This is a genomic window from Parabacteroides sp. Marseille-P3160, assembly GCF_900162725.1.
In the GTDB taxonomy this organism is placed as follows: Bacteria; Bacteroidota; Bacteroidia; order Bacteroidales; family Tannerellaceae; genus Marseille-P3160.
In genome coordinates this window covers 4,202,620-4,260,290 of sequence record NZ_LT799418.1, presented here as the reverse complement: position 1 = coordinate 4,260,290, position 57,671 = coordinate 4,202,620, and the positions used below count along the sequence as shown (strand labels likewise).

General features: G+C 43.7%; 45 protein-coding genes (2 of these 45 only partly in view). 28 read left to right on the top strand and 17 right to left on the bottom strand.

Going from position 1 to position 57,671, the window contains the following annotated elements:
* On the bottom strand, positions 1–458 hold the 5' end (the start) of the coding sequence (locus tag BQ8014_RS17170; RefSeq protein ID WP_080905423.1) for an aldo/keto reductase. The gene continues 529 nt to the left of window position 1, outside the view; 458 of the gene's 987 nt are visible here — the first part of the coding sequence; its start codon is at positions 456–458; the stop codon falls past the left edge of the window.
* A gap of 82 nt (positions 459–540) precedes the next feature.
* Positions 541–1,449, bottom strand: a complete 909-nt coding sequence (locus BQ8014_RS17165) for a helix-turn-helix domain-containing protein (protein ID WP_200814428.1) — start codon at positions 1,447–1,449, stop codon at positions 541–543.
* Between the two features lie 133 nt (positions 1,450–1,582).
* Here BQ8014_RS17165 and BQ8014_RS17160 point away from each other — a divergent pair, with 133 nt between their 5' ends.
* From BQ8014_RS17160 to BQ8014_RS17130, 7 genes are all read left to right on the top strand, one after another.
* On the top strand, positions 1,583–2,287 hold the full coding sequence (locus tag BQ8014_RS17160; protein ID WP_080905422.1) for an SAM-dependent methyltransferase: 705 nt from the start codon (positions 1,583–1,585) through the stop codon (positions 2,285–2,287).
* 12 nt (positions 2,288–2,299) lie between these two features.
* The gene (locus BQ8014_RS17155) at positions 2,300–2,878 is read left to right on the top strand and encodes an acyltransferase (protein ID WP_080905421.1); all 579 of its coding nucleotides are present in this window, start codon (positions 2,300–2,302) and stop codon (positions 2,876–2,878) included.
* A gap of 66 nt (positions 2,879–2,944) precedes the next feature.
* Positions 2,945–4,372, top strand: a complete 1,428-nt coding sequence (locus tag BQ8014_RS17150) for a sulfatase family protein (protein ID WP_080905420.1) — start codon at positions 2,945–2,947, stop codon at positions 4,370–4,372.
* An 895-nt stretch (positions 4,373–5,267) separates the two neighbouring features.
* Entirely contained in the window at positions 5,268–6,650 is a 1,383-nt protein-coding gene (locus BQ8014_RS17145) for an IPT/TIG domain-containing protein (RefSeq protein ID WP_160150115.1), read from the top strand.
* Positions 6,651–6,670: 20 nt separating this feature from the next.
* Positions 6,671–9,787 (top strand): SusC/RagA family TonB-linked outer membrane protein, encoded by a 3,117-nt coding sequence (locus BQ8014_RS17140; protein WP_080906037.1) that lies wholly within the window; start codon positions 6,671–6,673, stop codon positions 9,785–9,787.
* Positions 9,788–9,798: 11 nt separating this feature from the next.
* Positions 9,799–11,835, top strand: coding sequence for a RagB/SusD family nutrient uptake outer membrane protein (locus BQ8014_RS17135; protein WP_080905418.1), 2,037 nt, complete (start codon positions 9,799–9,801; stop codon positions 11,833–11,835).
* A gap of 19 nt (positions 11,836–11,854) precedes the next feature.
* Positions 11,855–12,838 (top strand): DUF4973 domain-containing protein, encoded by a 984-nt coding sequence (locus tag BQ8014_RS17130; RefSeq protein WP_080906036.1) that lies wholly within the window; start codon positions 11,855–11,857, stop codon positions 12,836–12,838.
* Positions 12,839–13,115: 277 nt separating this feature from the next.
* Here the strand turns inward: BQ8014_RS17130 and nadC are convergent, their stop codons facing one another.
* Positions 13,116–13,967 (bottom strand): carboxylating nicotinate-nucleotide diphosphorylase, encoded by an 852-nt coding sequence (gene nadC, locus BQ8014_RS17125; protein ID WP_080905417.1) that lies wholly within the window; start codon positions 13,965–13,967, stop codon positions 13,116–13,118.
* Between the two features lie 3 nt (positions 13,968–13,970).
* Complete coding sequence (locus tag BQ8014_RS17120) at positions 13,971–14,345, bottom strand: DUF4783 domain-containing protein (RefSeq protein WP_080905416.1); 375 nt, start codon at positions 14,343–14,345, stop codon at positions 13,971–13,973.
* 90 nt (positions 14,346–14,435) lie between these two features.
* Between BQ8014_RS17120 and rlmH the strand changes: the two genes are divergently transcribed.
* On the top strand, positions 14,436–14,909 hold the full coding sequence (gene rlmH / locus BQ8014_RS17115) for a 23S rRNA (pseudouridine(1915)-N(3))-methyltransferase RlmH (RefSeq protein ID WP_080905415.1): 474 nt from the start codon (positions 14,436–14,438) through the stop codon (positions 14,907–14,909).
* A gap of 15 nt (positions 14,910–14,924) precedes the next feature.
* Here the strand turns inward: rlmH and aroC are convergent, their stop codons facing one another.
* The 3 genes from aroC to BQ8014_RS17100 form a co-directional block, all read right to left on the bottom strand.
* Entirely contained in the window at positions 14,925–15,995 is a 1,071-nt protein-coding gene (gene aroC, locus BQ8014_RS17110) for a chorismate synthase (RefSeq protein WP_080905414.1), read from the bottom strand.
* 9 nt (positions 15,996–16,004) lie between these two features.
* Positions 16,005–16,595 carry an FKBP-type peptidyl-prolyl cis-trans isomerase gene (locus BQ8014_RS17105; RefSeq protein WP_080905413.1) on the bottom strand — a complete coding sequence of 197 codons (591 nt, stop codon included), beginning with the start codon at positions 16,593–16,595 and terminating at the stop codon, positions 16,005–16,007.
* 141 nt (positions 16,596–16,736) lie between these two features.
* Positions 16,737–17,912: a MalY/PatB family protein gene (locus BQ8014_RS17100; RefSeq protein ID WP_080905412.1), complete on the bottom strand. Its 1,176-nt coding sequence runs from the start codon at positions 17,910–17,912 to the stop codon at positions 16,737–16,739.
* Positions 17,913–18,185: 273 nt separating this feature from the next.
* Here BQ8014_RS17100 and BQ8014_RS17095 point away from each other — a divergent pair, with 273 nt between their 5' ends.
* Entirely contained in the window at positions 18,186–19,556 is a 1,371-nt protein-coding gene (locus BQ8014_RS17095) for a hypothetical protein (RefSeq protein ID WP_080905411.1), read from the top strand.
* Between the two features lie 307 nt (positions 19,557–19,863).
* Here the strand turns inward: BQ8014_RS17095 and BQ8014_RS17090 are convergent, their stop codons facing one another.
* Positions 19,864–20,118, bottom strand: a complete 255-nt coding sequence (locus BQ8014_RS17090) for a type B 50S ribosomal protein L31 (RefSeq protein ID WP_080906035.1) — start codon at positions 20,116–20,118, stop codon at positions 19,864–19,866.
* Positions 20,119–20,331: 213 nt separating this feature from the next.
* Here BQ8014_RS17090 and BQ8014_RS17085 point away from each other — a divergent pair, with 213 nt between their 5' ends.
* The 5 genes from BQ8014_RS17085 (at position 20,332) to thiL (ending at position 26,435) form a co-directional block, all read left to right on the top strand.
* Entirely contained in the window at positions 20,332–21,327 is a 996-nt protein-coding gene (locus BQ8014_RS17085) for a class II fructose-bisphosphate aldolase (RefSeq protein ID WP_080905410.1), read from the top strand.
* 69 nt (positions 21,328–21,396) lie between these two features.
* Positions 21,397–22,380 (top strand): DUF4922 domain-containing protein, encoded by a 984-nt coding sequence (locus BQ8014_RS17080; protein ID WP_080905409.1) that lies wholly within the window; start codon positions 21,397–21,399, stop codon positions 22,378–22,380.
* Positions 22,381–22,496: 116 nt separating this feature from the next.
* Positions 22,497–24,269: a signal peptide peptidase SppA gene (gene sppA, locus BQ8014_RS17075; RefSeq protein ID WP_080905408.1), complete on the top strand. Its 1,773-nt coding sequence runs from the start codon at positions 22,497–22,499 to the stop codon at positions 24,267–24,269.
* 15 nt (positions 24,270–24,284) lie between these two features.
* Positions 24,285–25,385 (top strand): tetraacyldisaccharide 4'-kinase, encoded by a 1,101-nt coding sequence (gene lpxK, locus BQ8014_RS17070; RefSeq protein ID WP_080905407.1) that lies wholly within the window; start codon positions 24,285–24,287, stop codon positions 25,383–25,385.
* A 21-nt stretch (positions 25,386–25,406) separates the two neighbouring features.
* Positions 25,407–26,435 carry a thiamine-phosphate kinase gene (thiL, locus tag BQ8014_RS17065; protein WP_080905406.1) on the top strand — a complete coding sequence of 343 codons (1,029 nt, stop codon included), beginning with the start codon at positions 25,407–25,409 and terminating at the stop codon, positions 26,433–26,435.
* On the opposite strand, the gene BQ8014_RS17060 is transcribed toward thiL, so the two are convergent.
* A complete protein-coding gene (locus tag BQ8014_RS17060) occupies positions 26,432–28,507 on the bottom strand; it encodes a prolyl oligopeptidase family serine peptidase (protein WP_080906034.1) in 2,076 nt (691 codons plus the stop codon). The genes thiL and BQ8014_RS17060 overlap by 4 nt on opposite strands.
* 248 nt (positions 28,508–28,755) lie before the next feature.
* On the opposite strand from BQ8014_RS17060, the gene BQ8014_RS17055 reads away from it, so the two are divergent.
* From BQ8014_RS17055 to gltA, 3 genes are all read left to right on the top strand, one after another.
* On the top strand, positions 28,756–29,139 hold the full coding sequence (locus BQ8014_RS17055; RefSeq protein WP_080906033.1) for a co-chaperone GroES: 384 nt from the start codon (positions 28,756–28,758) through the stop codon (positions 29,137–29,139).
* Positions 29,140–29,227: 88 nt separating this feature from the next.
* Entirely contained in the window at positions 29,228–30,022 is a 795-nt protein-coding gene (locus tag BQ8014_RS17050) for a sulfide/dihydroorotate dehydrogenase-like FAD/NAD-binding protein (protein WP_080905405.1), read from the top strand.
* A 17-nt stretch (positions 30,023–30,039) separates the two neighbouring features.
* Positions 30,040–31,509 carry an NADPH-dependent glutamate synthase gene (gltA, locus tag BQ8014_RS17045; protein WP_080905404.1) on the top strand — a complete coding sequence of 490 codons (1,470 nt, stop codon included), beginning with the start codon at positions 30,040–30,042 and terminating at the stop codon, positions 31,507–31,509.
* A 68-nt stretch (positions 31,510–31,577) separates the two neighbouring features.
* Here the strand turns inward: gltA and BQ8014_RS17040 are convergent, their stop codons facing one another.
* The 5 genes from BQ8014_RS17040 to BQ8014_RS17020 form a co-directional block, all read right to left on the bottom strand.
* A complete protein-coding gene (locus BQ8014_RS17040; protein WP_080905403.1) occupies positions 31,578–32,300 on the bottom strand; it encodes an HAD family hydrolase in 723 nt (240 codons plus the stop codon).
* Positions 32,288–33,226: a CDP-alcohol phosphatidyltransferase family protein gene (locus BQ8014_RS17035; protein WP_080905402.1), complete on the bottom strand. Its 939-nt coding sequence runs from the start codon at positions 33,224–33,226 to the stop codon at positions 32,288–32,290. Before BQ8014_RS17035 ends, BQ8014_RS17040 begins: the two co-directional genes overlap by 13 nt.
* Complete coding sequence (locus BQ8014_RS17030) at positions 33,226–34,083, bottom strand: ATP-grasp domain-containing protein (RefSeq protein ID WP_080905401.1); 858 nt, start codon at positions 34,081–34,083, stop codon at positions 33,226–33,228. Before BQ8014_RS17030 ends, BQ8014_RS17035 begins: the two co-directional genes overlap by 1 nt.
* The gene (locus tag BQ8014_RS17025; RefSeq protein WP_080905400.1) at positions 34,080–34,781 is read right to left on the bottom strand and encodes a sugar phosphate nucleotidyltransferase; all 702 of its coding nucleotides are present in this window, start codon (positions 34,779–34,781) and stop codon (positions 34,080–34,082) included. The genes BQ8014_RS17030 and BQ8014_RS17025 overlap by 4 nt, the downstream gene beginning before the upstream one ends.
* Positions 34,782–34,935: 154 nt before the next feature.
* Complete coding sequence (locus BQ8014_RS17020) at positions 34,936–36,237, bottom strand: inositol-3-phosphate synthase (RefSeq protein WP_080905399.1); 1,302 nt, start codon at positions 36,235–36,237, stop codon at positions 34,936–34,938.
* 227 nt (positions 36,238–36,464) lie between these two features.
* Here BQ8014_RS17020 and BQ8014_RS17015 point away from each other — a divergent pair, with 227 nt between their 5' ends.
* From BQ8014_RS17015 to BQ8014_RS16980, 8 genes are all read left to right on the top strand, one after another.
* A complete protein-coding gene (locus BQ8014_RS17015; protein ID WP_080906032.1) occupies positions 36,465–39,029 on the top strand; it encodes a DUF5686 and carboxypeptidase-like regulatory domain-containing protein in 2,565 nt (854 codons plus the stop codon).
* Positions 39,030–39,430: 401 nt separating this feature from the next.
* A complete protein-coding gene (locus BQ8014_RS17010; protein WP_080905398.1) occupies positions 39,431–39,994 on the top strand; it encodes an RNA polymerase sigma-70 factor in 564 nt (187 codons plus the stop codon).
* A 62-nt stretch (positions 39,995–40,056) separates the two neighbouring features.
* The gene (locus tag BQ8014_RS17005; protein WP_080905397.1) at positions 40,057–41,037 is read left to right on the top strand and encodes a FecR family protein; all 981 of its coding nucleotides are present in this window, start codon (positions 40,057–40,059) and stop codon (positions 41,035–41,037) included.
* 254 nt (positions 41,038–41,291) lie between these two features.
* Positions 41,292–44,594 (top strand): SusC/RagA family TonB-linked outer membrane protein, encoded by a 3,303-nt coding sequence (locus BQ8014_RS17000; protein WP_234998076.1) that lies wholly within the window; start codon positions 41,292–41,294, stop codon positions 44,592–44,594.
* Between the two features lie 12 nt (positions 44,595–44,606).
* Entirely contained in the window at positions 44,607–46,106 is a 1,500-nt protein-coding gene (locus BQ8014_RS16995) for a RagB/SusD family nutrient uptake outer membrane protein (protein ID WP_080905395.1), read from the top strand.
* 46 nt (positions 46,107–46,152) lie between these two features.
* Complete coding sequence (locus tag BQ8014_RS16990; RefSeq protein ID WP_369808817.1) at positions 46,153–47,523, top strand: FAD-dependent oxidoreductase; 1,371 nt, start codon at positions 46,153–46,155, stop codon at positions 47,521–47,523.
* Between the two features lie 51 nt (positions 47,524–47,574).
* Complete coding sequence (locus BQ8014_RS16985; protein ID WP_080905393.1) at positions 47,575–48,762, top strand: glycoside hydrolase family 130 protein; 1,188 nt, start codon at positions 47,575–47,577, stop codon at positions 48,760–48,762.
* 66 nt (positions 48,763–48,828) lie between these two features.
* The gene (locus tag BQ8014_RS16980; RefSeq protein ID WP_080905392.1) at positions 48,829–51,549 is read left to right on the top strand and encodes a glycoside hydrolase family 2 protein; all 2,721 of its coding nucleotides are present in this window, start codon (positions 48,829–48,831) and stop codon (positions 51,547–51,549) included.
* A gap of 237 nt (positions 51,550–51,786) precedes the next feature.
* Here the strand turns inward: BQ8014_RS16980 and BQ8014_RS16975 are convergent, their stop codons facing one another.
* The 3 genes from BQ8014_RS16975 to BQ8014_RS16965 are packed head-to-tail and all read right to left on the bottom strand — an operon-like array spanning position 51,787 to position 52,817.
* Positions 51,787–52,134, bottom strand: a complete 348-nt coding sequence (locus BQ8014_RS16975; protein ID WP_080905391.1) for a HepT-like ribonuclease domain-containing protein — start codon at positions 52,132–52,134, stop codon at positions 51,787–51,789.
* Positions 52,124–52,435: a nucleotidyltransferase family protein gene (locus BQ8014_RS16970; RefSeq protein ID WP_080905390.1), complete on the bottom strand. Its 312-nt coding sequence runs from the start codon at positions 52,433–52,435 to the stop codon at positions 52,124–52,126. Before BQ8014_RS16970 ends, BQ8014_RS16975 begins: the two co-directional genes overlap by 11 nt.
* 58 nt (positions 52,436–52,493) lie before the next feature.
* Complete coding sequence (locus tag BQ8014_RS16965; protein WP_080905389.1) at positions 52,494–52,817, bottom strand: hypothetical protein; 324 nt, start codon at positions 52,815–52,817, stop codon at positions 52,494–52,496.
* 229 nt (positions 52,818–53,046) lie between these two features.
* Here BQ8014_RS16965 and BQ8014_RS16960 point away from each other — a divergent pair, with 229 nt between their 5' ends.
* The 3 genes from BQ8014_RS16960 to BQ8014_RS16950 all read left to right on the top strand — a co-directional run.
* On the top strand, positions 53,047–53,613 hold the full coding sequence (locus BQ8014_RS16960) for an RNA polymerase sigma-70 factor (protein ID WP_080905388.1): 567 nt from the start codon (positions 53,047–53,049) through the stop codon (positions 53,611–53,613).
* Positions 53,614–53,689: 76 nt separating this feature from the next.
* The gene (locus BQ8014_RS16955) at positions 53,690–54,688 is read left to right on the top strand and encodes a FecR family protein (RefSeq protein ID WP_080905387.1); all 999 of its coding nucleotides are present in this window, start codon (positions 53,690–53,692) and stop codon (positions 54,686–54,688) included.
* A 132-nt stretch (positions 54,689–54,820) separates the two neighbouring features.
* A protein-coding gene (locus BQ8014_RS16950; RefSeq protein WP_080905386.1) for a SusC/RagA family TonB-linked outer membrane protein crosses the window boundary here: on the top strand, positions 54,821–57,671 show its 5' portion. It continues 635 nt past the right edge of the window; 2,851 of the gene's 3,486 nt are visible here — the first part of the coding sequence; it begins with the start codon at positions 54,821–54,823; the stop codon falls past the right edge of the window.

The following is a 57,671-nucleotide window of genomic DNA, read 5'->3' as shown; positions in this document are numbered from 1 at the left end:
CCTAAATAACGGACTTTGCCTTCTTTTACCAGTTCGGCCATTGCCCCCACCGTCTCTTCTACCGGGACGTTCGGGTCGACACGATGAGCATAATAAAGGTCTATATATTCGACATTAAGTCTTTTCAAACTTAATTCTATCGCTTGCTTCATCCATTTGGGTGAACCGTCGAATGTGCTTGCCAGGTGATTTCCTCCTGTGTATTTGAATCCGAATTTTGTTGCTATAAAAACCTTATCTCTGTTCGGCTTCAAAACAGTGGATATCAATTTCTCATTTTCACCATTGCCATAAAAGTCGGCTGTATCCCAAAAATTGATTCCCAGATCCAGCGCTTTATGTAAAGTGGCAATACTTTCTTCGTCATTTCGTTCACCATACACATGAGACATTCCCATGCATCCTAATCCGATTGCAGACAGTTGTTCATCTGTTGTTCCTAATTTACGATATTTCATAACTTAACTGTTTTAGACAGGACAAAGTTAGGTTATATAAGGGTGGATGGATTAAGATATTTCAAAGGGATTTTTATAAAAATCAAAGAAGATGGTTCCTGTATTCCTTGGGAGGCAGACCTGTATTCTTTTTGAAAAAGCTCGTGAAGTGGGATGGATATTCGAACCGGAGACTATATGCTATTTCGCTTATCGTCCAGTCCGTATTCTTCAACAATGCTTTTGCCTCTTCAGCAATACGGTATGCGATATGTTGTGATGGATTCTTTGCGGTGACTTCTTTTACGACATTATTCAGATGGTTTTCATGTACCGACAAGTTCTCTGCAAAATCCTGCACAGTCCGTAGTTTCAGAGGCATATCCGTATTTTCTATCGGAAATTGGTTCTCAAGTAACTCGAGAAAACGGTATGTTATGCGATGTGCCGCATCTACCTGTTTGTTTCTTAACCCTATCTCAGGGTGATGCTTCAGAGCTTCATGGACAAGCAGTTGTAAATAGTTGCGTAATTTGCTGTATTTATAGATATAATCGGAGTTGATTTCCTGTATCATCTTATGGAAAATATATGATATATCTTCAACAGCTTCTTCTTCGAGAAAAATCAGGGGATTTTCTCCTATGCGGAACATGGGATAGTCTTTTACCGAAAAAGAATGATCCCAAGACTGTATAAACTCTTCTGTAAACAGGCAAAACCATCCTTCCTGATTGCTGGAAGTTGGCTCCCATGAATGGGCTACTTGCGGATTGGAGAAGAATAGCCCCGGACGATCTATGATAAAGTCCTTATTGGCAAAATGTATAACACCGGTTCCTCCGGCTATTAATGATATCTTATAAAAATCGCGCCGATGGAAGGATGCTGTAGGAGAGCAATATCGACGGGGAAAGACATTGAAATGCCCTATACCGTCACTGTCTGTCCGGATGTCTACTTTTTCAGACAAAGTTTTATAAAATTCCTGAATGGTTTCAATCTGTTGCATGATACAAAGTTATAAATATCAAATGATATTTGAGTATGAAATAGGGAGATGTATGCTGGTTGCATAAAATAACGTTCATCGGGATGAAAATAGTTCATTATTGCTATCTTTGCTCACAATAGGACTTATTTATATGCAACCTGCTCTTTTTTTGATACCTGTCACACTTGGGGATACGGAACATTGGAAAGTGCTTCCCGGGTATAATCGCGAAGTAATTCTTCAGATCCGCCATTTCATTGTGGAAAATGTGCGGACGGCACGCCGTTTCTTGAAAAAAACGGATCCGGCGATCGATATTGATTCATTAACATTTTACGAACTAAATAAGCATACTTTGGCGGAACAGATCGCCTCCTACTTGGAGCCGCTCGCAAATGGGGAATCGGTCGGCGTCATTTCTGAAGCGGGATGCCCGGCCATTGCCGATCCCGGTGCCGATGTCGTGGCGATTGCCCAACGGAAGAATTATCCGGTGGTTCCCTTAGTCGGCCCTTCTTCGATCCTGTTGTCGGTGATGGCTTCCGGATTCAACGGACAAAGTTTCGCTTTCCATGGCTATTTACCGATTGAAGCCGGGCAACGGACTGAGATGATAAAGAAATTGGAGGGGCGTATCTATTCCGAAAATCAGACTCAGTTATTTATTGAAACGCCTTACCGCAACCAAAAGTTGCTGGAAGATTTGATTCGCATTTGCCGTCCGTCGACTAAACTCTGCGTGGCCGCCAATATTTCCTGTGAAGGGGAATATATCCATACCCGCCCGGTGAAGGAATGGACGAAGAATGCACCCGATTTGAATAAGATTCCGGCTATCTTTTTAATCTACAAATAAAAATACCACGTTATGGCAACTTATCAAGCACACGAAACCGCCGTCATCGATCCCGGCTGTACCATCGGGGAAGGCACCCGTATTTGGCATTTCTCTCATCTAATGACTGGATGTGTGGTCGGAAAGGATTGTAATATCGGGCAGAATGTAGTCATTTCCCCGGAGGTAGTGCTGGGCAATGGCGTGAAAGTACAGAACAATGTCTCCATCTATACCGGAGTCATTTGTGAAGACGATGTTTTCCTGGGACCGAGTTGTGTGTTTACCAATATACTGAATCCGCGTAGCGCCGTACCACGTAAAGATCAATATTACCGTACTTTGGTGCAGCGAGGGGCAACGATCGGAGCGAACGCAACGATTCTCTGTGGCATAAAGATTGGTGCCTATGCGATGATCGGCGCCGGGGCCGTCGTTACAAAAGAGGTGCCTCCCTATGCTTTATGGGTTGGCAATCCCGCCCGCCCGGCCGGATGGGTTAGCGCCTACGGGCATCGGCTTCAATTTGATGAATCGGGCAGGGCTACTTGTCCCGAGAGTGGAGAGATCTATCTTTTGGAGGTTGGCAACGTCACCCGCATTACCCAATAACCTCGTCATTCATTGTTCAGTATGATAAAAGAATCCTTTTAAAACAAAATCCAGGAATATTAACAGATGAAACGTATAAAACAAATAGCAATAGGCTCTATGCTTATGCCTATTTCTGTAGGCGCTGCAGAACCTGCAACAAATCAAGAAAAGCCGAATATCGTTATTTTTGTAGCCGATGATCTTGGAGCTAATGACATAACCCCCTATGGGAATGTAATCATACGAACGCCAAACCTGAATAGATTGGCTCAAGACGGTTTACTGTTTTCAAATGCATTTGCTGCTTCTCCGACGAGTGCTCCCTCCAGAGCTGCACTTCATACAGGGCTTTATTCTTTTCGAAATGGAGCACACGCCAACCATACAGGAATTAGAGAACGGGTCAAGACTTTGCCGTCTTATCTTCAATCCCAAGGATATAAAACGGCTCTTGCAGGAAAACTACATCTCGGCCCTATGTCCCAATACCCTTTTGAATTAATCCATAAAACAAATATTCCGGAAAATGGACACGACGGGAAGGACGTTCTCTGGACAGATTTAAAAATGCAACCAGTTGATGAATGGCTTCATAAGGCCTCACAAAAGAAACAGCCCTTTCTTTTAATGGTCAACGACCATAGCCCTCATGTACATTGGCCGGAAAAAGCCGAGTATGATCCCAAGACAATAGATATGCCTCCCTTCCATATTGATACAGAGGAGACAAGGATGGCAAGAGCTCGTTATTATACGGATGTTTCAAAGATGGATAATAATTTAGGCCTGTTATTAAAAAGTTTGGAAAAATATGGGATAGAAGATAATACAATAGTTATTTTTACATCTGATCAAGGTCCTCAATGGGCTTTTGGTAAATGGGGGCTTTACGATTATGGTATCCGCGTTCCATTAATTATTAAATATCCTGGCATCGTTCAAGGTAATAAGAGTACGGACGCTTTGGTTTCGCTAACAGATATCTTACCGACTTTATTCGAAATCGCCGGAGGGGAAAATGCTCAAATTCCAGAAATCGATGGAAAAAGCTTTCTTCCTCTACTTAAAGGCAAAACAAATGAACACCTTACTGAAGTATATGCTTCACATACCGGGGATGGAACTATGAATGAAGCGCCGATGAGGATGATTAGAACTAAAAGATATAAGTATATATTGAATTTGGCCCCGGAGATTTTATATACAACCCACATAGACAAGGCCAAGCCACCTGCAGGATATTGGAATTCATGGTTGGTTCAATCATTTAGGTCAGAACATGCAGCATCTGTCTTATGGCGTTATCATAATCGCCCCAAAGAAGAATTGTATGATATAATTTATGATCCCAATGAGTTAAATAATATAGCAGAAGATCCCAACTATATTAATATGATTAAGGAATTCCGGGCCAAGATGGAAAAGTGGAGAGTGCAACAAGGTGACGCAGAAGAAGGTCCTTATATTCCTATAAAAAACTCTAATTCTACTACTCCCTATATTTTTGACTAAAAAAAGAGGAATGCCTAAATATATTTATACCGCTTTCAGGCTCATATCCATGCCTAAGGAGTAGGTTAGAATCCCAACGTAGATGTAGTCCACGTTACATCGGCATAGTTGCGCATAGTATCAATAGATAATTTCGAGGAGAAGTAAATGATTATTAAAACGAAACAATCTTTTTAGCTGAGTATTATCTTTTATCCTTATATTTTAATGATTTATTAATTATTCTATATTCCAAAATATTTATTAGAATACTTCCTTTGTTAAATATATGATAATATCGAAGCTCTTTTTTATAAAAAAATAGGTTAAATATTTGTTTACATTTAAAATGTTTATTAGTTTTGACGCATCATTATAAGATCTATTGATAAAGATCACCTTCTTCCTAAGAAGAGATGCTGATAGAACTATGCCGATAATATGGTTATATATAGTTTGTTGTCAGTATATTGATAGATAATGTTTGCTTTATAGATAATATTAAACCTTATTTTTAATAGAAATAATCATATGATTAATAAAATGAAAAAAACTTACTAAACCTTAGATTTAAACTTATGAGAGTATAGTATGTAAAAATCCTTATTGTTAACTTGTCTAAAATCAGAAATGCCTATGAAATAAAAATAATGCTAATACATTGAAAAATAGTTAATCTCAACCAGTTTTTTTTAATAATCTTAACGCTAATATACCTTAAACAAGAATATCAAAATCTACGAATATAAATCTAAAAAACCTTCCTCTTTAGCAGGGGAATTCTTATGTCCTTTTCCTATCTAATATGTAAATAGTAAAATGTTTTTTGCTAATGTTTTAATTATTCGGTAAATATTTTAAATAAAATTTTATTATGAAAATACAGGATGAAAAAAATCCAGTAACAATACTTCTCATGATTATATTATTTTGTATTGTCTGTAGCTGTAAAGACGATGACAATGCGGGTAATAAGAATTATGATCCATCGCAACCTGTTAAAATAACAGAGTTTACTCCTAAAAATGGAGCCGCTCGTACCCGTTTATTCATTTACGGGGAGAATTTCGGGACGGACTTATCTCTCATTAACGTGACGATAGGCGGTCTTAAGGCTAAGGTTATCGGTAGTAATGGAGAGTGTATTTATTGTGTTGTTCCATCGCGTGCATATGAAGGAACGGTTAAAGTTTCCATTGGTACCGAGTCTAACATCTCTGAAGTGGAAGCCATTGAAAAGTTCAAATACGAAAGTAAAACAGTAGTTTCTACACTTTGTGGATATGTAAGTGAGACTGGGGAATATAAAGTGACCGATGGCCCGTTTGAAACGGCCGGTTTCAATGTTGTTTCCTGGTTATCTTTCGACCCGAAAAATTCGAAACATCTCTATGGAGTAGAAGAATATTCCAGTATTCGTCTGATCGATTTGGAAAAGCGGGAAGTAAGTACAACAGTAACGACTGGACAAATGAATATTTCGCGACCTCGTACGATTTCATGGTTTCCCGGCAGTGACAATATGCTTGTAGGCAATGACCAAGGGAGTGAGGACGGAATAAGTAATGTGGTATTGCCTCGGAGCGAAAATTTTTTAAGAGCCGAAGTGGTAACCCGGTCACGAAGTTGCAATGGTTCTGCGGTACATCCGGTAAACGGAGAAGTTTATTTCAGCCAATGGGAAGGAGGTTCGATTTGGAGATTCGATCCGATAGTTGATAAAGACAAGAAGGAACTTTTTAAGGTATGGGCTAACGGTTATGAAATCGGTATCGTGTTTCATCCTACCGGAAATTATGCGTATTTGATCATTCATAATAATCATTGCATTGTAAAAAGTAATTATAACTGGGCGGAAAAGAGATTGGATATTCCGCAACCTTTCGTAGGAAACTACGGAAGCAACGGCTGGGTTGACGGCGTAGGTACTGCTGCCCGGTTTGATACACCCTGGCAGGGTGTTTTCGTGAAGAATGAAAAGTATGAAAAGCAAGGAAAGTCGGATATCTATGATTTCTATGTTTGTGACAGACATACCGGTAGCATTCGGAAAATTACACCGGAAGGCATGGTTACCACATTTGCCGGACGGGGAAGCGAAGGTTTGGATAGTAAGCATTATGGATATATCGACGGTGATTTGCGTAAAGAGGCCCGTTTCGATCAGCCATGCGGACTTGCTTATGACGAAGAAACAAAGACATTTTATATAGGGGATGTCCAGAATCGTCGTATCCGTATGATCGCAGTTGAAGAAGATGTACAAAGTGATGGATCTGAAAAGGAAGGGGAAGAGTAAGCATGAAAAAAAGTAAAATTATGAACCGATTTTTTATTGCATTTATTCTGTTGCTTAGCCTTGCGTGGGAGGCATATTCTCAAAATGGGGGAAAGCAGATAGAAGTGACCGGTACAGTGATGGATGAGAACAAAGAGCCGTTAATCGGAGTAAATATCATAGTAAAAGATGTACCGGGTTTGGGAGCTGCTACTGATCTCGATGGAAAATATAAGATTAAAATGGAACCGTATAACCGTTTGGTATTTTCTTATATAGGTTATGAAAAGCAGGAAATATTGGTTAAGGACCAGCTTGTTGTGAATGTGGTAATGAAGCTGGCGGAATCCAATGCGATTGATGAAGTGGTCATTACAGGTACGGGCCGGCAAAAAAAATTAACGCTGACCGGTGCCGTTTCTACTGTAAAAGTGGACCAATTGAAGTCCAATCCAAGCGGTAGCATTGTAAATGCTCTGGCGGGTAATGTGTCCGGTGTGTTGGCAATGCAGACATCCGGTCAACCGGGGGAAAATATTTCCGAATTCTGGATTAGAGGTATCTCTACATTTGGAGCCGGAAGTAGCGCCTTGGTTTTAGTGGATGGCTTTGAACGGGATATGTCACAGTTGAACATTGAAGACATCGAATCTTTTACCGTGCTAAAAGATGCTTCCGAAACAGCTATCTACGGCTCACGAGGAGCCAATGGTGTCGTCCTGATTACTACCAAACGGGGAAATGAAGGTAAGATCACTATTGACGCCAAAGTGGAAGCTATTTATAATACCCGTACGTTCACCCCGGACTTTGTGGATGGCTACCAATATGCTTCCATGATGAACGAAGCGCGTATTACCCGCAATAGGGAGCCGATCTTTTTGGATAGCGAATTGGATATTCTCCGCATGGGATTAGATCCGGACTTGCTTCCGAACGTAGATTGGCAGGATCTGTTGCTGAAAGATGGGGCTATGACTTATCGTACTTCGCTGAATATGAACGGGGGAGGGCGGAATACACGCTATTTTATATCCGCCAGCTACTTAGAGGAACAAGGCATGTATAAAACCGACCAGACATTAAAAAGCGATTATCAGACGAATGCAAATCATAAACGTTGGAATTACCGTATGAACGCAGATATCGATATTACCAAAACAACCCTATTGAAGGTCGGTATAGCCGGAGCTTTAAGAAAACAAAATGAACCGGGGGCTTATGGGGACGATATTTGGAGATCTATTATGGGATATAATCCGGTTGCCAGCCCGGTTGTCTATTCAAATGGATATATTCCGGCATATGGATATACAGAATATGAAGACGGTATTAGTTATCAAATGAATCCATGGGTCTTGGCTACGCAGACCGGTTATCGTGAACGTTGGTGGAACGAGATCCAGACGAATGTAACATTAGAACAGAATTTGGACTTTATAACTAAAGGATTAAGCTTTACCGGTCGTTTCGGTTTCGATACCAATAATGAGAATACAATCCGGCGTGTAAAACGCCCCGAATTATGGAAGGCGGAACGTTTCCGCGACCAGAACGGTGAGATCGTATATAAACGTATCGTAAATAAGATGGAAATGACACAAACGGCCTATGGTGATGGGGATCGGAAAGAGTATTTAGAGGCAGAGTTTCATTACGACCGTATGTTTGCGCAGCATAATCTCAGTGGTACGTTCAAATATACACAAGATTCCAAAGTACAAACACAAAATATAGGCAATGATGTGAAGAGTGCAATTGCCCGTCGTCACCTTGGCGTTGCAGGGCGTGTTGCATATAATTGGAACAACCGTTATTTTGTTAATTTCAACTTTGGTTATACCGGATCCGAAAATTTGGCTCCCGGAAATCAATTCGGATTTTTCCCCGCCTATTCGATGGCCTGGAATATTGCGGAAGAACCTATTATCAAAAAAGGCATGGAATGGTTGAGCATGTTCAAGCTACGATATTCATGGGGTAAGGTGGGTAACGACCAAATGAAAGATGCTGCCGGCAATGACATACGATTCCCTTACTTATATACAATTGCTCAAGGAGAATCGTATAATTGGGGAGATTATAGTTTCAGTAATCTATATAATGGCTTGCGTTATACCCAACCGGGATCCAAGAACATAACCTGGGAAATCGCAGAAAAGCATGATGTCGGACTCGATCTTTCTATTCTCAATGATAAGTTTTCTCTGACGGCAGATTATTTCCGGGAGCAACGGGACGGCATATTCATGCTTCGTCAATTTCTTCCGCTCACGGCCGTCTTTGATGCTAATCCATATGGAAATGTGGGTAGTGTAAGAACGGAAGGTTGGGATGGAAACTTTGCGTTTAATGAAAAGATTGGTCAAGTGAATTTTACATTACGGGGGAATATGACATTTAGCAAGAATGAAGTTCTTGAAAAAGATGAGGAAAATAATGTATATCCTTATCAAATGGAAAAAGGCTATCGGGTAAACCAAGCCAAGGGACTTATTGCTTTGGGCTTATTCAAAGACTATGATGATATTCGCAATAGTCCGAGACAAAACTTCGGAACGGTCCAACCGGGAGATGTCAAGTACAAAGATGTAAACGGGGATGGAGTAATTGATAACGGCGATCGCGTTGCAATCGGTGCAACGACCAAACCTAATTTAATCTATGGTATAGGTACCTCGGCCAGTTGGAACGGTTTGGATGTAAATGTGCATTTCCAAGGGGCAGGCAAGTCCTCTTTCTTTATTGATGGACCAACGGTAAAACCTTTTAGCGGTGAACAATGGGGGAATATCCTGACAGATGTTGTAGGGAATTACTGGATATCGAGGGATATTTCAGGTACGGAAGCAACGGAAAATCCTAACGCAAAGTATCCGCGCTTAAGTTATGGTTACAATTCGAATAACTATCAGGCTTCGAGTATGTGGCTTCGCAACGGGTCTTATGTACGTTTGAAAACGGTGGAACTTGGGTATTCTTTGCCCAAAACCCTTTTGACCAAGGTTCGACTGAGCGGTTTTCGTTTTTTCGTAATCGGGACGAATCTTATCACTTGGTCCAGCTTTAAACTATGGGATCCGGAACAGGCCACGGATCAAGGAACCAAATATCCGCTTCCGAAATCTGTATCAGTTGGATTCAATATAAACCTATAATATATAAATAAATGAAAAGGATATTTCTATATATAATTGTTGCATTAAGCTTATGCTTCGGAATGAGCTCTTGCCAGGATTATCTGGATGCCGATCGTTTTTTTCAGGATCGCATTACTTTTGAGAAAGTCTTTAAAGACAAAGATTATACCGAACAATGGTTAGCTGATACGTATTTTCACCTGACTAAGTATAATCAGGATATTGGAAGCAAAGGATATGTATTAACCATGTTCGGAAGTGACGATATGTATTTTACGGATCATGGAAGTGGTGCCGGTGAAAAATATAATAAACTTAAAAACGGTCAATTACAGGATGCATACTTCACCGAGCCCATTAGGCTTTCATGGATGGACTGTTATAAAGGAATCAATAAAGCCACTATCTTTCTGAATTATGTCGATTTAAATGAAGAAGCGACCCCGGAGGAAATAGTAGACTACAAAGGCCAGGCCCGTTTTGTCAGAGCTTATTTATATTGGATATTGTTGCGTAGATTCGGACCCATACCCTTGTTGGGCGATGAAATACTGGATCAGACCGTCAGTTATGACGAAATGGCGATTCCCCGCAGGCCATATGACGAATGTGCGGAATATATTGCAAGTGAAATGGCTTTGGCCGCAAAGGACCTGCCTTTAAAACGTGAGTTACGTACGATTGCCCGTCCTACACGTGGGGCAGCCCTTGCTGTCCGGGCCAAAGCATATCTTTATGCAGCCAGTCCTCTTATGAACGGAGACCAGAGTTCATACGCTGCACAATTGGTGGATCACGAAGGAAAGCGTTTGTTGTCTGCCGAATACGATGAAAGTAAATGGGCAAAAGCTGCCGCGGCAGCCAAAGATGTAATGGAATTGAACCAGTACAGTTTGTATGTGGCTTCCTCGCGTACATCCGGAAATCTGGACTATCCGGCAACGACTGAACCGTATAAAGATGGGGAATTCTCGGAAAAGAATTGGCCGGAGGGTTATGCGGACATCGATCCTTTCGAATCTTATCGTTCTGTTTTCAATGGGGAATTGAATGCTTACGCTAATCCGGAGTTGATCTTCACACGTGGACAAAATCAAAATAGCGGGATAACGGATATGGTATTACATCAATTGCCTCGTTATGCAAAAGGATGGAATTGCCATGGCACAACACAAAAACTGGTGGATGCTTATTATATCAATGATGGTAACGACTGCCCGGGAAAAGACAAGGAAATAGGTCGTGGAGATGGTAGTGAGCGGCTGAAAGGTTTTGTAACAAAGGAAGATAAAGACGCTGGAAAGTATAAACAATTGGCCGAAGGTACATCTTTGCAATATGCTAATCGCGAACCGCGTTTTTATGCATCGGTCGCATTTAACGGTAGTCTCTGGAATTTCCAAAGTTCCACCAAGCAGGAACGCCGCAATCAGTATGTCTGGTATTACCGGGGACTGCAAGATGGGCGTAATAATACGGTGAATTGGCAAATTACCGGGATCGGCATAAAGAAGTACGTTAAACCTTCCGATTCACAGGATGAAGGAGGTACAATCTCAAATAAAGTGCCGACTGATATCCGGTATGCGGATATCCTGCTTGCCTATGCGGAAGCATTGAACGAATTGAATGGAACTTATCAGATTCCTTCCTGGGATGGCGCTAAGACATATACGATCAGCCGTGATATCAGGGAATTGGAGAAAGGTATTCATCCGGTTCGTATCCGTGCCGGACTTCCGGACTACCCGGACGAAGTGTATGCCAATAAAGATCAAATGCGTAAACGCTTAAAGCGTGAGCGTCAGATCGAATTTATGGCGGAAGGACACCGGTATTATGATTTACGCCGTTGGAAAGACGCTCCTCTGGAAGAATCCACTCCAATTTACGGCTGTAATACTTTGATGACACAAGATCAACCGGAATTATTCCATACACCGGTCGCCGTTACTTTCTTGCCTACTAATTTTACCGAGAAAACTTATTTCTGGCCGATTGATAAAACGGAATTAAAACGTAACAAACGTCTGACGCAGAACCCGGGTTGGGATACTTATGATTAATTTGAAAAAGAATATGAAGATGAAAAATATAGCTTATAAATGTTTGATTGCAATATCTATAATGTTTATTTGTAATGCTTGTAACGACGAATGGGAAGATGAACAGTTCGAACATTATGTTTCTTTTAAAGCGCCGATGGATCTTTCCATTGGTTGTACCAATATCTATCTCCGATATAATCCGGAAGGGAGAGTTACTTACAAATTACCGGTTATAGTCAGTGGGTCTACTCTGAATAATCAGAATTTGGACGTGCATATAGGGATCGATCTGGACACTTTGCAGAATATTAATAGAGAGCACTTCAATTTGCGTGAAGATTTGTATTACAGAACCCTGGATAAAAATCAGTATGATTTTCCCGGAACCGTTCAGATTCCGGCAGGTCAAGATGTGGCTTTATTGGATCTTAATTTTACATTAGGCAAGATTGATCTGGTTGACAAGTGGGTATTACCGCTTACTATTCTGGATGATATGTCATATAACTATCAGTCTAATCCGCGGAAGAATTACAGAAAAGCGATTCTACGCATTATTCCGTTCAATAATTATTCAGGGGTTTATTCCGCTTCTACAATGAATGTCTATTTTAAAGGAACGTCCTCTAATCCGATGACATCGAATACCCGTAACAGTTATGTCGTGGATGATAAAACGATCTTCTTTTATGCCGGAGTGCAGGATGAAGATCTTTTGGAAAGAAGTACCTATAAAATTCTGACTCGATTTAATAATGACGGGACATTGACTCTTACGGCTGAGGATCCTAAGATCAATCTGAATGTAAAGGGAACCCCTACTTACGAATTATCGGAAAGAGTGGATGATACATTGCCCTATCTGATGCATTATTATGTAACTGTAAAGATGGAGTATGAATTTGACGATTATACTTCGGTTCCCGGTCAGATTATTAGTTATACGGCGCAAGGGACTATGACGATGGAACGTAAGATTAATACTCAAATACCGGATGAGGATCAGGCCATCGAATGGTGATCGTTTAATCGTCATGGGGCTGTCTAAAAAGTCGTGACATGTACGGAAAAATCCAGTGCACTGAATTTTATAAATGAGTGCACTGGATTTCATAAACGAGTCTACTGAATCAATTCATTGAGTGCACTGGATTTTCAAAGCAGTGCAGTGCTTTTTAAACAGCCTCATGATGAATTTGATTTAAGAATTTAGAGCCGAAGTAATTAATCAAAGATTATATTACTTCGGCTCTGTTTTTTTAGTCTAAAAAATGATATTGGGATGAGTTTTTATTGGTTTATACCGCTTTCAGGCTCATGTCCAAGCTCTTTACGGAGTGAGTCAGGGCACCGACGGAGATGTAGTCCACGCCGCATTCGGCATAGCTGCGCAGGGTATCGAAGGTAATACCTCCGGAGGATTCCGTTTCGAAGCGTCCGTTGATGCGGCGAACCGCCTCTTTCGTGTATTGGGTATTGAAATTGTCGAGCATAATGCGGTCGACGCCTCCGACCCTCAACACCTGGTCCAGTTCGTCGAAGTTGCGCACTTCGATTTCTATTTTAAGATTTTTCCCTTTCTCTTTTAGATAATTGTGGGCCCGGGTAATAGCCTGTTCGATACCGCCGGCAAAATCCACATGGTTGTCTTTCAAAAGGATCATGTCGAACAACCCGATGCGGTGGTTGACACCTCCGCCGATTTTGACGGCTTCCTTTTCCAGCATCCGCATGCCAGGAGTTGTTTTCCGGGTATCCAATACCCGTGTCTTCGTACCTTCCAGCGCCTTCACATACCTGCGCGTGGTGGTGGCGATGCCACTCATGCGTTGCATTACATTCAGCACCAGCCGTTCGGTTTGCAAAAGGGATTGAGTCTTTCCTTCGACGACGAAGGCAATCTCTCCTTTTTTCACTTCGGCACCGTCGTGAATGAATACCGTCACCTTCAGATCCGGGTCGAACGTATGGAATATACGTTGGGCGATCTCTACTCCGGCCAAGACGCCGTCTTCTTTAATAATCAGTTGGCTTTTTCCTTGGGCGGTAGAGGGGATGCAGCATAAAGTCGTATGGTCTCCTTCTCCTATATCTTCGGCAAAAGCCAGTTTAATCAGCTCGTCAATCAGCGCTTCCGTTTGTGTATTCATCTATTATTCAATTCGAATGGATTGTATTTTAGCTTTATTTTCAACCACGCGATAGGTTACATTTGCCCGGAATTCGCCCCCTTCCGTTTGTATCTTGGCGACAAAAAATCCGGTATCCGGCTTATCGGCATGATGTAAAACGGTATATCCGGTCGGTTTATTTGCTTTGAAGAAATCAGTCAAAACAGCGACGGCCTCGGCGCCGGTTCCTTTTGTCGTTACCTTGGGTACGGCGATATCGACCTTTTCGTCCATCGATCCTGCCAATGCAGAAGCATTTCCGGCCTTGAACGCGTTCGTGATGGCTGTAATGTCGGCAGCCTGCATACTCAATGCGGAGAGTATCAATGCGAATATCAGTAAAATTCCTTTTTTCATTGCTCTTTCCTCCTCTTTTGGTTATTATTCAATGGCAAAGATAGCGATTTTATAGTATATTCGCTTAAGCAAACACTTAAATGAAAAGAAATGAAGATTGTGCTTGTCGTCATAGGTAAGACTGACGCTTCCTATTTTGTGGAAGCGATACGGGAATATAGCAACCGCTTGGTTCATTATATCCCTTTTGAGATGGAGGTAATCCCTGATCTGAAAAACGCAAGGAACTTGTCCGAAATCCAGCAGAAGGAAAAGGAGGGAGAGTTGATTCAAAAGGCTTTACAGCCGGGGGACTATCTGGTTTTGCTGGATGAACGGGGCAAGGAATTCATTTCGACGGCATTTGCTTCCTATCTGGAAAAGAAGATGCAGACGGTGCCCAAACGATTGGTGTTCGTGATCGGCGGTCCCTACGGTTTCAGTGAAAAAGTTTATCAGGCGGCTTCCGAACGGATCTCTCTCAGTAAAATGACCTTCTCCCACCAGATGATCCGCCTGATCTTTGTGGAACAACTTTACCGGGCGATGACGATCTTAAACAACGAACCCTATCACCACGAATAAAAAAAGACCCTGAGCTTATTGCCGGGTCTTTTGTATCAAAAGGTAATCGAGAAGGGTCAGGGCCGCCATCGACTCCACTATGGGTACGGCGCGGGGCAGAACGCAAGGATCGTGCCGTCCGCGTGCACGTAGGATCGTCTCCTTTCCGGCCCTATTGACAGTTTCCTGTTCCCTCAGGATGGTTGCGACCGATTTGAACGCCACGCGGAAATAAATATCCTGTCCGTTCGAAATGCCGCCTTGTATCCCCCCGGAATAATTGGTCAGCGTACTGATCCGCCCTTTATCGATGATGAAACGGTCGTTATGTTCGGATCCTCTGAAATAAGCGGCATCGAAGCCGTCGCCGTATTCAAAGCCTTTGACGGCATTGATCGTCAGCATCGCATGTCCTAACGCCGCATGAAGCTTGCCGAAAACCGGTTCACCGAGTCCTTCGGGCACTCCCCTCGCGACACAGGAAATAACTCCTCCGACAGTATCGCCCTTCGCTTTGACTTCCGCGATCAGTGCCTCCATTTCAGCCGCTTTCTCCGGATCAGGGCAGCGGACATCCGTTTCTTCCGTCCGGTTCAGATCGTAGGCCTGGTAGTTCTTCTCCAATTTGATCGGGCCGACCTGTGAAGTATAGGCTTGTATCTCGATACCATACGGACGCAGTGCCAACTTAGCGATCGCTCCGGCGATACAACGCGCGATGGTTTCCCGAGCCGAAGAACGACCTCCTCCCCGAGGATCCCGTATCCCGTATTTTGTCTGGTATGTATAATCCGCATGGGATGGGCGGTAGACATCCTTCATGTTGTCATAATCAGCCGAATGCTGGTTTTTATTCCAGACAATGAATCCGATGGGCGTACCCGTTGTTTTCCCTTCGTATACGCCGGAAAGGAATTGAACCTCATCTTTTTCGTCACGCGGAGTTGTTAACTTGGATTGTCCAGGGCGCCGTCGGTTGAGCTCTCCCTGGATGAAATCCATATCCAATAGAATACCGGCCGGGCATCCGTCGATTACTCCGCCGATGCCCGGACCGTGAGACTCACCGAAAGAGGTGAGCCGGTAGATCGTACCGAATGTATTCATTTCTATTCTTTAGTTGCAATTACAGGACCCGTCATTGCTTCCGCAAGCGCAGCCTTCTCCGCTGTTTTCGCTTCCGCAATTACAGTCTCCGCCGCAAGCGCAGCCTGTGCCTGCAGAGGCTAATAAAGCGGCGAGTTCTTCCGCTGTCGGTTCGCGTACGTCAATCACTTCTCCGTTGAAGTGCAAGGTCTCTCCGGCCAGCGGATGGTTGAAGTCCATGATGACAATATCATCCCTTACTTCCAGCACCGAGCCCTGTAAACGGTTTCCGTTTGAGTCCATCATCGGAACGGTATTCCCTTCCTGAATCCTTTCTTCGTCAAACTTTCCGTCGACTTCAAAGATATTCCGCGGCAATTCCAATACGTTTTCTTCGTCATATTCGCCATAGGCGTCCGCCGGTTCGATGGTGAAATTGAACTTTCCGCCCGTCTCCAGGTCTTTCAGTGCACTCTCGAAGGCCGGCAGCATATTGCCTGTGCCGAAGATAAACTGGAGGGGAGCTTCTACGGTTGCCTGTTCCATCAACTCGCGTTCGTCTCCTTCGCCTACGTTCAGGTCATATATGACGGATACAAATTTATCGGTTGTTACTTTCATCTTATTTTCTTCTATTTATTAATAATACCACCTATTAGTCGTACAAAAATAGATAAAAAAACAAGATTTCCCGGGGAATCGGATATATAATATCTATGGGACTGATTAGTTTCATTGAATCCGGCGTCTGTTTCGCGTCTCTTACCGGCCATCCAGAGCCTTTTTCAGCGAGTCCAGGGCTTGGGCGAGAACAGTCCGCGGGCAGCCCACGTTCATCCGCATATATCCTTCCCCTTCTTTTCCGAACATGACGCCGTCGTTAAGGGCCAGGCCGGCCTTATCTTCAAAGAGCCGTACCAGTTCCTTTTGCGGAAGGCGCAATTCCCGGCAATCCAGCCAGAGCAGGAAGGACGCATGGGGTTGGTAGGCCTTGATTTGAGGGATCTCTTTCTTCAGATAGCCATCGACAAACTCTATATTTCCGATGATGTATGCCAGTAATTGGTTCAGCCATTCGGCGCCTTGCGTATAAGCGGCTGTCGTAGCCGCATAGGCGAATATCGTTCCATCATTGAATTCCCCCGCTCTCATGAAACGGTAGAAGGTTCTTCGGATCGTTTCGTCGGGGACGATGGCGTAGGAACTGACGATCCCGGCGATATTGAAGGTCTTGCTCGGCGCCATAAAGGTGATGCTGCAAGAAGCCGCCTCTTCCGAAACGCTTGCAAACGGTTGGTGCGTATAACCCGGATAGACCAGTTCGGCATGAATCTCATCCGAAATAACCAGGATATGATGTTTGGTGCAGATTTCCGCCAGCCGTACCAACGTCTCTTTTGGCCAGACGATTCCGCCCGGATTGTGAGGGTTGCACAGGATCAGGATTTTGCACTTCTCGTCGATGACGGACTCCAGTTGCTCGAAGTCCATTTGGTAAATGCCGTCCACTCTCTTTAGCGGATTGTAGACCACTTCACGCTGCAGCCCGCTCGGAACCAGCCGGAAAGGGTGATAGACAGGCGGCTGGATAATGACTTTGTCTCCTTTTTGGGTGAAATGCTCCACCGCGAAAGCGATTCCTTTGACAATGCCGGGAATATAAGTAAGCCATTGCCTTTGTATCTTCCATTCATGTTTATACTCCACCCAGTCGATGATGCTCTCGTAATACGCATCCGAACCGTAAGTATACCCGAAAATCGGATGTTCGCAGCGCTTTTTCAACGCATCGATAATAAAATCAGGAGTCCGGAAATCCATATCGGCCACCCATAAAGGGATCAGCCGGTCATTCCCGTACCGTTCGTTCAGTAGATCATATTTAATGCAATCTGTTCCGCGACGTTCGATAACCTCGTCAAAATTATATTGCTTCATTTCTTCTATGTTTATAAATCTTCTCCTCTTGTTCAATTCCGGTTCTCAATCGGCAAGAGGTACAAATATCAGCATATTTTTTCGAATCGCAAGTCTGGGATTCCATTTAGTAAAGGCACGGCCATTCTACTTTTTATAGTACATTTGCCGGTAGATTTAGAAATTTCATAGAGTGATATGAATCAAACATCCAAACAGAGATGGGATCTTAGCATAGTTTGTATATTTTGCTTTGCCGTCATTTATCTATTTCTCTTTTCAACAAACAATTCAATGGATTCGTTGGCATACGCAAGTGATTTAAGAGATGCTATAGACATTTTCAGGCCGCATCACTTATTGTATAGTGCACTGGGGTTCGTCCTGGTACAAGCATTACATGTCGAAAACACATTGCTTTTTATGTGCCATGTAAACGCTTTGTTTGCAGTCGGATGTTTAATTATCGCCCGACTTATTCTACTCTCGTTCACTGACAAGAGGACCTGTACTTTCATCATCCTGTTTTTAGGATCATGCTACGGGTTTGCCCGTTTTGCCACCGATAACGAAACCTATATTATTCCTATTTTCTTTTCGCTATGGGCAAGCTGGGGAGCACTGAAAGGGAAAAATGTTTTTTATGTTTCCATGTTGGCTGCAATAGCCTGTTTGTTTCATCAAATACATTTCTTTTGGTGGCTGGGATTGCTATTTTTTTGTTTTTCCAGGCCCGGAGCAAATAAGACAAAGGTTTTTTCCCTTTATTTCCTGGGCGCTTTAATCGTGCCTGTTACCTATCTGTTCGTTTTTTGCCTTACCGATAATGGCTGTTCTACGATTATAGAATATATTTTTTACGATTATTTTAACAAGCAGAATGTGGATTTGGCAGTAAAGATGCTTGCATTATACATGACGCCAATAAGTTTTATTCGCACTTTCTTGCAAGTACACGGTTATATATACGCTTTAATCGTAAAGTATCCGGTTTTTGTTATCGGTTTAATCTCTTCTTGTTTTTGTTTTGTTATGGCTATGCTGAATATACGCAAATCCTTCAGAAAGAATGAAACAAACAAGTTGGCAACCAATTATGCAAATACTCATTTATTAATATTTACTTTACAGCTTGCTTTCGCATTTATTTCCGATGGGAATGCCGAATTTATGGCTATGTTGCCATTTGCCTTGTCTATTTTCATCTTTACAAAATACAAAGTAAAGACAAAGCTTATTTCTTACCTGGCTATCGGTCTGTTTGTCTGGAATATGGGTTATGGTTTGATTCCATACCGGTTTCTTGTCATAAATTCGGATATTCCGATGGCAAATTATATCGCAAAAAATCCAAACGAATTTTATTACCTGAGAGATAAAGTTACAGCATCAAATTTACTTAGGTATTATTATCCGGATACGACTTACAATATAGCGGCAACTGATCCTCCCAACCCCAAGGATGAGAAAATGGTTGAAGAGTGGGTGGAATCGGGCAAAACAGTCCTGACGAATATAGTCAAAACCACAACACCCATGTCCAGGGGTAAGATCTTATCAAGTACGGATTCTGACTATTTTAAAAGCAAATATACATTGTCGGAAATAGATCGTATTGAGTACGATTTGGGAGTGTTATATATTACTCAATTATCTAGCAAATAATGATTTTCTGCTAATTACCTTAAGAAGATTCACTTCTCTTTTTCACGCTTTCAGGTGCCAAGATCCCGATTGGTATTTGGGAGATTTTACAAGGTTGCTATCCAATTATATTTTTGGTAATTGTTGGATATATTTTTAACCGGGTCAAAAATATATTTCGGTGAGCCTAACAATTTATACTATTAGATTCAAGTCTGTTAGTAGTCATTGGGCGATAGAAAACAGGCTTTACCGGCACAAAAAAAGGCGCCTGCAACAGACGCCTTCTTTTATTTTTTAGGATCGACCGGATATCACACGGATATCCTTATTTCTTATTCCGGTTGCCGTAACGGTTCATGAACTTGTCGACACGTCCTGCCGTATCTACCAATTTGGCCTTGCCTGTGTAGAACGGGTGGGAAGTGCTGGAAATTTCAAGTTTAACCAACGGATAGGTGACACCGTCTAATTCGATCGTTTCTTTCGAATTGATCGTAGAGCGGGTGATAAACACATCCTCGTTAGACATATCCTTAAATACGACCGGACGATAATTCTCCGGATGAAGTCCCTTTTTCATTGCTTTATCTTTGTTTTTAATTATTATTCTCTTTCTGGTAACCGACGTTTTGGCTTGCAAAGGTATAGATAAGAGTTAAATAAACAATGGAAAAGCGTATTTTTTTTCGTTTACCCTTCTTTTGTGTTTTTTATGTCATGGTATTATCTGGTTTTGAGGATTGTTGTTATCTTTGTGCAAGTTTTTAATCTATAATTTATAAACATAAAGAAAATGGTTAGTTATAAAGAACTCGGCCTTGTAAATACGAGAGAAATGTTTGCTAAGGCAATCAAGGGGGGCTATGCAATTCCTGCTTTCAACTTTAACAATATGGAGCAAATGCAAGCTATTATCCAGGCAGCCGTCGAAACAAAATCTCCGGTAATCCTCCAGGTCTCCAAAGGCGCTCGCCAATATGCCAACGCTACCTTGTTGCGTTATATGGCGCAGGGGGCAGTAGAGTATGCAAAGGAATTGGGTTGCCCGAACCCTCAGATCGTTCTTCATTTGGATCATGGCGATAGTTTTGAAACTTGCAAATCTTGTGTGGATTCCGGTTTCTCTTCCGTTATGATCGACGGTTCCCATCTGCCTTATGATGAAAACGTTGCCTTGACGAAGAAAGTCGTTGAATACGCCCATCAGTTCGATGTAACCGTAGAAGGCGAATTAGGCGTTTTGGCCGGTGTTGAAGACGAAGTAAGCGCAGAACATCATACCTACACCCGTCCGGAAGAAGTCGTTGACTTCGTTACAAAAACAGGTTGCGATTCTTTGGCTATTTCGATCGGTACTTCTCACGGCGCAAACAAGTTCAAACCGGAACAATGTACCCGTGACAAGAATGGAATCCTCATTCCTCCTCCATTGCGTTTCGACGTATTGGAAGGCGTGGAAAAAGAACTTCCCGGATTCCCTATCGTATTACACGGTTCCTCCTCCGTACCCCAGGAAGAAGTTGCCCGTATCAACAAATACGGCGGCGCATTAAAAGATGCTATTGGTATTCCTGAAGAAGAATTGCGCAAGGCTGCTAAATCTGCCGTTTGCAAGATTAATATCGACTCCGACAGCCGTTTGGCTATGACGGGTGCGATCCGTGAGGTATTTGCAACTAAACCGGCTGAATTCGATCCCCGTAAATACCTGGGACCGGCTCGCGAAAGTGCAAAGGCTCTTTATATACATAAAATTAAAAACGTTCTTGGCTCGGAAAACAAACTGTAATCCGCCCCAACGGCATAACCTTAAAGCCATCTTTGCAAAGGATGGCTTTTTTTTTAATGAAAAGTGTCTATGGAAAGAAAAGAGGATAACGCTTTGATTCCGGCAGTCGATTCAGCCGCAGCAGCGGCCTTGCTGGAGAGGCAGAAGCTATCCTGGCCCTTGGTCGCAACGAACTACAAGGCGCTGGAAGAGGTGAAGGTGAAAGATTTTGAACTGGACGGTTTCCGTATCCGGGTGCAATTCAATCCTTCCCGCATTGTATCGTCGGGCGCGAAGGTCGACCCCCGCTCCATCCGGGAGCGTAAATGTTTCCTTTGCCGCGCCAATTTACCGGAAGAACAGGAGACGCTAGATTTGGGAGGCGGCTATCTGCTGCTCTGCAATCCGTATCCGATCTTCACCGGGCATTATACGATACCAAGCCTTCAGCATACCCCGCAATCCATCTTGCCGCGCTTCAATGATTTTCTACGGCTTATCAGGCAATTGGACGGATACACCGTTTTTTATAACGGCCCCAAGTGTGGCGCCTCAGCGCCCGACCATGTTCATTTCCAGGCGGGAACCCGTTCGCAAATGCCTATTGATGATGAAATCGATTCGCAGGTGCGGACGCATGGGCGCCTGCTGTCCGAATGTCCGGCCGGGAGTCTTTGGGAATATATGCACTACCTCCGCAACGGATTTGTAATCAAGGCGAAAACACCGGAGGTGGCCGCCTCCTATTTCCGGTTGCTTTACCGCTCTTTGGAGATACGCCCGGATGAAACGGAACCGATGATGAACCTGATCGGTCTCTACAGGGAAGGCGAATGGACTGTCATCATGATTCCCCGGAAGCTGCACCGCCCCTGGCAATATTCGGCCGAAGGGGAGGAGCGTTTCCTGTCCAGCCCGGGGGCAGCTGATCTGGGCGGGCTATTTATCACTTCTCGTCAGGAAGATTTTGGGAAGGTGACGCCGGAAATCGTGCGGGATATCTTCAGGCAAGTCTGTTATTCGGATGAAGAAATAGAACGGGTCGGACAGTCGCTCGTTTTTTCCGGTAAATAGGAAGATAATTAGTTTTAATTTCCGATTATTGGCTGTTATTACAAATTTTATTCATTATTTTGTGGAAATCGAAATCTTTAATGTCCGTAGGTTATAATTAAAATAGATAAAAGCAGATGAAAGAGTTTTTTAAAATGATGTTTGCCTCCGCATTGGGAGTCTTTGTCGCCATCGGTCTTCTTGTTGCTATCTTAATTTTTATTATGATAGGTGTGGTGGCCAGTATCAGTTCCTCCTCGAGTGCAACCTATGTTCCTAAGCAGGAAACGGTTCTTAACCTGAAATTGGAAGGAACAATTGTGGATGTAACGACGGATAACCCGTTTGCCGCTTTAATGGGTAAGGATGAAAAAGTTTATTCCTTGAAAGATATCCTGTATTCCATCCGCGTGGCGAAGGAGAATGAAGTGGTCAAAGGCATTTACATTGAATCCGGATTCTTTTCTGCCGGGACGGCAAGTCTCGAATCTATCCGCCGCGCCTTAATCGACTTTAAGGAAAGCGGCAAATTTGTCATTGCATACGGAGATAATTTTACGAGGGGGAGCTATTTCCTTTCTTCGGTTGCCGACAAGGTATTCCTGAATCCCCAGGGAATCCTCGAATTGAACGGGATTGCCTCCCAGACCATCTTTTACAAAGGCTTTCTGAAAAAGATAGGCGTCGATATGCTCGTCTTTAAGGTCGGAACCTATAAAGGAGCCGTCGAGCCGTTCATGTTGGACAAGTTAAGCGATGCCAACCGGGAGCAGATTTCTTCCTATATCGGTGGTATCTGGGATAATATAGTGAAGGGTGTGGCCGAAAGCCGCAAAGTTTCAGTCGCCGAAATCAATCGTTTTGCCAATGAAGGCCTTACTTTCGCCAAGCCGGAGCGCGCTATTGAATTCGGACTGATCGACGAATTGAAATACCGGGCAGATGTCGAAGAATATGTAAAAGAACAGGCCGGGCAGACGGGCGATAAGCTAAAGACGGTGGGCGTAGATAAGATGAAAACCGTCCGAAGCAATGAAAAGAAAAGCGCGGATAAAATTGCGATCTTATATGCCGAAGGTGAAATCGTACCGGTTGAATCCAGTTCGCCTTACGATTTCGAACAGACCATTACGGAGAAGGTGGCAAGGGAGTTGATTAAACTAAGGAAAGACGAATCCGTCAAAGCAGTCGTCTTCCGCGTCAATTCGCCGGGAGGAAGCGCCTATACCTCCGACCAGATCTGGCACCAGGTCGTCGAGTTGAAGAAGGTAAAGCCGGTGGTTGTTTCGATGGGTAATGTCGCCGCTTCGGGTGGATATTACATCTCCTGCGCTGCCAGCAAGATCGTGGCGGAGGCTAATACGCTGACCGGTTCGATCGGCGTGTTCGGTATATTCCCCAATGCAACCGGTTTGCTGGATAAATTGGACATAACTTCCGATGTCGTAAAGACTAATCACTTTGCCGATTTGGGAGATGCTACCCGTCCGATGCGGGACGACGAAAAGGCCTTGATCCAGTCTTACGTGGAAAGAACCTATGATATCTTCCTGGCCCGTTGTGCCGACGGCAGGGGAATCAGCAAGGACTCGATCGATGCCATCGGGCAGGGACGCGTCTGGACAGGAGAGCAGGCGCAGAAGATAGGATTGGTCGACGAACTGGGTGGAATCGACAAGGCGATCGAGGTAGCTGCCGGGCTGGCTAAAGTTTCGGACTATGAAGTGTCGACCGTAACCACGACCAAGGATTTCTTCCAGGAACTTTTTGAAAAACAATTCGATGAGGTAAAACTCTCGATCCTGAGAAACACATTGGGTGAAGAATATGAATATTTTAAAACGTTGGAGAAGGCCAAATCCGCAACAGGAATACAGGCCCGTATCCCTTATACGCTGAAGCCGTTATAAAAAGAAGTTGTAGTATTGAACAATGAGATCAGATTAAATGAAGGTTTGGCCCCTGTCGCCTTTTTGTATGGCATTGGGGTAGGCTTTCGAAACTTGCTTTTTAACTGGGGGATACTTACCTCCAAGAGTTATCCCATTCCTCTGATATGCGTTGGCAATCTGACTGTCGGGGGAACGGGGAAGACTCCCCATGTGGAATATCTCATCCGATTATTAAAGAAATCCTACCGGGTAGCCGTTCTGAGCAGGGGATACAAACGGAAGTCGAAAGGCTTTATCCTTGCCGGCGAAGGGAGCCGGTATCCCGACCTGGGAGACGAACCTTTCCAGATCTGGCAAAAATTTCCGGATATCTTGGTGGCGGTCGATGCGAACCGGAGGCGGGGGATCGAAAGGTTACTGGCTTTGCCGGAAGAGAGGCGTCCGCAGGTTATCCTTCTGGATGATGCCTTCCAGCATCGTTACGTATCTCCTTCACTGAATATCGTGTTGACGGATTATCACCGTCTTTACTATGAGGATCGTTTGTTCCCGGTCGGACTCCTACGTGAACCTGCTTCTTCGATCCGAAGGACAGATATAGTCGTGGTGACGAAGTGCGAGAAGGATTTGAAACCGATCGAATACCGGATTATCGAAAAGAACATGGCGCTATTCGCCCATCAACAATTATTCTTTTCCCGGATTGCTTACAAGAAGTTGCAACCCGTCTTCCCGGACGAATGTGTTCCACGGAAACAGGCCGCTATCCAGAAGGAGGAATCCGTATTATTGGTTTCCGGCATTGCGAATCCGTTACCTTTGGTTGCGGAGGTGAAGAAGAGGGCCCGGAAAGTAAAGGTGATGAATTTTGCAGATCATCATTCCTTCGATAAGAGGGATATAGAGAAAATCATACAGGCATACGATGCCATGGGCAGCTCGAATAAAATCCTGCTGGTAACGGAGAAAGACGCCGCCCGCCTGAAAGAAAATAAATATTTGCCGGAGAAATACCGTCGCGTTTTATACTACTTACCGATTACCATCGATTTCCATCTGGATAGAACGTCGGATTTTGACATGGCTATTCTCCGGCATGTACAGTCTTTCCCGGAGAAACAATCAGAAGTTTAAAGGTTTATAATAGAAAAATAAATGATGCAAAGAACAGAAATTGCCACTTTAGGCGAATTCGGACTGATCAAACACCTTACCGGGAAGATCGGACTGAAGAATGAAAGCAGCCTGAAAGGAGTAGGGGATGATGCGGCCGTACTTGATTATAAGGATAAATTGGTGTTGGTTACGACCGATCTTTTGTTGGAAGGAATCCATTTCGATTTAGTTTATGTGCCGCTGAAACATTTGGGGTATAAGTCGGCGGTTGCCAACTTCTCCGATATTTACGCCATGAACGGCCGTCCGAAACAAATGACTATTTCACTCGGCATTTCAAAGCGTTTCAGCATAGAAGACCTGGATGAGTTTTATGAAGGGATGAAGTTGGCCTGCGATATTTACGGTGTCGACCTGGTCGGCGGGGATACATCCGCCTCGCGGACGGGGCTTTCGATCAGCGTTACCTGCATCGGAGAAGGGGAACCGGGCAAGGTCGTCTACCGCAACGGAGCGCAGGATACCGATCTTATCTGCGTTTCCGGCGATCTCGGAGCGGCCTATATGGGACTCCAATTGCTGGAACGGGAGAAATCGGTATTCAAGGACGATAAGGATTTTACGCCCGACTTTTCCGGGAAAGAATATCTTCTGGAGCGCCAATTGAAGCCTGAGGCCCGGAAAGATATCGTGGAGGCGCTGGATGAGGCCGGCATTATTCCGACGGCGATGATGGATATTTCCGACGGATTATCTTCCGAATTGCTGCATATCTCCGAGCAGAGCCGCGTCGGCTGCCGCATTTATGAAGACCGTTTGCCGATAGACTATCAGACGGCGGTCATGGCGGAACAGTTTAACCTGAATGTAGCAACTGTCGCCCTCAACGGCGGTGAAGACTATGAACTGCTGTTCACCGTTCCGCTTACCTGCCACGACCAGGTGGAAGCGATTTCCGGCGTGAAAGTCGTCGGGCGCATCACCAAACCCGAATTCGGAAACTATCTCGTCGGCCGTGACGGCGGAGAAGTAGAACTAAAAGCACAAGGCTGGAATTCTCTTGGCTAATCTTTCCATTTCATTCCCAAGTTATAGAAGATGAACGAATAAATATCCGCCTGCTCGTCGATAACTTTGGAGATCGGTTTACCGGCCCCGTGCCCGGCTTTGGTCTCGATGCGGATGAGTGTCGGGTTCGTCCCCGCATTGGCGGCCTGCAGGGCGGCGGCGAACTTGAAGGAGTGAGCCGGAACCACCCGGTCGTCATGGTCGGCAGTCGTCACAAGGGTAGCCGGATAAACTGTACCCGCTTTCAGCGTATGAAGCGGAGAATAGCTTTTCAGGTATTCGAACATTTCCTTGCTGTCCTCGCTGGTACCATAATCGCTTGCCCAGTTCCATCCGATCGTAAATTTGTGATAACGAAGCATATCCATAACTCCCACCTGTGGAATGGCTACCTTGAACAATTCCGGGCGTTGGTTCATGCAGGCGCCGACCAGTAATCCGCCGTTCGAACCGCCCATGATCGCCAGTTTGTCGGAAGAAGTATATTTCTCCGAAATCAAATATTCTGCGGCGGCGATAAAGTCGTCGAATACATTTTGTTTCTGCAGCTTGGTGCCGGCGATATGCCACTCTTCCCCGTATTCGCCTCCTCCCCGGAGATTGGCTTGGGCGTAGATCCCGCCGCTTTCGAGGAAAGGAATGCGGGAGGTGGAAAAGCCCGGGTTCAGGCTGATATTAAACCCGCCGTACCCGTAAAGCAGTACCGGATTCTTTCCATTGCGCTGAAGTCCCTTTTTATAGACGAGAAACATCGGAACTTTGGCGCCGTCTTTGCCGGTGTAGAAAACCTGCTTGGTCTCGAAGTCGGCCGGGTTGAACTGTACTTTCGGCGCCCGGTATTCTTCCGACGCATTCTTCTCCACATCGTAGCGGTAGATCGTCGGCGGGAAGGTGAAGGAGGTAAAGGTGAAGAAGGCCTCCGTGTCGTCCGGCTCTCCGCTGAAGCCGACGGAACCTAAGGACGGCAGTTTGATTTCTCCCAATTCTTTCCCATTGAGGTCGTAAAGGTAGGGATGGTTCGAGGCGTCTTTATCATAAGTGAGAACTAACTTGTTGCCAATCAGCGAGGCATTGGAGAGCACATTCTCCATTTCCGGAACCAAAACTTTCCAGTTTTTCTGCTGAGGGACGGCTGTCGGGGTTTCCATGATTTTATACTTCGGCGCTCCGTCGTTAGTATATATCAACAGGCGGTTGCCAACCACTTCGACCGGGGAATAGATGTAGTCCATATTGTCGGCAATCTGCACGACCGGGGGATTCGCTTTGGTCAGGTCTTGGAGGTACAGGGCATTCCCACGTCCGTCACCGGATTCAAAGATGAAGAGGAATCGTTCGTCTTCACTGACTCCGGCGGTATAAAAACGCTTCGGATACTTGGGGTTTTGGTAAACCAGACGGTCTTTCGACTGCGGTTCTCCTATCTTGTGATAATAAATCTTGTGATTCTCATTCACGTTGGAGAACTCCTTGCCGGCTACCGGTGCATTATAGGCGCTATAATAGAAGCCGTCGCCTTTCCAGTCGGCTCCGGAGAATTTTGCCCATTCGATCTTGTCTTCGAGCAATTGGCCGGTCGCCAAGTCCAACACGTAGATTTCCCTCCAGTCGGATCCGCTCCGCGAAATGATGTAGGCCAGGTACTTGCCGTTTTTTGAAAAAGAGATGCCGCTGAGGGCTACCGTTCCATCATCCGATAGTTTGTTCGGGTCGAGGACGACCTTCGCTTCGGCGTCCAGCGTCTCCTGGACATAAAGGACGCTCTGGTTCTGCAGGCCGTCGTTTTTGAAGAAATAGTATTTCCCGTTTTTCTTGAAGGGAGAACTGTATTTTTCGTAATCGGTCAGTTCGGTCAGCTTTTTTTTCAGTGCCCCGCGGAAAGGGATCTTGCCGAGGTAGTCGAATGTAACGGCATTCTGCTCCTCTACCCAGGCGGCGGTCGCTTTCGAGGTGTCGTTTTCCAGCCAGCGGTATGGGTCAGGCACTTCCGTGCCGAAATAAGTATCTATGGTGTTGTCTTTTGCCGTTTCCGGGTAGGAAAGCGGACTTTTTGTCTGGCAGCTATTGAGCATTATCAGGCCTCCCAAAAGAATCAGGTAATTTATTCTCATACATATCGTCATTAAATTCTTCATGCAAATGTAATAAAAATACCTGTCTTTTATAACTGATTGCCGTATACCAGGTATTACGGGCTTTCTTTATTTAACGGAATACGGGTGGACAGCGTTTTCGGGGCTATCGGATCATCCTGTAAAACAAGAATCTTTTTTTGTATCTTTGCCCCATTGCAATAATTTACGATTGGTATTACATGACTATGGAACTCTCATTGGAACAAGAAAGTTTGGATACATTGCTGATGGTTGGGGATAAGGTCTTAATTAAGCCGAAAAATCCGCAAGCACAAACAAAGACTGGATTATACCTGCCTCCTTCCGTACAGGAGGGGGAGAAGGTCCAGGCGGGTTATATTATTAAAGCCGGTCCGGGTTATCCGTTGCCGTCACAAACCGATGAGACGGAAGTCTGGAAGAAGAAAGACGAAGAGATCCACTATCTGCCTTTGCAGGCGCATGAGGGTGATTTGGCTATCTTCCTTCAAAGTTCGGCGATCGAAATACAGTTCAACGGGGAAAAATACTTTATTGTGCCTCATGCAGCGATTTTAATGCTGGTGCGTGATAATAGCTTGTTTGAATAATATTAACATCCTCCCGTATAGATTGCTGTCTTTCTTTTTTTATATTTGTCAACTTAATAGTGTCACTCTTATCATTCTATATAATTAAATGAATAAAATTGTAAAGAAAGAGTATTTCTCGGCTAATGTCGTTTCCTTCGAAGTCGAGGCTCCGTTAATTGCCCGTTCGCGTAAAGCCGGGCATTTTATTATTTTGAGAGTAGGGGAAAAGGGAGAACGTATCCCTTTGACCATTGCAAGTGCGGATCCTCAGAAAGGAACAATTACCCTTGTTATCCAGGCGGTCGGGAAATCTTCCAAAAAACTTTGTGCTTTAAATGAAGGGGATTATATAACTGACCTTGTCGGACCGTTAGGGCAAGCCACGCATATCGAGAAGGTCGGGACGATAGTCTGCGCCGGTGGCGGTGTCGGGGTAGCTCCTCTGTTGCCGATAGTAGAAGCCTTCCATAAGGCGGGCAACCGGGTGATCGTCGTTCTGGCGGCGCGCACCAAAGACCTGATTATCCTGGAAGACCAGATGAAAGCAAACTCGGACGAAGTCATTGTCATGACGGACGACGGTTCTTACGGTACGAAGGGACTGGTAACGAACGGAGTGGAAAGTGTGATCTTACGGGAACCGGTGAATCTCTGTGTTACGATCGGCCCGGCAATCATGATGAAATTCGTTTCGTTACTGACCAAAAAATATAATATACCGACAATGGCTTCTTTGAATACAATCATGGTAGACGGTACGGGGATGTGCGGTGCCTGTCGGGTAACAGTCGGGGGTAAAACCAAGTTCGTTTGTGTTGATGGTCCTGAGTTTGACGCTCACCAGGTTGATTTTGATGAAATGATCATGCGTTTGGGAGCCTACAAGGAAGTGGAAAAATAATAAAAGTATAAAATGCCATGACGATAGAAGAAATTATAACTGCCCGCCGCGCAGAACCTTGGAGGGAGGAGTTGCGCAAGAGCCTGAAAAACAAAGACCGTATGGTCATCCCGCGGGTGAAAATGCGTGAATTGGATCCCAATACGCGGAATCATGAGTTAAAAGAGGAGGTGAATCTCGGGCTGACTCAAGAGGAGGCTTTGTTGGAAGCGAAGCGTTGCCTGGATTGTCCGAAACCTACTTGCATGAATGGCTGTCCGGTCAGTATCAATATACCCAGTTTTATTAAGAACATCGAACGTGGAGAGTTTTTGGAGGCGGCTAAGGTCTTGAAAGAGACAAGCGCCCTTCCGGCGGTTTGCGGACGGGTCTGTCCGCAGGAAAAGCAGTGTGAAGCGGAATGTATTTATCTGAAAAGCAAGAAAGAGGCGGTAGCTATCGGTTATCTGGAGCGTTTTGCCGCCGATTATGAGCAGGAAAGCGGACAGATTTCCATACCGGAGATCAGCCACCACAACGGCATTAAGATTGCTGTGGTCGGTTCAGGTCCCGCCGGACTTTCGTTTGCCGGCGAAATGGCCAAGTTCGGTTATTCCGTAACGGTCTTTGAGGCACTGCATGAGATAGGGGGCGTACTGAAATACGGAATCCCCGAATTCCGTTTGCCGAACCGGATTGTGGATGTGGAGATTGAAAGTTTGCGGAAAATGGGTGTCGAGTTTGTCAAGGATTGCATTGTCGGCAAGACGATCAGTTATGATGATTTGCATCAGGATGAATTTAAAGGGATCTTTGTAGCCAGTGGAGCCGGATTACCTAACTTTATGAATATCGAAGGAGAGAATCTGATCGGGGTAATGTCGTCCAACGAATACCTGACACGAGTTAACCTGATGGACGCTTCCAATCCGGAAAGCGATACGCCGGTCTTGCCGGGGAAAAAAGTCGCCGTTATCGGAGGCGGGAACACGGCTATGGATTCGGTTCGTACTGCTAAGCGCCTGGGAGCCGAACGGGCCGTTATCGTTTATCGCCGTAGCGAAGAGGAGATGCCTGCTCGTCTGGAAGAGGTAAAGCATGCGAAAGAAGAGGGCATTGAGTTCTTGACCTTACACAATCCGATCAAATATATTGGAGATGAGAGAGGCCGTGTGAAGCAAATGGTCTTGCAAAAGATGCAGTTGGGAGAACCGGATGCATCCGGGCGTCGTCGTCCGGAACCTATCGAAGGGGCCACTGATACGTTGGATGTCGACGAAGTGATCGTGAGTGTGGGCGTTTCTCCCAATCCATTAATTCCAAGCTCGTTTAAGGGATTGGAGATTACGAAATGGGGAACCATTGTCGTCAATAAGGAAACGATGCGGTCTGCCGTAAAAGATGTCTATGCCGGAGGCGACATTGTCCGCGGTGGAGCGACCGTCATTCTTGCGATGGGAGACGGACGCCGTGCGGCAGCTGCCATGCACGAGAGTATGAATGGGTAATGGGCAGGTCTTCTGTCGTTTACCAAAAATGATTATCTCTATTGTAGAGGCAATCTTATTGTTTGTCTCTACAATTTGAATAATTCTTCCAGGGCGGAGAAGTCCGTAATTACCGCATCGGCTGTTTCTTTTCCGCTATATTCACACCATCCCTTATTTTTCAGCCAGATGGTCTGGCATCCCAACGAAGCGGCAGGAACAATATCTTTGGAGTAGGAGTCACCGATCACGGCAATCCTATCGACGGGGAGTTGCAATTTTTCTACCCCTAACCTGAAAATAGCCGGATCCGGCTTACGAATGCCTATCACTGCGGATTCGATAATCCATGGGAAAAAAGAATCCAACTCAAAATCCTTCAGTACGGTTGATATATTGCCATAGAAATTCGAAACCAGGACAAGCGGATAGCGCTCGCAAAGCTTCTCAATAATGGGGCGGGCAGTTGTTGCCGTATGTTTGGCATAGCCATAGCACCAGAAGGAGATCGCCATTGCATTTTTCTTGGCCTGTATCTTGTCTTTCAGGAATCCTTGTTCCAATAGCCACATCATCTGGAGATCGATTTTGATCTCCATCATGTTTAGGAAATTATGTTCGGGCAGGACAAGTAAGCTCTTACCCATTGTCTGTTCGGCAAAGACATAAGCCTCGCGGAAGTTCTCCTTATCCACCGGTACGTGGAAGTTTTGGTAGCCTTCCCAAATCACTTCGGACCAGTGCCGTCCATTGCTGTCGATGGTCCCTCCATAATCGAATAGTATTCCTTTTACTTTTTCTAATTTGAACATGTTTTCAGATGGTTTGCTTCTTCAAGAATAAAACTGAATTTTGCGCAAATTTGTTCGTGGCGAACAATCATATAGAGAAGCATTATATTCAATACCGTAAGTTCGAAAACAAAATAAACCCAGGGAATATTTATCAATAGGCTAATGAATAAAACGATAATACGGGTATTGAATGAAAGCATGTTGGTGTATTTCATCAACGGCAAACTCTTCTCCCGGAACTGGATACGGAACCATTCGGGAGCATTGCCTCCGTAATCCTTTTTCAATAGATGCAACATTTTTTGCAATTGAGGTGATGTGTCCTCCTGTCCTTTGGTGTAATTGAGATAAAAGGCCTCGAATAATTTGTAGATAAAGTTCTTTTTCCAACTCAACCGCTTATAGTTTTCCTTAAGCTGCGCCGTATGAGCCAGCTCACTTCCTGATTTTCCCTTCAGGAAAAGCAGGTGGACATTCCGGTAATAATCCGCCATGGACGCTTGTTTGCTATGAAAGAAACCGGTGACGGCGGCGAGCGCCCAGATCCAGATTCCCCATTCGGGCGTCAGGCGCAGACAGATGGCGGCGTAGATCGAAATAAACCAAAGATCGCCGCAAGCGCCGTCCAGTATCCTTCCGAGTTGGCTTTTCTTTCCGGTCATCCGGGCTAGTTGTCCGTCTGCACTATCGTAGGTATTGGCCCAAACCAATAGGAACATCCCCAGGATATTGACCGGCAAGCTTTGAAAGTAAAAGCAGATTCCCGCAGCAATGCCGATAAAGATCGAAGCGATGGTAACCGCATTGGGAGAAATGTTGAGCTTATTAAAGAACAAGGCCCACCGGAAGCCCAGTGGACGGTAAAAATGAATATCGATAAATTCTTCCGTGTCGAGTGATTTGAGTGTGGACTCCAAAGTCGCTTTTTCGGATGTTTTTTTCATTACTTCATGATTGAGTTATAAATACATTCGGCTATTTTAGGGGCGGCCACCTCTCGACAAGGAGCGAAACTGGGCCAGTCGTTGAAGTCGATAATCCGGATGGAACCGTCGCTCGAAATAATGCAATCTCCTCCGTAAATTTTGACGTTCAAAAGTTCCGATATCTCCTTGCATAACCGTTTCAGTTGGTGAAGATCGAACGTAAAGCCTTGGGCGTTTCCATTGATTTGTTCCATCCCGAATTTACTGTAGTTGATGCTGGACGGATAAAACCAATAAAAGAAATCCGTGTCGGCAACCCCATAGAATTTAACAAGGTCTCCTATTAAATGTTCATTGATGACGGCTGTTTTGATCCCGCGGATCGCATACTCCTTCAGTATTCCTTTTACTTCGTCATGATTACGGACATAGGTTACGTCTTCCCTGTGGATGGCATGGAAATCGCCTCTTTTAATCCAGCAATTCGTGATGCCCAACTCTTCCAGCTCCGGTACCGGATCGGAGGAAGTCTTGACAATCAGGCTGACCGGTGACGGTTCCTGATGGCTTATCAGAAGACGGGTCATCTTCTCGCGCGTGCAGTTTTCGATGCCATAGCCCGAATTGATCACAATCCGTCCTTCATCTTCCAGATGCTGGAGCTTTTTGACGGAGTAGGTATCCCGCACCATGTTAAACAGGAAAGGTTCTTCTGTTTCCTTTTCAAAGAATTCCCTTTCCGAATATTCATTGACCGTACAGCCGCGGGCGCGCAAATGCATTGCTGTTAAGGAGAAAACCATCTCATCGTTACCGATATGATTAGGCGAAAATATATTTCCTCTCCGAATCCCGGCAATTGTTATTTTGTTCATGTTTCTGTTCTTAAAAAGGAGGCCGCTTTTTCAATATCTTCCGCATGATCCACATCCAAAATCTTTTTGAAAGGATAGGCTTTGAGCTTCAATCCGTTTTCTATCAAAAGCCGCTGGTAGTTGCGCATACGGGATACGCCGCTTTCTATTGCTTGTTTCAATATAGGCAAGGCGGAACGCCGCAAACCGTAAATCCCTCCCGATACGTAAGGACTTCCCTCGATGGGAAGGTCTGAAAATTGGCGGATGAATCCCTCGGAATCGATATCAATATATAAGGGCTTTTCGTCATCTATGAAATCGGTAACAGCCAACAGGCCGTCTTCCTTTGATGAAATAAAAGATTGGATATAGGAAGTGAATTCCTCTTCCTTAAAAACCGTATCCACGGTTGTCAGGCAAAAACGGTCTCCTTTCAGATAAGATGCCAATTCATAAAAACTATGCATGGAGCTAGGGGTCGATTTGATATGGAGATGAAACGGGACCGGTACGGTCTTTTCGTTCAGATGAGCCTGCACTTCTTTCATCTCTTCATTTACAATGACGTTGATGGAAGTCGCGTCATTCGCCAGAAAAAGGTCGATCAACCGGTCGATCAACGCAACTCCATTCAGCCTGACCAGCGGTTTCGGCCGTTTTACTCCCTCTTGTATCAGCCTGGATCCTTCTCCGGCTGCGATAATTGCATAATCCATATTTATGTAATAATAAAACGGGCATGGAGAATCTTTTTACTGGATTTCCATGCCTGCCCTTGATCATTCTTGGATAAAAAGGCAAGACAAAGATACAATATCTATCTTTATCAGCGTCTTTTTTTGTAACGGATATTTAACCGAGGTGTAACAATTATTCCATGTGGTCGATAGTCTTTTCTCCAATAATCGTACGAAGGGTATTCTTCAGTTTCGAGTATTGGATAAAGAGATCATGTTCCGGAATCGTCTCGAAATCGTGCATCGGACTCTTGAAATAGAATGACAGCCAGGTTTGGATGCCGGAAAATCCGCAGCGTGCCGCCAAATCGGCAAACAACACCAGGTCCAGGCATAAGGGCGCCGCCAGGATGGAATCACGGCACAGGAAATCGACTTTCAACTGCATCGGATAGCCTAACCAGCCGAACAGGTCGATATTATCCCAGCCCTCTTTATTGTCTTTGCGCGGAGGATAATAGTTGATGCGCACCTTATGGTAAACGTCGCCGTAGAGATCGGGATAAAGTTCGGGTTGCAGGATCGTATCGATAACAGACAGTTTGCTTACTTCCTTGGTTTTGAAAGATCCCGGATCGTCCAGGACTTCCCCATCGCGGTTTCCGAGGATGTTGGTGGAAAACCAGCCGCTCAATCCCAGCATACGTGTTTTCAACATCGGCGCCAGGACGGTCTTCAGCATCGTCTGTCCGGTCTTGTAATCCTTACCGCAGATCGGAACCTTTTTCTGTGCGGCAAATTCCCACATGGCCGGGATATCCACGCATAAATTCGGCGCTCCCATGATAAACGGGCATCCTTCTGCTAACGCAGCATACGCGTAGCACATGCTGGGAGAGATCACAGCCGTATTGTTTTCTTTCAGGGCCTTTTCAAAGACGGAGAGGCCTTTATGCTCTTCGCTCATGGGGATATAGACCTCCGTACTGGCAGCCCACATGACCACGATGCGCTCGCAGTGCTTTTCTTCCTTGAACTTCCGGATATCTTCGCGAACTTCTTCAACCAAATCCCAGCGGGTTTTTCCCTTCTTGACATGCGTACCGTGCAGGCGTTTCACATATTCCTGGTCAAATACGCCGGTAAACGGGCGGATAGCTTCCAGTTCGTCTTTTACCTTATCCAGGTCTTCCTTCTTTAATACTTCGGCATGCATGGCCGCCTGATAAATATCTTCAGGGAAGATATCCCAGCCTCCGAATTCCAGATCCTTTAAATCCGCAAGAGGAACGACATCTTTTATTTTTGGGAAGCGGTTTTCATTTCGTTTTCCTAAACGTATCGTTGCCAATTGTGTGATTGAACCGATCGGTTTACCCTGACCTTTGCGGACGGCTAACGTACCCGCAATAAATGTAGAAGAAACAGCTCCACCGACACCTACGACGAGGATGCCTAATTTCCCCTTGGCCTCTTTAATTTCCATTTTTTCCATAATTTAATCTCTAAAAATAAATTGAACAAAAGTACATGATAGCAATGAGTCTCTATGGTTATTAAATCTATAGTTTTAGGTAAAATTACTATATTTTGTTGGATTCTGTTAATGTTTCGGGGCTAAATAATCTTTAGAGTAGCCTGTGGGAAAAGCGTGCTTTTTTATTTGAGGAAATAAACAGATATTTGTATCGTCTTAAAGGCACAGATTATAAAAGAAAATACATGAGACGAGAAAGATTGTTTTTCTTGCTTGTTACTATATTATTTCTGTTTTCTGTTTCTGTAGGTAAAGTCAGAGCGCAAAATTTGATCCGAATAGAAGGATCTGTAATAGATTCCCTAACCCAAGAAAGACTCTCTTATGCATCCGTATCTATTAAAGGTACGGTGTTAGGAACGACTACAGACGAAGCCGGAAATTTTGTACTAAGGGTTCCCGAGGGCAGTGATTCCTTAATGGTCACGACACTCGGTTACCAACCTTATGTGATGAAATTGAACTTGGGGCGGACAAACCGGATCTCTATTTCCATGTTGCCTACCAGCTATGAACTGAAGGAGACGATTGTGAAACCGGGAAAAGAGAAATACTCCCGGAAAGATAATCCGGCTGTGGCTTTCGTGAAAAAGATCATCGATTCGCGCGACCGGGATAATCCGAGAAACAAGGAGTATTATTCATATGAGCAGTATGAGGATATCCTAATCGGTTTAAACGACTATTCCGATGCACGGGAAGGCAGTTGGCTATACCGGCAGTTAGGCTCCTTGTCCGATTTTGTCGATACCTCCTCGATCACGGGGAAGCCGATCCTGCCCATATCCCATAAGGAGCAGGTGGCGGACGTCTATTACCGTAAATCGCCTTTACGGGAAAAGCGGGTGGTCAAAGGCATGAAGAACGCCGGGATTGACGAGATGCTGACCGAAGAGGGAGTCAAGCAATTCCTTGACGAGGTATTCAAAGAAGTGGATGTCTTCCAGAATGATGTGCCCTTGTTCCTGCAGCGGTTCGTCAGTCCGCTATCATCGATAGGGCCCCTGTTTTATAAGTATTATCTGATGGATACCCTTGTTGTCAACGGAGAGGAATGCATCGATCTGGGTTTTGTACCCTTTACCTCGGAGGGCTTCGGCTTTACCGGTCATTTGTATTTTACTCATGACTCCGTTAATTTCCTGAAGCGTATCGAGTTGAATATTCCCTATGAAATTAATTTGAATTTTGTCGACCGGATGAGGATTATTCAGGAATATGAACGTAGCCCCGAAGGTTTGCGGCTGTTGACGAAAGATGATATCGCGGTCGAGTTTAAGCTTACTTCCAAGTCGAAAGGCCTTTTTGCCCACCGGATTGTCAGCTACCGGAACCATTCTTTTGACCTTCCGCAAGACGCGACCGTCTTTAACGAAAGCGCTCCCAGTATAGAACTGGCTGATGCCCGCCGGAAACCGGAGGATTTCTGGGCGCAATACAAGGACGGGGAAGGAGTGCCGAAACAACGTTCGGTGGAGTCGTTGATGGCCCAAGTCCGCTCTGTTCCGTTTTTCTATTGGACGGAAAAAGTGCTTTCCACGTTGATCTCGGGTTATATTCAGACTTCGGATGAGGGAGGTCCCTTCGAGTTCGGACCGATGAATACAACGGTCAGCGGCAATACGGTCGAAGGCGTCCGTCTGCGTGCCGGAGGAGCGACTACGACCAAATTCAGTCCCAGGCTGTTTCTGGATGGCTATATGGCTTACGGGACGAAAGACCGGAGGCTAAAATACGATGCCCTTGCGGAATATTCGTTTGTCGATAAGAAAAAGTTCCGCAAAGAATTCCCCGTCCATTCGATCCGGGCGGAATACAGCTATGATGTCAATCAATTGGGGCAGCAATACCTGTATACGAATGCCGATAATATCTTCCTGGCTTTGAAACGGAAGGAAAACAACCTGATGACTTACCTGCGCAAAGCGGAACTGAGTTATAAGCGGGAATATTATAGCGGATGGTCCTATGCCGCCACGTTGCGTCATCAGAATGAAATGGGAACTGAATATGTCTCTTTCAAACAGATACAGGCGGACGGTTCCGTTTTGCCGGTCAAGGATTATTCCTCGGCCGAATTGGAACTGAATTTGCGCTGGGCGCCGAATGAGAAATTCTATCAGACGCGTAACTACCGTTACCCGATTACGTTCGACGCACCGGTGATCGCGCTGAATCATGTATTTGCAAGAAAAGGGATCCTGGGTTCGGACTTCAGCTTCAACCGTACCGACCTGAGCATCAACAAACGTTTCTGGCTTTCCGCTTTCGGATATATCGACGGAGTCGCTAAAGCTGGTAAAGTTTGGGATAAGGCGCCTTTCCCGATGCTGATCATACCTAATGCCAACCTCTCTTATACGATCCAATTGGAATCCTATGCCTTGTTGAATCCGATGGAGTTTATCAACGACCAGTATATGTCGTGGGATCTTACCTATTATATGAATGGACTTATACTCAATCGTATCCCTTTGCTAAAGAAACTGCAATGGAGGGAAGTGGTTACCTTCAAAGGCTTCTATGCCGATCTCAGTGACAAGAACAATCCGGCAATGGGGCATGAAGGTCTGTTCCTTTTCCCCGAAACCACTTACAGTATGGGCAATGAGCCTTATATGGAGTTAGGTTTCGGCATTAATAATATATTTAAGATCTTGCGTCTGGATTATATCTTGCGTCTATCCTACCGCGATCATGCCGATGCTTCCAACAGCGGCCTCCGCCTCCGTTTCGAATTCAGTTTCTAAAAAGAAGAAGAAGGAGTTTTTTCACGTTCTACTGCTCGACGTAAAATTTTACTATACCTTCTTTTTCATGCCAAGGCATAGGCAAAACAGGATCGTGGCAGTGCCTTTTTGTTTAACCGGTAGCGACAATTTAATTTTCACCGGCCGGTAAAAGATCTTCACCTGGTGAGTAAAAGATCTTCGTCTGATGGGTAAAAGATCTTCGCCTGGCCAGCGAAAATTAAAAATTCTATGCAAAACAAATAAAATCAGTATGTTGTAACACTCAAAAGTCAATGTGCAAATCACACATTCGATTGTACCCATTTGCAATCCTGAACTTGCTTTTTTTCGTATCTCCGGCTAAGGGTATTTTACATATATTTGCGTCTTTATATAAATAGGGAGATAAATACTCTGCATTGAAAAAATTGCCGGACAATATATTATTATGGATTCGTGAGATTGCGCAGTCGGATTCCCAGGCGGCTTTCAAATCCGTCTACATCGCTTATTACCAAAGGTTGATGCGGTTTGTCATACCTTATGTTTCGACGCCGCAGGAAGCCGAAGAAATTGTTTCCGATGCCTTTCTCTCTCTATGGGAAAACCGGAAATCATTGTTCGAGATCACTAATTTCGATGCTTACCTCTACACGATTGCGCGGAATAAGGCGATAAGTTATCTGAGAACCCTTCATGCGGAAGATTTTGGTATGGAAGAATCCTTCGATTCCTTTCTGTATACGGAAACAACGCCGGAGGAAGAATTGATCTCAAAAGAAAGTATCGAACGGTTGAATGCGGCCATCAATTCGCTGCCGACAAAATGCAAAATAGCCTTTCAATTGGTTCGTGAAGAAAAGATGAAATACAAGGATGTCGGCCAAATATTAAATATCTCGGTCAAAACGGTGGAGGCTCATATCACAACTGCCGTAAGGAAATTACGTGAATGTTTGTCTTTCGAAAGAATAGAAAAATAAATTTCCATCCGGGCTAAGGGGTATTTCAATTTTTTGCGTCTATGTAGATAGAAATAGGAAGAATGAATAATAATACGGAAAATATCGACCAGGTTATCGCCCGGGTTTTGAGTGGAGAAGCCTCTTCGGAGGATTACTTTTCATTAAGCCGTTGGCTGAATGAGAGCCCAAAGAACCAGGACGAATTTGCCCTTTTCAAGAACTATTGGGAAGCGGAAGTTTCCTTTAGCCATATTTTCCTTCCTGAAGCTTCGGCGGATAGAGTCATACAGGAAATCCAAAAGACCGGAAAAGAGCGTAAACGGAGGAAAATGAGACAATGGATTTTGCCTCTTGCCGCTGCCGTGGCGCTCCTCTTTTCCATTTCTTTGTCTATTTACTACCAGCATCGGAACGCTTCTTCCGTCTATTATACTTATTTGTCGGGAGACTCAAAATCCGAATTTTATCTGGAAGACAGCACCAAGGTGATCCTGAATAAGAACAGCCGGCTGGTTTATTCCGACCGGTACGGAGAGAAAATACGTTCGGTAGAATTGGAAGGAGAAGCTTATTTCGAAGTCGTCAAAAATCCGGAACTGCCCTTTGAAGTCAATTTCGGGGATGCCAAAATCAGCGTATTGGGAACAACTTTCCTTGCCAAAGGGAATCGGGATTGCGACCAGATAACCGCGACCTTGCTGACCGGCTCCATCCGTTTTGAGAGCCCGGAACAGCAAGTGATACTGGTACCCAATCAAAAACTGAACTTTACCCGCTCTTCCAACCTCATTGATGTCCGTTTCATTGATCCGGAGGAAGAAACCGCTTGGAAAGACGGCGTAATAAGATATAAATCAATACCACTGAGTCAGTTGGTAGTTAAATTGTCGGAATATTACCAGGTAAAGATTGTCATTAAGAATCGGGATTTACTGGATCCGTCGCTTGTTGTTTCCGGTTCCTTCGATGAGAAGCAGTCCATTGAAGAGGTATTGCACGTAGTCTCGAAAAGTCTGCCGATACGATTTAAAGAAACTAAAGGAGTCTATTATATAGAATAATTAACAATTAATAATTGGTGATTGAAAAACACATAAAGATGAGCCTATGAAGAAATACCGTAGTTAGCCTTAAAAGAGAGGGTGTACCGGAACGATACACCCCCGGATTTCTAAAAAAATTAACGCTTCTGCTACCTTGCGGCCAAACATTGTGACAGAAGTAATTTGTTAACCTTTTATGATACAAAAATATGCAGAAAATTTCGCATTTCGGATCTTTTGCTTTAAAAGATCTAAAAAAAATTGTTTCTATTATGAGAATATCCGTTGCCTTACTTTCTGTGACGCTTTTGCAAGCAGTAGCCGCAGAATCGTATTCACAATCGACTGCTGTCTCTGTTGAAGCGAACCAAATCAAACTTACCGAGTTTTTCTCGATGATCGAGAAACAGAGTGAGTTCCTGTTTTTTTATGTAGACGCCGATGTTAAGGATATCACGGTCAATGTACGCGCCAAGAATAAGCGGATTGACGAAGTCTTGCAGCAAGCCTTGAACAACACGGATCTGACTTATGTCATTCACGATCGGAATATCAATATCTTAGCCAAAACTTCTGATCTGGCTTCTATTCAGCAACAACAAAAGAAGCGTATTTCGGGGACTGTTACTGATCCTTCAGGCGAACCAATCATCGGAGCCAATGTGATCGAGAAAGGTACGACCAATGGCGTCATTACTGATTTAGACGGAAAATTCAGCTTAGAATTACCTTCCAATGCCATCCTTCAAGTCTCATTTGTCGGTTATTTAAGTCAAGAAATTCCTACTGTAAACAGGCAAAACTTCAACCTTGTATTAGAAGAAGATTTACGTTCTTTGGACGAAGTTGTTGTCGTCGGATACGGAACGATGCGGAAGAAAGATGTTACTGGAGCAATGACTTCCATCTCTACAGAAAAAATTGATAAATCTACCATAAAATCTGTTGACCAAATGCTGCAAGGGCGCTCGTCAGGACTGTACATGACGCAAAATTCCGGTATGCCGGGTGCTGGTTCTACTATCCGCATCCGTGGAGGTAACTCCATTTCCGGTGGTAATGAACCCCTTTACGTCATCGATGGAGTACCTGTGTATTCATCATCTTCTGGCGACCAAAGCGATCTTAATCCTTTGAATACGATTGCTATTTCGGATATCCAGTCTATTGAAATATTAAAAGACGCCTCATCAACCGCTATTTATGGTGCACGCGGTGCAAATGGCGTAGTGATGGTAACAACTAAGACCGGTGCTATAGGTAGAACAAGCGTAACATTGGACGCCAGTTGGGGGGTGCAAAATATCCGCAAGAAATATGATTTGCTAAACGCGCAGGAATTCGAAGCTTTTGCAAATGAGGCATATGAGAGGGCTGGTAGTCAACCGCCCTTTGATTTATCCAAGACGCCTGCAAATACCGACTGGCAGGAATTGGTTTTGAATAATAACGCCTTGATGCAAAACTACACTTTGTCTGTTTCGGGTGGAGATGCTAAAACGCATTTTCTGACAACTCTGAATTACATGGACCAGGACGGTATAATCAAAGGTTCCGAAATGGAAAAAATATCCTTGCGTACAAATTTTGACAGAGAAGTCAGCTCAACAGTCAAAATGGGATTGAACCTTTCATTAGCGCAAGTGAATATGGACAGGGTAGGAAACGATTTGCTAGGTTACAGGACACTTCATCCTAATGTGGCGGTCTATGATGCCGACGGTAATTATAATTCCATTAATACCTTTGATCAAAGCGGTAAATTTACTAATCCACTGCTTGTGTTGCGTGACGAAGTAAACGATAATGAACGATTTAGGACTATAAGTAATATATTTGGTGAGTGGCAAATAGTCAGAGGCTTGACCTTAAAATCAACCTTTGGAGTTGACCTTCAGTTTGCAAATCAAAATTCATATACTCCCATGTCTATACCGGCGGGCGAATCGACGAAAGGTAGTGCCAGCATTTACAATAGCAAGGATTATATGTGGGTGAATGAAAACACTCTGACCTATCTTAATGCTTTCGGCAAACACAGAATTAATGCGATGATTGCTATGACGCAGCAATCGTCAAGAAATCAAAATTCATCAGCTACTTCACAGGGATTTCTTAATGATAATTTGCAGATGTGGGATATGGGTTCGGGAACGGTCGCATTATCACCAAGCTCCGGTTCGAGCCGATGGGCATTGCTGTCGTATCTGGGACGCATCAACTATAATTTCAACGAGAAATATCTGACAACAATATCATTTCGTGCTGACGGTTCATCACGTTTTGGGCGCAATAATCGCTGGGCGTATTTCCCTTCGGCAGCCCTTGCCTGGCGTGCTTCGGAGGAGGAGTTTATCAAGTCACTCGGATTGTTTAGCAATCTGAAACTGCGTGTCAGTTATGGCGAGACTGGTAATCAGGATGGTATAGGTGTTTATCCATCAATGGCTTTGCTTGGCAAGAAGGCCTATTCTCTGGGTGATACCAAGTATATGGGTTATGCACCTACACAGGTTGCCAATTACAATCTGAAATGGGAAACGACCAAGCAGAGCGACTTCGGTATTGAGATGGGATTTTTCAAAAACAGGCTGAATCTGTCGGTGGACCTATATCATAAAGTGACGAGCGACTTGTTGCTTCAAGTGCAAATACCCAGTACCTCGGGTTATCGTACGGGATTAAAAAATATCGGTAAAGTACAGAACAATGGCGTGGAATTTAGCATGAATGCAACACCTATTGCTGATCAGTTCCGGTGGGACATTGATTATAATATCAGTTTTAATAGAAACAAGATATTGGACCTCGGTGGTGCAGAACAGATGTTTCCCTCAAGCTTAGGACCTAAGAATGCCGGCATGGACCAGACGCGTTTGCTCAAGGTAGGTGAGCCGCTTGGCATCTTTTACGGATATAAGACCGACGGCTGTTTTTCGACGGATGATGATATCGCTCATTCAGCGCAGCCAACAGCCAAACCGGGCGACCGTAAGTACGTTGATATCAGCGGTCCTGATGGTGTCAAAGATAATTCAATAGGCGAGTTTGACCGTGTTATTTTGGGAAGCGCCCAGCCTGACTTCTTCGGTGGTCTCACTAACACATTCTCTTATCGGAATTTCGATTTGAATGTTTTTATAGTTTATTCCTATGGGAACGATATTTATAATGCTACCAAGTCGGAGATGGAGAATCTGCAAAGCTCTCAGAATCAGTTTAGAACGATCCTGAATCGTTGGACAGAAACTAACCAGAACACCAATATACCTCGTGCCGTCAATATCAAGCCTGCAGAAGTGTCTTATGATCAATTAGTTGAGGATGGTTCTTACCTGCGCATACAAAATATCAATCTTGGCTACAAACTGCCAGCATCCATATTGAGACCGCTTGGAATAGTGCAGGCGGCACGCATCTATGCTTCGCTTAATAATTTCTTTACTTTTACCAAATACTCCGGACTTGACCCTGAAGTCAGTAAGTATGGACAGAATAATGTGGCTCTGGGTTATGACTGGGGTGGCTATCCGATGTCGAAATCCGTGATGTTTGGTTTTAATATTAACTTTTAATTTGAAAGCAAGATGAAAAAGATATTTTATTCTATAGCAATCACATCAATTCTCGCATCCTGTGTGGATTTGGAACAGGTACCATACAGTTCGCTGACGCCTGAAAACTTCTTCAAGAGCGAGGCTGATGCAAGTTCGGCTATCATCTCGGCTTACGCCGGATATACTAATCAGGATGTCTTCAATCAGTATTCCGAAACTATTCATAGCCAGGCTACTGACGATTGCGAGTGGGGTGACGGACGCAACACCAGTAATGTAAATAAAAATGAGTTCGATAAATTTATCTACACTCCCGATTCGAAGTTGGTGTATGATATATGGGTCGCCTATTACAGCGCCATCAACATATGCAATTATGCCATCGACAATATAGAAGCGATGTCCGAAGGAACGATATCGGAAACCAAACGCAAGAACTTTATTGGCGAAGCAAAATTCATGCGCGCTTTTTATTATTTCAACTTGGTGAGATATTGGGGTGACGTGCCTCTGCGTGAGCATCAGACTACAAGTTTGGAAAACCTGGAGGTTACACGCGATCCGAAAGAGACTATCTATCAGTTGATCATATCCGACCTCCAATATGCCGAAGAGAATCTTCCTTCAGTCAAGGAATATAGCAAGGGGGATATCGGCAGGGCTACGCGAGGCGCTGCATCAGGTCTGCTGGCAAAAGTTTATCTCACGCACGAAGAATGGGACAAGGCCATCACGCAAACCGACAAGGTTATCAACTCCGGTGATTATAAACTCAATACTTCTTATGCCGACAATTTCGACTTGAACAAGGAGAATGGTCCCGAATCGCTGTTTGAGATACAGTTTTTGGCAGGTTCCTCTAATCCGGGCAGCATATATAACGGCTTTTTCCGTCCTCCTTTTGTGAATATCAACGGTTGGGCTGGTTACGGCGATAATCCGGTTACGAAAAATCTATGGGACGCATACGGCTCTAATCCCGACGGAACATGCAGTGATACCCGTCGCAATGTGTGTGTCCGCCTTTATACTCGCGAGGAATATCCCAACATGGCGTCAACAATTCTGTATCCTTATTATTGTAATAAATACATTGACCTGACGTCGATTGCAACGCGTAGCAACAGTGGCAATAATCATCCTGTTTTGCGTTATTCGGATGTTTTGTTGATGAAAGCGGAGGCGCTGGGGCGCAAGAATCCCGCTGACCCTGAGGCATACAGGTATCTGAATATAGTACGTCGCCGCGCTTATGGCGTTCCTCTGGACCAGCCCGCCGAGTGCGATGTGCAGCCGGTTGGCAGCGTCGATGCTTTTGTGGATATCATACTTCTTGAACGTCGCCTCGAACTGGCGTTTGAGGCTCATCGGTGGTTTGACCTCGTGCGCACTCACAAATTGAAAGACGCACTAATGGCTCAAAATCCTGCAATAGGCAGCGTTATACAGGAAAAGCATTATATCTTCCCTATTCCGCAAATCGAACTTGATGCTAATCCCAAACTGGAACAACAAGATCTTTGGAAATAATATTATTATGACGAGAACGCGTAGAGATTTTATAAAAAACGCTGGAATGATGGCTGTGGCAGTTGCCACTCCATCGTTTGCGGCAGCTAATAGTAGCAACGGCATCACGGCCGTTGAAGTTAGAGATACTGTATCCTTGAAAAACAAGAAGATACCTGTCGATAATAGTTGGGATGTCATCGTAGTAGGCGCTGGCCCGGGTGGTTGTACGGCGGCAATCGCGGCTGCCCGCGAAGGTGCAAAGACGCTGCTTATCGAGGCAACAGGACAGCTTGGCGGCATGGGCACGGCGGGTATCCTGAATGCCTGGTGTCCATTCTCGGACGGCGAAAAGATTATCTATCGCGGTTTGGCTGAGAAGATTTTCAACGAATCGAAGAAAGGCGTTCCGCACGAACCGGCAGACAAACTCAACTGGGTCAGCATTAATCCTGAATATCTGATGTCGGTCTATGACAAAATGGTTATGGAATCCGGTGCGAAAGTGTTGTTTTTCTCGCGTCTGGCTGCTGTTGAGAAGTCGGCCAATGATACGGTTGATGCCGTGATTGTAGCGAATAAATCAGGGCTTACGGCTTTTAAGGCCAAGGTTTATATTGATGCTACCGGCGATGGCGATTTGGCGGCTTGGGCGGGTGCTTCGTTCAAACGAGGCGACGATAACGGTGTTGTGCAGAGTTCTACGCTCTGTTTTGCTATCGGCAATATTGACCAATACAGATACGGGAACGGTCCTGCCGTTCAGTCATCGTTTCGCTCCAAAGCCGGTGATTTAATTGAATCGGGCAAATATCCTCTCTTTGATAACTTCCTAAACGACAAACTTGTCGGTCCCGGTTTGTTGGGCATGAACGCCGGCCATCTCGTCAATGTGGACGCTACGGATCCTTGGGCTTTGTCGGAAGCCATGATGACCGGTCGTCAGAAAGCCGCTCAGTTTGTTGCCGCCTTGGCCGAACTCTATCCAGATATCTTCGCTAGCGCCTTTCTTTCGAAAACAGGTACTATTCTTGGCGTGCGTGATAGCCGGCGTATTGAGGGCGATTATATCTTTACGGTTGATGATTGGATGCAAAGACGTACTTTTGAGGATGAAATTGGACGTAATTCTTATTATCTTGATGTTCATAAAGATGGGTATAAAGAGACGCGCTATAAAAAAGGCGAATCACATGGCATTCCTTATCGCTGTTTGACGCCAAAGGGTTTGAAGAACGTATTGACAGCTGGTCGTTGTATCTCGACCGATGAAGAGGCTTTCGGCAGTTTACGGGTGATGCCTCCTTGCTTAGTGACAGGTGAAGCTGCAGGTATGGCTGCCCAACATGCGATTGTGCAATCGAAAAATGATGTTCATGCTGTTGATATTAAATATTTAAGAAAGAGGTTGAAAGAGGAAGGCCAATATTTCTTATAAGATGTTTCATATGAAGATAGAGAAAAATGCCTGTCCCATAAATTTTATAATATGAAAAAGGTTTTGACTTTTGTATCTGCTCTCCTTTGCATTGCTTGTATCTCTTGTTATAATCCTCAAAAAACGAAGGAACATAAAATGGAAGAGAGGGGAAATCCATTACCTGAATGGGCCTTAGGTGGATTTGAACGTCCCAAAGGAGTAAATCCGGTAATTGTTCCGCTTACGGATACCAAATTTTATTGCCCTATGCAAAAGAAGGAAATAAACTGGGAGGAGAGCGACACCTTTAATCCGGCGGCAATAGTAAAAGGAGATAAAATATATGTCCTTTACCGGGCTGAAGATAATTCAGGCGTCGGAATAGGCAAACGGACGTCCCGTATCGGTTTGGCGGAAAGTCCGGATGGGATAACGATGAAAAGGAGGACGACTCCGGTAATGTTTCCGGGTGAGGATTCGATGAAAAAATATGAATGGCCGGGAGGCTGTGAAGATCCACGAATAGTTATGACGGAAGAGGGTCTCTATGTAATGGCATATACCTCATGGAACAGAGACAAACCGAGATTGTGTATTGCTACTTCAGAAGATCTGATTACTTGGGAGAAGCATGGACCCGCATTCGAAGAGGCATATCAAGGCCGGTTTTTAGATATGCCTTGCAAGTCCGGTTCGATTGTAACTGAAATAAAAGGGGGTAAGCAAGTCATTACAAAAATAGGCGATTTGTATTTTATGTATTGGGGCGAACATCAGGTATGTGCTGCGACATCAGATAATTTGCTTGATTGGAAGCCCCTATTGGATGAAAAAGGAGATCTTAAGGCGGTAATAAAACCTCGGAATGGTTATTTTGACAGTGCATTAACGGAATGCGGACCTCCCGCGATAAAGACAGATAAAGGTATTTTGCTTTTATATAATGGTAAAAATCAGACGGATGATAAAATGCGTGATCCTCGTTTTAACGCTGGGACTTATAGCGCGGGTCAAGTTTTGATGGATTTAGAAGATCCTATGAAGGCAATAGCCCGCTTGGATGTTCCTTTTTTCCGACCGATAGAAGATTTCGAAAAAAGTGGCCAATATATTGACGGAACTGTTTTTATTGAAGGCCTTGCCTTTTTTAAAGGAAAATGGTATTTATATTATGGATGTGCTGACTCGCAAGTAAGTGTCGCTATATACGACCCTACGAAAAATATAGATGGAGATGTTCTGCCGGAATTAAATTAAGTTCCCCCGTTTCTATGGAAATAGTCCTTATGCACAATTATAGAATGCAATAAAATAAATAATAAGATGAAGCCAGTGAAAAAAATAATCTTTTTAATTACAATACTATACACGTGTTTGTGCTACGGACAGGAGGTTCGGAATGAACGGATTTATAATACAGTTCTGAAATCGAAGGACGGACATAAAGGGGAATTTGTCTGGAAAATGAAAAAGGCGGGCGAACTGTCAGGCAAGGCGGAAGATATTTCGACCTCCGGAGTCCCGATGGATGATTGGATGCCGGCTGTCGTTCCGGGAACGGTTCTCAACTCTTTGGTGTATAATAAGATTTATCCGGAACCTTACTACGGCTTAAATAACAAATTGGAATCGAACCTGATTCCCGACCTTTATCATACAGGCCGCGATTTTTATACTTATTGGTTCAGGACGGAATTTGATACGCCTGCAGAAAATTATAAAAATAAAAAGACGTGGCTGCAGGTCGACGGTATAAATTATCGCGCTGAATTATGGTTGAACGGTAATATGGTGGGTAATATCGCCGGTATGTTTTATCAGGATCATATCGATATTTCCGATTATATTCTTTTTGATCAGAAGAATGTATTAGCTGTAAAAGTCTATCCGATTGATGTTCCGGGCACCATTAAGCCTAAAGGTAAAAAGGCGATCGGGGCTTTGAATAATGAATTTCAAAATGGAGGAAACGGAGAAATCGGGAAAAATGTAACCCAATTAATGACTGTCGGATGGGATTTTACTTTCTTGGACGGCATCCGGGATCGTAATACCGGGATCTGGAAAGACATTTCTGTTTACACCACCGGGAATGTTGCGCTTCGCCACCCGTTTGTTAAATCTGACCTGTCAAAGCCCGGCTATGATTTATCAAAACAAACGATTTCCGTCGAAGTCATTAATCCGAATGCAAACTGGACCGTTCAGGAAGTCACTGTCAGAGGTGAAATAAAAGGAGAAAATATAACCTTTGAAAAGCAAATCCAGTTAATCAGAGGACAAAAAAAAGAAATTATTTTTACTCCAGAGGAATATCCTCAATTGGTTATCAAGAATCCCCGTTTATGGTGGCCGATAAATAAAGGAGAACAGGAGCTGTATGACCTTGCACTAACGGTGACGGATAAGGGAGGCAACGTCTTGGATTCCATTTCTTCGCGATTCGGCATACGGGAAATAACTTCCGATACCAATACACCGGACAAATCACGCACATTCTATGTGAACGGAAAGCCTATTTTTATCAGAGGAACCAACTGGCTTCCCGAAAATATGCTTCGAAATTCGGAGGAACGTACCTATGCTGAATTACGCTATACGGCGCAAGCCGGCATTAATCTGATTCGTTTTTGGGGAGGAGGAATCACGGAATCCGATTATTTTTTTCAGCTATGCGATGAATTGGGGATTATGGTATGGACAGAATTTTGGATGACGGGAGATACGAAGCATCCGGTAGACGAGAGTATCTATTATAATAATGTAATCTCTACCGTCAAACGTATTCGCAACCACCCCTCTCTGGCCTATTATGTTTCATCCAACGAATCAACGGAGATGCCTGAAACAGAGGAGTTGATACAGAATTTAGATGGGACCCGGGGATATCAAATGCAATCGGAGTGCTGCGGAGTTCATGATGGAAGCCCGTATAAACAGGTTAACATTATGTGCCATTATGAAAATACGGCTTCGGACAGGGGGAGCCGGGTGGATGGCTTTAATCCTGAATATGGCGCCCCTTGTCTGCCTACGGTGGAATGTTTACGTGAAATGATGGATGAAAAAGACTTATGGCCGATAAATAAGGAAGTATGGGATTATTCGGACGGAAATGGTTTCCACCTGATGACTACAATGTATACCGATATGGTCAATGAATACGGCGAGTCGAAAAGCATCGATGAGTTTGCAGAGAAAGGGCAATTGGTTGGCGCCTTCAATTATAAAAGCATTTGGGAAGTCTGGAATTATAATAAGCTGGGTTGGGGTGACCGCTATTGTTCCGGATTCTTATTTTGGTATCATAATCCGCCTATTCGCCAGGTATGCGCCCGTATGTGGGATTGGTCTTTGGAACCTACGGCTGCGTTGTATGCAACACAAAATGCCTGTGAACCCCTACATCCGCAGTTCGATTATCTCAAAAATACGGTTTCGGTAATCAACGACTATTACCGGGCATTTAATAACTATAAAATACTTGCAGAAATTTATGATTTGAATAGCCGGAAAGTGTTTTCAAAGGAAGCAGTTGTTAATCTTCCGGAGAACGGTACGGCAAAAGATCTTTTTAAAATAGACTTTCCCGTTAATATCTCGAATGTCCATTTCATTAAATTAAGATTGTTTGATGACAAAGGGAAAGAGGTCGGCAGTAACTTCTATTGGCGTTCCAATAATAAATACGAAGGGCGTAAGACCTTGACCGGGCCTACCACCGCCGGGTTCGAGGATTTGTCCGAACTTAAACAAACTCAACTTAAGGTGAATTATAAGACTCGCAAGGAGCAAGATCGTTATTTTGTGGAAATAGATCTTCGGAATACATCGGGAACCATTGCCTTTTTTACGCAACTTCAGTTTCTGGATAGTAATAATAAACCCATCCGGCCCTCTTTTTATACCGATAATTTCTTTTCTCTACTTCCCGGAGAGAGAAAGTCTATTACAATAGAAACGAACACCTCTAAGTTACCTGTAGACAGGATATTAGTTGTGAAAGGCTGGAATATTAAAAAAGAGGTGTATTCATTAAAATAAACTACCACTTAGAATATTTATTTCCTGATTCTGCCGGATTAAAAGTAAGCCTTTAGGCAATGGCATGTTGCCTGAAGGCTTACAATAATATAACATCCGTGCATGCGACTGACAGTAAAAAATATCCTTATCCGGTCAATTTTTCAAGCACCCTATCGGGACAACCAGAACGCCGTCTTTTCTGCGCCAGGCAAATTGTCCGCCGGTTAAGACAAGTAGAAACGAGGGTGGCTGCATTTAAAGAATGGTAGATTGGTCCATTAATTTCTGAACCTGCTCTTTCAGCATTGGTAAATCTTTACTGACGACACCCCATATAATGACGTTATCTACTTTATCATAGCCATGGATAACGAATTTTCGCAAGTTGATAATCTTTCGTGCATTACTAATCTCTATTTCAGGATTTAATTGGAGTAGATGATGGGGCGCTTCACCGATAATTTCTAATTCTCGCTCTACCGCCCGTCGTAATAGTTTGTTCTGTTCGTATGCAAAAAAATCTTTTTGATCTCCTATATATTCATTGATTGAATCGATGGATTGCAGAATGTCGTATAAATATTTCCGAGAGCTACGCCCCATACAGCAATTGTTTTGTCTGTTCAACTTCATTGATAAAGAAAGGATTCGATAAAGAGCGCTTAGTGACAAGATCGATCTTTTTGGAGAATAGGTTTGTTAATTGCTCATGCAATGCAAAAAAGTTGTCCGTATATTCTTCAATTGTTATTCCCGGATCGAATTCTAATAATAAATCGATATCGCTTTTTGCCGGATCAAAACGATTTGTGTTTATGGAGCCAAATGAATATAAACTTTTTACTTTGTATTGGCGACAAAGAGCTTTTATCGATTTCAACTTATTTTTTAAGATTATATTCATATGATTTAATCAGATGATTCCGTTTTGATTATCTTTACAAAGATATCTTCTCTTTTTATCAAAACAAAATGGAGGTATAAAACCTCCGTATCCATATTTCAAGTCGTTTTATGTTATTGAGCAGTTTACCGAATGCGCTCAACAAGTTCACAACCGTTGTTTTGTCGGGAACGTCGGCAAAATTATCGATCAGCGATTTCCGGTTTACCAACGGAATGCCGCCATGCAGGTATTCGTCTCCAATTCCGAGCTTGTCCGATCCGGATGCGCACCATGCGTTCTCCTTTGTAAGAAAGATATACCGAAGTGTAAGCGGCGTAATTTTGGGAGAGTTTTCTTTTTCAGCCGCTTTCTTGGGCGGCTTTTCCCTTTTTACTGGCATATATTTTGAAAGGTTGTATTTTGGCGGATAAATTTAGTAAAAAAGGAGAAAATCGAAAAGCTAAGTGTCCGGCATTTTTCTTCTGATCTTTGCATTTTTTTGTAGGATATGTGGATTCCTGTTTAAAAATATATAAATTCGCTTTGTGATAATCGTGAAGTTGGAAGTTGATGGTTATTGTGTGCATGAAAATAGAATAACATTTGACCTTGTAACAGAATAAAATAGTATGCCTGTATCTTTTGATTATGAAAAAATCAATGGTGGAGATTCTTCTGAATTTCGTCGGTTTTTCGATAATTTCTATCCGAAATTGCTCTCTCTTGCGTGTCGCTTTGTGGAGGAAGAAACGGCTGAAGATATTGTACAAGATACGTTTCTGTTCTATTGGGAGATGAAAGATTGTCTCGAGATTAATCAAATCCATTCATTTCTTTTTAAAATTGTGCAGAATAAATGTTTGAATTATCTTAAACATTGTGAAACGGTTCGTGCTTATGAAGCCCAAATTCATATTGCCCAACTTCGTGCGGATTATATAAATGAGAAAACAGATGCGAATGAAATATTCCAGCAAATAGAATTATATGAGATACAAGCGAAGCTGGAAGAGGCTATCCGGAAACTTCCGGAAAAATGTGGACAGGCCTTCCTTTTGCGTTTTTTTGAAGAAAAGAGTTACAAAGAGATTGCAGAAATGATGGGTATTTCCCATCGAACCGTCGAGGGCCATATCAATCGTGCCATAAATCAGCTAAGGCCATTGCTTCGGCATTTACTTGCCATTCTTATTTGATTTGAAAAAAAAACGATATCCGGGCAGGTAGTTTTTGTTCTTCAGTTGTCTTCTATATGTAAACCTATATAATAATATGGATGACCAATTGTTGATACGTTTTCTTACCCACTGCTGTACTCCGGATGAACTGGAACAAATAAGCCGGTTTATATCCGAGAAGAAAGAAAATGCGGAACACTTGTTCGAAGTCGAACAGCTTTGGAGTTTAAAGAAAGAAATACGATTTTCAGATAAAAAGAAACTGGATGAAGCCTATCATCGTTTTCTTTCTTCCCTTGAATCTTCCGATGACAAATCAACATCAATGAATGTACCTAAAAGAAAGAGCCGCCGTTTGTTTGCCGTTTCTCTTAGCTTGGCAGCTTCTCTCCTTATTATTCTTTTTCTCTCTATAAAACTCTATCAAAAAGATACCTCTTATTCTATGGTTGCAAATATAGTTGAGGTCCCTATTGGTCAACGTGCTTCCCTTACTCTGTCTGACGGGACAAAAGTATGGCTGAATGCGGGAAGCCGTTTGGTATATCCGTCTCAATTTTCTTCCAAGACAAGGACCGTTGAATTGGAAGGGGAAGGTTTCTTTGAAGTTACGAAGAATGAAAAGGTACCATTTATTGTCCATTCGTCGGATATAGATGTCAAGGTATTGGGAACGGTCTTTACAATGAAAGCCTATCCGGAAGAAGAGGTCTCTGTTACATTATCAGAGGGAAAAGTCGAACTATTGTCAGAGGATAAAGTTCTTTGTGCACTTCAACCGAGGGAGCAAGCTGTTTATGTCAAAACAAATAAAATGTTGAGTATACAAAAGGAAGTTGATACAGAGTCTATAAATAGTTGGATTAATGGCGGATTTGCTTTTTACAGACAACGTCTGGATGTGATCACACGAGCATTGGAAAGACAATTCGGAGTTACTATTACAATTACCGATTCGGCGTTGGCTTCCGATTTCTTTACTTGCCATGTAGCCCCCCAAGCTAAATTGGAGGATATTCTTGACTTATTAAAAAATACCCGTAAGCTTACATACAAAACGGAAGGAAGTAAAATAACCATCAAAAAACAATAGCCTATGTAAAAGGATCAACCGTAAAAAGCGAACCGGCAAATGTTCCCGCATCTACCGGTTCCGGATAGCAAGCAAAATTGCTACGTTTCATTAAGTTAACCCAATTTATTACTTACTAAACAATACAAATGTATGAATTTTATTAAGAAGGAGCGATTGTACCGTTATAAAAAGTACAGACCGCTAAAAAAATGCATGAATATTATGAGAGCCATTGTCTTATTTCTCATTGTAGGGACAATCCAGTCATTTGCCGTAACGAGTTATTCTCAATCGACAAAGTTAACCTTGAAAGTAGAACAATCGACGGTAGCAGAAGTCCTTTCTATGGTAGAAAAACAATCACAGTTCTATTTTACCTACAATTATAATCAAATCGATGCTTCACGCAAGGTATCCATTAATGTAAAAGACAAAATGATCACGGATATCTTGAAAGATTTATTCCCTGATGGAGATGTTGGTTATGAGATAAAGGATAAGCATATCGTTTTATATAAGGTCGAAAGGAAAGACCTTCCAGGGATACAACAGCAGAATCCACAAAAAAAGCGAATAACCGGAACCATTACAGACGAATCGGGTCTTCCAATCATCGGAGCCAATGTGGTGGAAAAAGGAACGACGAATGGTATTATTACTGATTTAGATGGAAAAGTCAGTTTGGAAGTCGCTCCCAATGCAATCCTTCAGATTTCATATGTCGGCTATTTAAGCCAAGATATATCTGTTGCAAACAGGCAAAACTTTAACATTGTATTAAAAGAAGATTTTAAGCAATTGGAGGAAATTGTCGTGGTCGGATATGGGACGACCAAGCGGAGTGACCTTACTGGCGCGATAAGTTCAGTAAGCGCTTCGCAGATACAAAAAGTGCCTGTGACGAACGTTGGTCAGGCAATGCAGGGACGTATGTCAGGAGTACATGTTGTAAACAACGATGGAAGCCCTGGCGCAGGAGTTCAGGTTCAAATCCGAGGTATCGGATCTTTTGGTGATAACTCGCCACTATATGTAATAGATGGTTATCCGGGGGGCAGTACTTCAAATTTGAATCCAAGCGATATTCTGACAATTGATGTGTTGAAGGATGCTTCTGCTGCTGCTATTTACGGCAATAGAGCGGCGAATGGAGTTGTTATTATTACAACTAAAAGAGGAAATAAAGATGGCGTACGAATTGCTTTTGACGCAACTTCTTCTGTCCAACTCAAACCACAAACATATGACGTGCTAAATACTCAAGAGTTTGCAAAATTAGCGACAGCTGTTGCATCAAAAGAAGGTTCTCCTGTATTAGCAGAATGGACAAACCCCGAATCTTTACGTACAATAGATTGGCAAGATCTGATGTACAGGTCAGGACTAAAACAAAATTATAATCTTAGTATTCGCGGTGGTTCGGATAAGTCACAATCTGCCGTATCATTAGGAATGATAGATCAAAAAGGGGTTGTTGAATTTTCGAATTATAAACGATACAATATAAGTTTTACCCAAGATTATGTTCCTTATAAATGGATGAAATCATCTACAACGGCTCGATATTCCTATACTGACGAGAAGTCTCCGTTTGGATCAGGGCAAGGAGGCATAGGGAGACTGGCAAAATTGATTCCTACCATGACGGGAAATCCTTTAACAGATCTTCCGGATGATGGAAACGGGAATTATGGTTATTATAGCAAAACAGAAAATGCTGTTAGAGATAACGAAAACGTATATGCACGTAATAAGTTAAATGATCAGAAAAACATAGGTCACAACTTAACCGCTTCTTCTGCTCTTGAAATTTATCCTATGGATGGGTTGACTTTAAAAACTAATTTTGGCATCAGTTATGGCGCTTCTTCCGGTTATAACTTTAATCCGCTGGATGATAGAGTCCCAACTACACGTAAGGCAACTTATAGCCAATATGCAACCAATAGTTTTGAATATTTATGGGAAAATACGGCAAACTATACTAAAACATTTGGTTTACATAGTGTTGAAGCATTAGCTGGTGTATCTATCCAAGAAAATACAGCTCGTAATATGTACTCCGATGGAGAAGGCGTTATAAGTGATGGCTTGAGAAATATTGCATCGATGCAGACCCTTAATTCCAGCGGATATCAGCAGACATGGTCGTTGGCTTCTTACTTCGGTAGAGCTACGTATAAATTCGCTGATAAATATATTATTACGGGAACTGTTCGCCGCGATGGATCTTCTCGATTTGCAAAAGGAAATCAATGGGGTACTTTTCCATCTATTTCCGCAGCATGGCGCATCAAAGAAGAAGGCTTTCTGGAGAATGTAGATCTCTTGAGTAATCTTAAACTGAGAGTAAGTTACGGAGAGGCTGGAAACCAGAATATCGGATTATTTCAATATCAATCTTCTTATACTACAGGTAGTCGCACCAGCAATAAAGGTTATGTTTTTGGGCAGGATAAAACTTATGTCGATGGTATGGTACAGGCATTTCTTCCTAATCCCAACCTAAAATGGGAAACATCCAAACAAACGGATATAGGCCTTGATTTCGGGTTTTTAGATAATAAACTAACGTTTGTAGCTGATTACTATGTAAAGAAATCAAGTGATTTCTTGTTGAATACCAAAATGCCTGCACAAACCGGATTCCTTGAGGCAACCCGTAATGTGGGAAGTGTAAAGAATAGCGGCTTTGAATTGTTGCTCAATTACCGTGACAACAGTAAAGATTTTAAGTATGAGGTTAGCGTAAATTTCACTACAGTGAAGAACAAGATCGAGAAGCTTGCACCTGGGATGAATGCTGTCGCCAATTTGCAAAATCTGAATTTTCCAACTACAGGTAATACGCCATGGGCAGTATTCAGCATGTCGGAAGTAGGTGGATCTATCGGTGATTTTTATGGTTTTAAGACTGACGGCATTATCCAAACACAAGCTGAAATAGATGCATTGAATGCAAATGCCCGTACACAAGCGAATGATCCTAGCGTCTGGTATA

Bases quoted from the DNA above. Each gene is read 5' to 3' on its own strand.
- BQ8014_RS17165 (WP_200814428.1), bottom strand. From the start codon at position 1,449: ATGCAACAGATTGAAACCATTCAGGAATTTTATAAAACTTTGTCTGAA.
- BQ8014_RS16980 (WP_080905392.1), top strand. From the start codon at position 48,829: ATGAAGCCAGTGAAAAAAATAATCTTTTTAATTACAATACTATACACG.
- BQ8014_RS17025 (WP_080905400.1), bottom strand. From the start codon at position 34,781: ATGGATTATGCAATTATCGCAGCCGGAGAAGGATCCAGGCTGATACAA.
- BQ8014_RS16970 (WP_080905390.1), bottom strand. From the start codon at position 52,435: ATGAATATAATCTTAAAAAATAAGTTGAAATCGATAAAAGCTCTTTGT.
- BQ8014_RS17000 (WP_234998076.1), top strand. From the start codon at position 41,292: ATGAGAATATCCGTTGCCTTACTTTCTGTGACGCTTTTGCAAGCAGTA.
- sppA (WP_080905408.1), top strand. From the start codon at position 22,497: ATGAAAGAGTTTTTTAAAATGATGTTTGCCTCCGCATTGGGAGTCTTT.
- BQ8014_RS16975 (WP_080905391.1), bottom strand. From the start codon at position 52,134: ATGGGGCGTAGCTCTCGGAAATATTTATACGACATTCTGCAATCCATC.
- BQ8014_RS17095 (WP_080905411.1), top strand. From the start codon at position 18,186: ATGGATTCGTTGGCATACGCAAGTGATTTAAGAGATGCTATAGACATT.
- BQ8014_RS17135 (WP_080905418.1), top strand. From the start codon at position 9,799: ATGAAAAGGATATTTCTATATATAATTGTTGCATTAAGCTTATGCTTC.
- BQ8014_RS17040 (WP_080905403.1), bottom strand. From the start codon at position 32,300: ATGTTCAAATTAGAAAAAGTAAAAGGAATACTATTCGATTATGGAGGG.
- BQ8014_RS17080 (WP_080905409.1), top strand. From the start codon at position 21,397: ATGGAAAGAAAAGAGGATAACGCTTTGATTCCGGCAGTCGATTCAGCC.
- BQ8014_RS16955 (WP_080905387.1), top strand. From the start codon at position 53,690: ATGGATGACCAATTGTTGATACGTTTTCTTACCCACTGCTGTACTCCG.
- BQ8014_RS17155 (WP_080905421.1), top strand. From the start codon at position 2,300: ATGGCAACTTATCAAGCACACGAAACCGCCGTCATCGATCCCGGCTGT.
- BQ8014_RS17050 (WP_080905405.1), top strand. From the start codon at position 29,228: ATGAATAAAATTGTAAAGAAAGAGTATTTCTCGGCTAATGTCGTTTCC.
- BQ8014_RS17100 (WP_080905412.1), bottom strand. From the start codon at position 17,912: ATGAAGCAATATAATTTTGACGAGGTTATCGAACGTCGCGGAACAGAT.
- BQ8014_RS17085 (WP_080905410.1), top strand. From the start codon at position 20,332: ATGGTTAGTTATAAAGAACTCGGCCTTGTAAATACGAGAGAAATGTTT.
- BQ8014_RS17105 (WP_080905413.1), bottom strand. From the start codon at position 16,595: ATGAAAGTAACAACCGATAAATTTGTATCCGTCATATATGACCTGAAC.
- BQ8014_RS17030 (WP_080905401.1), bottom strand. From the start codon at position 34,083: ATGAACAAAATAACAATTGCCGGGATTCGGAGAGGAAATATATTTTCG.
- nadC (WP_080905417.1), bottom strand. From the start codon at position 13,967: ATGAATACACAAACGGAAGCGCTGATTGACGAGCTGATTAAACTGGCT.
- BQ8014_RS16990 (WP_369808817.1), top strand. From the start codon at position 46,153: ATGATGGCTGTGGCAGTTGCCACTCCATCGTTTGCGGCAGCTAATAGT.
- BQ8014_RS17150 (WP_080905420.1), top strand. From the start codon at position 2,945: ATGAAACGTATAAAACAAATAGCAATAGGCTCTATGCTTATGCCTATT.
- BQ8014_RS16960 (WP_080905388.1), top strand. From the start codon at position 53,047: ATGCCTGTATCTTTTGATTATGAAAAAATCAATGGTGGAGATTCTTCT.
- BQ8014_RS17140 (WP_080906037.1), top strand. From the start codon at position 6,671: ATGAACCGATTTTTTATTGCATTTATTCTGTTGCTTAGCCTTGCGTGG.
- BQ8014_RS17120 (WP_080905416.1), bottom strand. From the start codon at position 14,345: ATGAAAAAAGGAATTTTACTGATATTCGCATTGATACTCTCCGCATTG.
- aroC (WP_080905414.1), bottom strand. From the start codon at position 15,995: ATGAATACATTCGGTACGATCTACCGGCTCACCTCTTTCGGTGAGTCT.
- BQ8014_RS16995 (WP_080905395.1), top strand. From the start codon at position 44,607: ATGAAAAAGATATTTTATTCTATAGCAATCACATCAATTCTCGCATCC.
- BQ8014_RS17090 (WP_080906035.1), bottom strand. From the start codon at position 20,118: ATGAAAAAGGGACTTCATCCGGAGAATTATCGTCCGGTCGTATTTAAG.
- BQ8014_RS17035 (WP_080905402.1), bottom strand. From the start codon at position 33,226: ATGAAAAAAACATCCGAAAAAGCGACTTTGGAGTCCACACTCAAATCA.
- BQ8014_RS17055 (WP_080906033.1), top strand. From the start codon at position 28,756: ATGGAACTCTCATTGGAACAAGAAAGTTTGGATACATTGCTGATGGTT.
- gltA (WP_080905404.1), top strand. From the start codon at position 30,040: ATGACGATAGAAGAAATTATAACTGCCCGCCGCGCAGAACCTTGGAGG.
- BQ8014_RS16965 (WP_080905389.1), bottom strand. From the start codon at position 52,817: ATGCCAGTAAAAAGGGAAAAGCCGCCCAAGAAAGCGGCTGAAAAAGAA.
- BQ8014_RS17005 (WP_080905397.1), top strand. From the start codon at position 40,057: ATGAATAATAATACGGAAAATATCGACCAGGTTATCGCCCGGGTTTTG.
- BQ8014_RS17130 (WP_080906036.1), top strand. From the start codon at position 11,855: ATGAAAAATATAGCTTATAAATGTTTGATTGCAATATCTATAATGTTT.
- BQ8014_RS17020 (WP_080905399.1), bottom strand. From the start codon at position 36,237: ATGGAAAAAATGGAAATTAAAGAGGCCAAGGGGAAATTAGGCATCCTC.
- BQ8014_RS17160 (WP_080905422.1), top strand. From the start codon at position 1,583: ATGCAACCTGCTCTTTTTTTGATACCTGTCACACTTGGGGATACGGAA.
- BQ8014_RS17060 (WP_080906034.1), bottom strand. From the start codon at position 28,507: ATGCTCAATAGCTGCCAGACAAAAAGTCCGCTTTCCTACCCGGAAACG.
- thiL (WP_080905406.1), top strand. From the start codon at position 25,407: ATGATGCAAAGAACAGAAATTGCCACTTTAGGCGAATTCGGACTGATC.
- rlmH (WP_080905415.1), top strand. From the start codon at position 14,436: ATGAAGATTGTGCTTGTCGTCATAGGTAAGACTGACGCTTCCTATTTT.
- BQ8014_RS17015 (WP_080906032.1), top strand. From the start codon at position 36,465: ATGAGACGAGAAAGATTGTTTTTCTTGCTTGTTACTATATTATTTCTG.
- BQ8014_RS16985 (WP_080905393.1), top strand. From the start codon at position 47,575: ATGAAAAAGGTTTTGACTTTTGTATCTGCTCTCCTTTGCATTGCTTGT.
- BQ8014_RS17145 (WP_160150115.1), top strand. From the start codon at position 5,268: ATGATTATATTATTTTGTATTGTCTGTAGCTGTAAAGACGATGACAAT.